Source organism: Helicobacter sp. T3_23-1059, from assembly GCF_053654515.1.
Map to the genome: position 1 here is coordinate 1 of NZ_JBSIUV010000009.1, position 57,671 is coordinate 57,671.

The 57,671-nt window shown below is 38.4% G+C and carries 45 protein-coding genes and 3 pseudogenes (1 of these 48 running past the window's edge); 24 read left to right on the forward strand and 24 right to left on the reverse strand.

Annotated features, from left to right (window positions below):
* Positions 1–774 precede the first annotated feature (774 nt).
* Positions 775–1,011 (forward strand): hypothetical protein, encoded by a 237-nt coding sequence (locus ACWIX0_RS04025; RefSeq protein WP_454172163.1) that lies wholly within the window; start codon positions 775–777, stop codon positions 1,009–1,011.
* An 11-nt stretch (positions 1,012–1,022) separates the two neighbouring features.
* A complete protein-coding gene (locus tag ACWIX0_RS04030; RefSeq protein ID WP_454172164.1) occupies positions 1,023–1,229 on the forward strand; it encodes a hypothetical protein in 207 nt (68 codons plus the stop codon).
* 126 nt (positions 1,230–1,355) lie between these two features.
* Here the strand turns inward: ACWIX0_RS04030 and ACWIX0_RS04035 are convergent.
* The 5 genes and pseudogenes from ACWIX0_RS04035 to ACWIX0_RS04055 all read right to left on the reverse strand — a co-directional run.
* A pseudogene (locus tag ACWIX0_RS04035) lies at positions 1,356–1,534 on the reverse strand (WxcM-like domain-containing protein); the annotation flags it as partial.
* Positions 1,535–1,567: 33 nt separating this feature from the next.
* On the reverse strand, positions 1,568–2,836 hold the full coding sequence (locus tag ACWIX0_RS04040; protein ID WP_454172165.1) for a beta-ketoacyl-ACP synthase II: 1,269 nt from the start codon (positions 2,834–2,836) through the stop codon (positions 1,568–1,570).
* A 393-nt stretch (positions 2,837–3,229) separates the two neighbouring features.
* Entirely contained in the window at positions 3,230–3,463 is a 234-nt protein-coding gene (gene acpP / locus ACWIX0_RS04045) for an acyl carrier protein (protein ID WP_454172167.1), read from the reverse strand.
* Between the two features lie 73 nt (positions 3,464–3,536).
* Entirely contained in the window at positions 3,537–4,280 is a 744-nt protein-coding gene (gene fabG, locus ACWIX0_RS04050) for a 3-oxoacyl-ACP reductase FabG (RefSeq protein ID WP_454172169.1), read from the reverse strand.
* 177 nt (positions 4,281–4,457) lie between these two features.
* Complete coding sequence (locus ACWIX0_RS04055; RefSeq protein ID WP_454172170.1) at positions 4,458–5,831, reverse strand: hypothetical protein; 1,374 nt, start codon at positions 5,829–5,831, stop codon at positions 4,458–4,460.
* Positions 5,832–5,949: 118 nt separating this feature from the next.
* Here ACWIX0_RS04055 and glyS point away from each other — a divergent pair, with 118 nt between their 5' ends.
* The 6 genes from glyS (at position 5,950) to ACWIX0_RS04085 (ending at position 16,992) form a co-directional block, all read left to right on the forward strand.
* On the forward strand, positions 5,950–8,118 hold the full coding sequence (gene glyS / locus ACWIX0_RS04060; RefSeq protein ID WP_454172172.1) for a glycine--tRNA ligase subunit beta: 2,169 nt from the start codon (positions 5,950–5,952) through the stop codon (positions 8,116–8,118).
* Between the two features lie 97 nt (positions 8,119–8,215).
* On the forward strand, positions 8,216–10,057 hold the full coding sequence (locus ACWIX0_RS04065; RefSeq protein ID WP_454172173.1) for a hypothetical protein: 1,842 nt from the start codon (positions 8,216–8,218) through the stop codon (positions 10,055–10,057).
* A gap of 293 nt (positions 10,058–10,350) precedes the next feature.
* A complete protein-coding gene (locus ACWIX0_RS04070; protein ID WP_454172174.1) occupies positions 10,351–12,018 on the forward strand; it encodes a TolC family protein in 1,668 nt (555 codons plus the stop codon).
* A gap of 34 nt (positions 12,019–12,052) precedes the next feature.
* On the forward strand, positions 12,053–13,624 hold the full coding sequence (locus ACWIX0_RS04075) for an efflux RND transporter periplasmic adaptor subunit (RefSeq protein ID WP_454172176.1): 1,572 nt from the start codon (positions 12,053–12,055) through the stop codon (positions 13,622–13,624).
* A complete protein-coding gene (locus ACWIX0_RS04080) occupies positions 13,624–16,686 on the forward strand; it encodes an efflux RND transporter permease subunit (RefSeq protein WP_454172177.1) in 3,063 nt (1,020 codons plus the stop codon). The genes ACWIX0_RS04075 and ACWIX0_RS04080 overlap by 1 nt, the downstream gene beginning before the upstream one ends.
* Positions 16,687–16,704: 18 nt before the next feature.
* Complete coding sequence (locus ACWIX0_RS04085; protein WP_454172179.1) at positions 16,705–16,992, forward strand: DUF3240 family protein; 288 nt, start codon at positions 16,705–16,707, stop codon at positions 16,990–16,992.
* Positions 16,993–17,344: 352 nt separating this feature from the next.
* On the opposite strand, the gene ACWIX0_RS04090 is transcribed toward ACWIX0_RS04085, so the two are convergent.
* Positions 17,345–19,027, reverse strand: a complete 1,683-nt coding sequence (locus tag ACWIX0_RS04090) for a hypothetical protein (protein ID WP_454172181.1) — start codon at positions 19,025–19,027, stop codon at positions 17,345–17,347.
* A 362-nt stretch (positions 19,028–19,389) separates the two neighbouring features.
* Here ACWIX0_RS04090 and ACWIX0_RS04095 point away from each other — a divergent pair, with 362 nt between their 5' ends.
* Genes ACWIX0_RS04095 through ACWIX0_RS04110 form a run of 4 tightly spaced genes read left to right on the forward strand, consistent with a single transcriptional unit; the run spans position 19,390 to position 23,798 of the window.
* Positions 19,390–19,563 (forward strand): hypothetical protein, encoded by a 174-nt coding sequence (locus tag ACWIX0_RS04095; RefSeq protein WP_454172183.1) that lies wholly within the window; start codon positions 19,390–19,392, stop codon positions 19,561–19,563.
* Positions 19,560–21,797: a TonB-dependent receptor domain-containing protein gene (locus ACWIX0_RS04100; RefSeq protein ID WP_454172243.1), complete on the forward strand. Its 2,238-nt coding sequence runs from the start codon at positions 19,560–19,562 to the stop codon at positions 21,795–21,797. The genes ACWIX0_RS04095 and ACWIX0_RS04100 overlap by 4 nt, the downstream gene beginning before the upstream one ends.
* A 45-nt stretch (positions 21,798–21,842) precedes the next feature.
* Complete coding sequence (locus ACWIX0_RS04105) at positions 21,843–22,625, forward strand: energy transducer TonB family protein (protein WP_454172185.1); 783 nt, start codon at positions 21,843–21,845, stop codon at positions 22,623–22,625.
* Positions 22,626–22,664: 39 nt separating this feature from the next.
* Positions 22,665–23,798, forward strand: a complete 1,134-nt coding sequence (locus ACWIX0_RS04110; RefSeq protein ID WP_454172187.1) for a ChaN family lipoprotein — start codon at positions 22,665–22,667, stop codon at positions 23,796–23,798.
* Positions 23,799–23,822: 24 nt separating this feature from the next.
* Here the strand turns inward: ACWIX0_RS04110 and ACWIX0_RS04115 are convergent, their stop codons facing one another.
* From ACWIX0_RS04115 to ACWIX0_RS04155, 9 genes and pseudogenes are all read right to left on the reverse strand, one after another.
* Positions 23,823–24,806, reverse strand: a complete 984-nt coding sequence (locus tag ACWIX0_RS04115) for a hypothetical protein (protein ID WP_454172189.1) — start codon at positions 24,804–24,806, stop codon at positions 23,823–23,825.
* Positions 24,807–24,883: 77 nt separating this feature from the next.
* A complete protein-coding gene (locus ACWIX0_RS04120) occupies positions 24,884–25,201 on the reverse strand; it encodes a hypothetical protein (RefSeq protein ID WP_454172191.1) in 318 nt (105 codons plus the stop codon).
* 63 nt (positions 25,202–25,264) lie between these two features.
* Positions 25,265–27,052: a DUF5644 domain-containing protein gene (locus tag ACWIX0_RS04125; RefSeq protein WP_454172193.1), complete on the reverse strand. Its 1,788-nt coding sequence runs from the start codon at positions 27,050–27,052 to the stop codon at positions 25,265–25,267.
* Positions 27,053–27,349: 297 nt separating this feature from the next.
* On the reverse strand, positions 27,350–28,435 hold the full coding sequence (locus ACWIX0_RS04130; protein WP_454172195.1) for a glycosyltransferase family 9 protein: 1,086 nt from the start codon (positions 28,433–28,435) through the stop codon (positions 27,350–27,352).
* A 15-nt stretch (positions 28,436–28,450) separates the two neighbouring features.
* Entirely contained in the window at positions 28,451–28,987 is a 537-nt protein-coding gene (locus ACWIX0_RS04135) for a hypothetical protein (protein WP_454172197.1), read from the reverse strand.
* 161 nt (positions 28,988–29,148) lie between these two features.
* Positions 29,149–31,134, reverse strand: a pseudogene (locus ACWIX0_RS04140) (M3 family oligoendopeptidase); the annotation flags it as partial.
* Positions 31,135–31,227: 93 nt separating this feature from the next.
* Positions 31,228–31,608, reverse strand: coding sequence for a phosphatase PAP2 family protein (locus tag ACWIX0_RS04145; RefSeq protein ID WP_454172199.1), 381 nt, complete (start codon positions 31,606–31,608; stop codon positions 31,228–31,230).
* A gap of 434 nt (positions 31,609–32,042) precedes the next feature.
* Complete coding sequence (locus tag ACWIX0_RS04150) at positions 32,043–32,963, reverse strand: hypothetical protein (RefSeq protein ID WP_454172201.1); 921 nt, start codon at positions 32,961–32,963, stop codon at positions 32,043–32,045.
* Between the two features lie 102 nt (positions 32,964–33,065).
* Positions 33,066–33,713 carry an Nmad2 family putative nucleotide modification protein gene (locus ACWIX0_RS04155; protein ID WP_454172203.1) on the reverse strand — a complete coding sequence of 216 codons (648 nt, stop codon included), beginning with the start codon at positions 33,711–33,713 and terminating at the stop codon, positions 33,066–33,068.
* A gap of 555 nt (positions 33,714–34,268) precedes the next feature.
* On the opposite strand from ACWIX0_RS04155, the gene ACWIX0_RS04160 reads away from it, so the two are divergent.
* Positions 34,269–35,405, forward strand: a complete 1,137-nt coding sequence (locus ACWIX0_RS04160) for an NAD(P)-dependent alcohol dehydrogenase (RefSeq protein ID WP_454172205.1) — start codon at positions 34,269–34,271, stop codon at positions 35,403–35,405.
* 546 nt (positions 35,406–35,951) lie between these two features.
* Here ACWIX0_RS04160 and ACWIX0_RS04165 read toward each other — a convergent pair.
* Positions 35,952–36,116, reverse strand: coding sequence for a hypothetical protein (locus tag ACWIX0_RS04165; protein WP_454172207.1), 165 nt, complete (start codon positions 36,114–36,116; stop codon positions 35,952–35,954).
* A gap of 131 nt (positions 36,117–36,247) precedes the next feature.
* Between ACWIX0_RS04165 and adhP the strand changes: the two genes are divergently transcribed.
* From adhP to thiC, 3 genes are all read left to right on the forward strand, one after another.
* Positions 36,248–37,309 carry an alcohol dehydrogenase AdhP gene (gene adhP / locus ACWIX0_RS04170; RefSeq protein ID WP_454172209.1) on the forward strand — a complete coding sequence of 354 codons (1,062 nt, stop codon included), beginning with the start codon at positions 36,248–36,250 and terminating at the stop codon, positions 37,307–37,309.
* Positions 37,310–37,468: 159 nt separating this feature from the next.
* Positions 37,469–38,818 (forward strand): NAD(P)/FAD-dependent oxidoreductase, encoded by a 1,350-nt coding sequence (locus ACWIX0_RS04175; protein WP_454172211.1) that lies wholly within the window; start codon positions 37,469–37,471, stop codon positions 38,816–38,818.
* Positions 38,819–38,892: 74 nt separating this feature from the next.
* Positions 38,893–40,239, forward strand: coding sequence for a phosphomethylpyrimidine synthase ThiC (gene thiC, locus ACWIX0_RS04180; RefSeq protein WP_454172213.1), 1,347 nt, complete (start codon positions 38,893–38,895; stop codon positions 40,237–40,239).
* Between the two features lie 209 nt (positions 40,240–40,448).
* Here thiC and ACWIX0_RS04185 read toward each other — a convergent pair whose 3' ends face one another.
* A complete protein-coding gene (locus ACWIX0_RS04185) occupies positions 40,449–41,048 on the reverse strand; it encodes a hypothetical protein (protein WP_454172215.1) in 600 nt (199 codons plus the stop codon).
* A gap of 10 nt (positions 41,049–41,058) precedes the next feature.
* Positions 41,059–41,433 carry a hypothetical protein gene (locus ACWIX0_RS04190; RefSeq protein ID WP_454172216.1) on the reverse strand — a complete coding sequence of 125 codons (375 nt, stop codon included), beginning with the start codon at positions 41,431–41,433 and terminating at the stop codon, positions 41,059–41,061.
* Between the two features lie 189 nt (positions 41,434–41,622).
* Between ACWIX0_RS04190 and ACWIX0_RS04195 the strand changes: the two genes are divergently transcribed.
* A complete protein-coding gene (locus ACWIX0_RS04195) occupies positions 41,623–41,745 on the forward strand; it encodes a hypothetical protein (RefSeq protein WP_454172217.1) in 123 nt (40 codons plus the stop codon).
* 214 nt (positions 41,746–41,959) lie between these two features.
* Positions 41,960–42,516 (forward strand): annotated as a pseudogene (locus ACWIX0_RS04200) (hypothetical protein); the annotation flags it as partial.
* Here ACWIX0_RS04200 and ACWIX0_RS04205 read toward each other — a convergent pair.
* Together ACWIX0_RS04205 and ACWIX0_RS04210 are read right to left on the reverse strand one after the other, a co-directional pair.
* The gene (locus ACWIX0_RS04205) at positions 42,478–42,603 is read right to left on the reverse strand and encodes a hypothetical protein (protein WP_454172246.1); all 126 of its coding nucleotides are present in this window, start codon (positions 42,601–42,603) and stop codon (positions 42,478–42,480) included. The pseudogene ACWIX0_RS04200 and the gene ACWIX0_RS04205 overlap by 39 nt on opposite strands.
* Positions 42,604–42,654: 51 nt before the next feature.
* Positions 42,655–44,133: a hypothetical protein gene (locus ACWIX0_RS04210; protein WP_454172219.1), complete on the reverse strand. Its 1,479-nt coding sequence runs from the start codon at positions 44,131–44,133 to the stop codon at positions 42,655–42,657.
* Between the two features lie 179 nt (positions 44,134–44,312).
* Between ACWIX0_RS04210 and ACWIX0_RS04215 the strand changes: the two genes are divergently transcribed.
* Positions 44,313–47,276, forward strand: coding sequence for a DNA translocase FtsK (locus ACWIX0_RS04215; protein WP_454172220.1), 2,964 nt, complete (start codon positions 44,313–44,315; stop codon positions 47,274–47,276).
* Between the two features lie 133 nt (positions 47,277–47,409).
* Here the strand turns inward: ACWIX0_RS04215 and ACWIX0_RS04220 are convergent, their stop codons facing one another.
* A complete protein-coding gene (locus tag ACWIX0_RS04220; protein WP_454172222.1) occupies positions 47,410–47,685 on the reverse strand; it encodes a hypothetical protein in 276 nt (91 codons plus the stop codon).
* Positions 47,686–48,199: 514 nt separating this feature from the next.
* Between ACWIX0_RS04220 and ccoS the strand changes: the two genes are divergently transcribed.
* The 4 genes from ccoS to ACWIX0_RS04240 all read left to right on the forward strand — a co-directional run bounded on the left by ccoS (position 48,200) and on the right by ACWIX0_RS04240 (position 51,467).
* Positions 48,200–49,384, forward strand: a complete 1,185-nt coding sequence (gene ccoS / locus ACWIX0_RS04225) for a cbb3-type cytochrome oxidase assembly protein CcoS (protein ID WP_454172223.1) — start codon at positions 48,200–48,202, stop codon at positions 49,382–49,384.
* Positions 49,385–49,414: 30 nt separating this feature from the next.
* Positions 49,415–50,332 (forward strand): FkbM family methyltransferase, encoded by a 918-nt coding sequence (locus ACWIX0_RS04230; protein ID WP_454172224.1) that lies wholly within the window; start codon positions 49,415–49,417, stop codon positions 50,330–50,332.
* 606 nt (positions 50,333–50,938) lie between these two features.
* Positions 50,939–51,187 carry a hypothetical protein gene (locus ACWIX0_RS04235; protein WP_454172226.1) on the forward strand — a complete coding sequence of 83 codons (249 nt, stop codon included), beginning with the start codon at positions 50,939–50,941 and terminating at the stop codon, positions 51,185–51,187.
* Positions 51,174–51,467 carry a type II toxin-antitoxin system RelE/ParE family toxin gene (locus ACWIX0_RS04240; RefSeq protein ID WP_454172227.1) on the forward strand — a complete coding sequence of 98 codons (294 nt, stop codon included), beginning with the start codon at positions 51,174–51,176 and terminating at the stop codon, positions 51,465–51,467. Before ACWIX0_RS04235 ends, ACWIX0_RS04240 begins: the two co-directional genes overlap by 14 nt.
* Before the next feature lie 220 nt (positions 51,468–51,687).
* On the opposite strand, the gene ACWIX0_RS04245 is transcribed toward ACWIX0_RS04240, so the two are convergent.
* The 3 genes from ACWIX0_RS04245 to ACWIX0_RS04255 are packed head-to-tail and all read right to left on the reverse strand — an operon-like array spanning position 51,688 to position 57,353.
* Entirely contained in the window at positions 51,688–53,256 is a 1,569-nt protein-coding gene (locus ACWIX0_RS04245) for an RNA-directed DNA polymerase (protein WP_454172229.1), read from the reverse strand.
* A 54-nt stretch (positions 53,257–53,310) separates the two neighbouring features.
* Positions 53,311–56,445, reverse strand: coding sequence for a type IIG restriction enzyme/methyltransferase (locus ACWIX0_RS04250; protein ID WP_454172230.1), 3,135 nt, complete (start codon positions 56,443–56,445; stop codon positions 53,311–53,313).
* On the reverse strand, positions 56,409–57,353 hold the full coding sequence (locus ACWIX0_RS04255) for a DUF7149 domain-containing protein (protein WP_454172231.1): 945 nt from the start codon (positions 57,351–57,353) through the stop codon (positions 56,409–56,411). Before ACWIX0_RS04255 ends, ACWIX0_RS04250 begins: the two co-directional genes overlap by 37 nt.
* Positions 57,354–57,658: 305 nt before the next feature.
* On the opposite strand from ACWIX0_RS04255, the gene secA reads away from it, so the two are divergent.
* Positions 57,659–57,671, forward strand: the 5' end (the start) of a protein-coding gene (secA, locus tag ACWIX0_RS04260) for a preprotein translocase subunit SecA (RefSeq protein ID WP_454172232.1). The gene runs 2,639 nt beyond the window's last position; the window shows 13 of its 2,652 coding nt (coding positions 1–13); its start codon is at positions 57,659–57,661; its stop codon lies off the right edge, out of view.

Genomic DNA, 57,671 nt, shown 5'->3' on the forward strand with positions numbered 1-57,671 from the left:
ATTTTATTTAGCTACTTCTTCGCTTATATCGCTAAATAATCGCTATAAAAGCCAAATACATAATGCAAAACCTAATCCCATAATTCTACCCTAAAATCTATAAAAAGTAAGCAAATCAAAAAATAAATGCAAGTTAAAAAATCCAAAGGGTGTGGTGGTATGTGTTTTGTGCTTTTGTGCGTGTAAGAAGCACAAATTGCGGAATGTGCAAAGATACGATTTTGGATTAAAACGCTAATTTGCAAATCTAAGCTAATACCAAAATGCGATTTTGGGACAAGCCCAAAGCTAGCATTCTTACTTTTAGTTTAATTGTTTTTTGCGGACATTTCAATGGGTTTTTGCTTCTAGTAAGAGAAAAATAGTTTATGATAAAATAAGAGGATATTTCAAAAAGGGGTTATTTTAGCTTTTAAGAGATTAAGTAAGTGTTTTCCTATGCTTAAAAGCTAAAAAATGGATTTTAGGGGGGGGGATTGTGTGAGTTTTTATTTTTGACAAGTCCAAGGACAACGAGCGCAACGCTGTTCAGCAGTTTCAGGGACACCAATATTACCGTGGCATACTCGAGTATTATTCGTTTCAGTATGATTGACTTCATCAGTTTCAACTAATTCTTTACAGCCATATAAACAACACAAACAAAAAGCAACTAGCAATAAACGAGTAAGATTCATAAATAAACTCCTCACAAAAATATTTAAGCGAATGCTACAAAAAAAAAAAAAAACGATTTTTAAATAACATTTTATTTCACTTTAGAAAGGATTACAAATGCGAGGATTTATAGGATTAAAAGGATTAACGGGGTTAAAAAGATTGCTACAAGCGGGGTTAGTGGCGTTATGTGTGGTTAATTTTGTATTATGTAATGCTTCAAAAGAAATATTTGAAACAATATGCAATGAAAAATGTAAAAACTCTAAAGAGACAATAATAGAAATAATAAATGATAAATCACCAGAGCTACTAAGGTTAGATTATAAAGGATACACAAAAAAGACGCAATAAAAGCAAATGAAATGGTATATGAATTTTGTATTAAACAAGTAAAAAAGAAGAAAGATTGTAAAACAGGAGAATTATTGAATTATATTGATTATTATGGTTTTTTACTTGAAATAATGAGAAAAGGGAACAAAATTGATAAATTACAAATAAATTTTGAAGCTTTAAAAACATTGAAAGAAGTTACGGGGAAAGACTTAACAGAAATAGAAATAGAATAAAAATTTCACAATGTGAAATTTTTTTTTGAAAGCAGTCGCATAGTATTTAAATAGTAATATATGGTAGCATTGTGAATAAGTCCTTAAATAGCGTTATATAGGGTATTTTAGAGATGTAAAATGTGGTTATTGACATTTTATAGATTCTAAAAATGTTTGATAATCCCTAATATATTCTTTTTCATCATAGTATTCACTCGCTAACACCATTTTAACTTGCACCCATAGGAAAAATGTCTCATTTCACGCCACATATTTTTACCTATGTATAATCCTATATCGGGTCGATTTAGCCACACTTGCTTATCTGCAAAATCTACCTTGACTACAAAATCTATTTATACTTTTGCAAAGATTACTACGCCATTTGTCCCGCCAAAGCCAAAGGAATTGCTCATAACCGCTTGTATGTTTGCTTGCCTTGCGACATTTGGGATATAGTCTAAATCGCATTGTGGGTCTTTGCTCTCTTGATTGATTGTAGGGGGCAATACTCCCTCATTCATCGCCATTATGGATATGACGGCTTCTATCGCGCCTGCTCCACCTAGACAATGCCCTATTTGCCCTTTTGTCGAGCTTACAGGTGGGACGCTATCTTTGCCACCAAAAACCTTTTTTAAAGCCATTGTTTCATACAAATCATTATATGCGGTGCTTGTGCCGTGTGCATTGACATAGCCGATTTTTATCTCGCCATTACCATTTGTGCTAGCCCAAGAGTTTGCCATAGAGATTGCAGCTTTCATCGCACGATATGCGCCCTCGCCCTCTGGGGCTGGGGTAGTGATATGGTTTGCATCGCCACTCTCGCCAAATCCCACCACTTCAGCGATAATATTTGCACCCCTTGCTTTTGCAGCTTCGTATTCTTCTAGCACGAGTGCGCCCGCCCCCTCTCCCATTACAAATCCATTTCTCTCTTTATCAAATGGGCGAGAAGCTTTTTTTGGTTCATCATTGCGCTCGCTTAGAGCTTTCATCGCGGCAAAACCACCGATTCCCACAGGACAGATAGTGGATTCTGCGCCGATGACTAGCATTCTATCTGCGCCATTTAGCATTATTGTCTTTGTAGCTTCGCTTATGGCGTGAGTGCCTGCCGCACAGGCTGTTACGCTTGCTAGATTTGGTCCTTTGATACCAAACTCGATAGAAGTAAAACCACCTAGCATATTTACAAGAGCGGAGGGGATAAAAAACGCGCTAATTCGTCTAGGTCCTTTATCAAAGCAAGCAACAGAATTTTTTTCGATATTTACAAGCCCGCCTATGCCTGCCCCCGAGCTTACACCAAATCTCTCTGCAAGGCTTTCATCGATTTTCCCCTCGCTATTTAGTAGCCCGCTATCACTCATCGCTTCTTTGCAGGCTTTTAATGCTAGCTGTATAAATCTATCTGCTTTTTTTACTTCTCTAGGATCTAGGACTTCTTCTGGGTTAAATCCCTCTATTTCAGCTGCGATTTTCACAGGAAAGTCGCTCGCATCAAAGCTAGTAATATGCCTTATGCCACACTTTCCGTCAATGATAGCCCTAAAAGATTGTGCTTTATCAAGACCTACGGCATTTATCATACCAATGCCTGTTACGACTACGCGTCTCATACTGCTCCTTAACATCTAAATGCAAAATCTTAATACAAAATTTTCTAAGATTTTCTGTCATTTTAAGCAATTTGTGTCATACAAAAAACACAATAAAATCACAGAATATCTTAGTTAGTTAGCCAACTAGCAAACTACACAAACAAAAAAATCAACAAAAATTAAGCAATCACAAAAACCAAAAGCAAGAAAAAACCGCCTAAAAAATCATATTCTAAACGCAATTTTAAACTGCCAAAGTCGCTAGCCCAACGCGACAAAATCGCTTGAAGCTAGCGACAAATCCGCTTTGCAATGCCTACCAAAATCTACTCACAAAACCTACTTGCAAAATCCGCTTGCAAAAACTACTTATAAGATTCTTGCTAAGATTAAGGTAGAGAAAAAGTTGTGTTATTTTTTGTTTGCCTCGATAAACGCAACAACATCGCCAACTTTAGAGATTTTGTTTGCCTCTTCATCAGGGATTTCTACACCAAATTTTTCTTCCAAAGCCATTATTAGCTCGACAACATCAAGAGAATCCGCGTTTAAATCGTTGGTAAATTCTGCTTCAGGCGTTACTTTGTCAGCCTCGACACTTAGTTCCTTTACGATTAGTTCCTTTACTTCGTCAAATAAAGCCATTGTATGCTCCTTAAGTTTTGTTAGTGCGCTATTTTAGCAAAATTTTTTTACAATTTAAGCCAAAAAAGCAAAATTACATATATAAACCACCATTTACTTTTAGCACTTCGCCTGTGATATAGCTAGCACTATCACTTAGCAAAAACGCCACTGCTTCAGCGACTTCAGCACTTTCTCCAAATCTAGCTAGAGGGATATTTTTTTTGTAAGCCTCTTTGACTTCTTCGCTTAGGGATTGTGTCATATCTGTGGCGATAAATCCCGGTGTTACGCAATTAAATCGCACATTTCTAGGTGCGCCCTCATAGGCAAAACTTTTACTCATCGCTATCATTCCTCCTTTGCTAGCGGCGTAGTTTGTCTGCCCAGCATTGCCCCTCTCGCCGATGATTGAGGCGATATTTACCACCGCGCCAAATCTCTGCTTACTCATTAGCTTTAGAGCCTCACGCGAGCCGATAAAACTAGATTTTAGGTTTGCATCAAGCACAGATATAAATTCCTCTGTTTTCATTCGCATTGCTAGCTTGTCATTGGTGATTCCTGCATTATTCACAAGATAGCTTAGCTCGCCATCGCTTTGCACTATGGCATTTAGCCCCGCGATAAAGCCCTCTTCATTGGTTACATCAAATTCTATTACAGCGGCTTTTCCTCCGCTAGATTCTATCTCGCTTTTTAGGGCGTCTGCTATCTCTGGCTTACTGCGATAGTTTATCCACACTTTTAGCCCGTAGCCTGCGAGTGTGCGAGCGATTTGCGCTCCGATACTTCGCGATGCCCCTGTGATAAGCACATTTTTTCCGCTAAATTTCATTGTTATCCTTTTTGTTGGATTTAGATTTTAGGCTTGCATAGATTTTGTTATCGTAATGCAAAATTATGCGCACCCATTTTTAAGACACTTTTTAAAACACAAAATGCTAGCTAAAAATAAATAATTTTTTGCAATTTTTGTTTTAAAAAATTATTTCTAATTATTTCTCGTTTTTCCTCATTTCCCCTCAAAGATTAGATTAAAGTCATCAAAAAGTTCATCTAGTTTTTGTAGCTTTTGGGCGTGCTTAGTTTGTGGATTTTGCGCTAGATTTTGACTAGATTTTGGGCTAGATGGGCTTGTATTTTGATTATTTGCTAACCTAGTTTGAGGTTGTATGTCGCTAGAATCCGCTTCAAACTTAATAGGCGATATAGGTAGCTCGATAAAATCATCGCTATCAAATTTTGGCTTTGGAGTATCTTTTTTTGGCTCGATAAATGGCTTTATAGGTGGTATCTTTTTTTGTTCTTGTGGTGGTGGCGGAGTTGCGTTGCTAGAGGGTTGTTTGGGGGGGTTTGTAGATTTTGTAGAGCTAGATTGTGGGGTATTTTTGGTGGCATCTTGCGTTGATTGTGCTTTGTGTTTAGAATCAATATGTTGATTTTGTGCATTATTTTGCGAAATATTTGGCGTATTTTGGGTATTTGGGATGGTTTTAGTAGTGTCTTTACTTTGTGGATTTTGCTTTTTTTCTATTTTTTTAGCGTTTTGAAGCGTTTTAAAAGTCTGCTCTAATTGTTTATTTTTATCCTCTAGCTCGACAAAAAGGCTTTGATTTTTTACCCTTGAGTAGCGCGGGATATAGCCCTCTAGCGCACGCATTTTCTTGCTTACGCTGTTGTAGTAGGATTCTGCCAATGCGTTATTTTCTTTATCTTTTTGCCATTTAAAGCCTTTGTTATAGGATTTTATGGTGTTTTTGTGATTGCCTTTGTGATATTTTTGCCAATACAGCAAAGTATCAAGGGCGATTTGACTAGCAAAGAGGCGATTATCTATTAGCATTTGCCCCATTACATTGCGCGTAAAGGCGTTGTCTTCATACTTTGAGTAATACTTTAGCACCACAGGGATATGCGCGTGATATAGCCCAGCACTTGGATCTGAAAAATTCATCATATACACCCCTGCGCAGCTCTCTTGCCACGCGATGGCTGCAAGCGTGTAGCCCATTCCGTGAGGTGCGCCAAAATTATACGCATAGATGATATTATCCCGTTGGATTTTGCTAAATTTTTTTGGCTCTACGCATTCATATTGTGGAAATGTCGCAGGCTCTGGCTTTGTATGATTTGCCCTCACTTCGCTTATACATAGCGCAAATATCCCAAATGTCGCAAAAAGCGAGTAAAAAAGAAGCGTTAAGATTTTGGGCTTGTTAGCGATTTTGTTTAGATTGCTATTATTTTTTGCCCTTGCTCTTGTTTTTGCTATTGCTTTTGTTTTTATCGCCCCTATCGCCCCTGCATAAGCGAAATCTTGCAAATGCGTATTTTGTGTATTTAGAGATGATTTTGATAGTTTTTGCAAAGAAGTTTTTTTGTTCATAAAATAGAGCCTTTTTGATTTGATTTGCTACAATTACGATTTTTATGCAACTGCATTTGATTTGTGCATTTGACTTGCGCTACGATTTTATACAACTTTTAATCCTAAGGAATCCACAATGCCAACACAAGAGCTACTAATCGAAATTCTTACCGAAGAGCTCCCCGCACTGCCTTTTCTAAAAGAATGGCAACATATCCCTAGCAAATGGAATGCCAAAATGGCAGAATCTAGGCTAAAAGCAGATTTTAAACTACATTTTACCCCACGCAGAATCGCGATTTTCTCTCGCTCTTTCCCCACTCACACCGATGAAGAGATAAAAGAGTTTTTTGGTCCCCCACTGCATATTGCCTATACAAATGCTAGCAAAAATCAAGGGCTTAGCAATGCTGGGCAAAGTTTTTTAAAAAAAGCACAAATCAGCGAAAATGAAGTGAAAATCGCCACAAAAGATGGCAAAGAAGTGCTATATGCAAAGCAAGTAGTTAAAGGCGTAGAATCTTGCAAGATTTTGCCAAAGATTGTAGGGGAGTTTTTAGCAAGTCTAAATTTTGGAAAATCAATGCGTTGGGGGGATTCTAAAGAAAATGGTGGGGTTAGCTTTATCCGCCCGATTGTAAATATTATGATTTTGCTAGGAGGCAAGCGCATAAACCCGCTAGATTCTAGTCAAAATTTTGGTGGATTTAGCGAGGTGTTGCATTTTGGGCAGGGCTATCTTAGCGCGACAAAATTGCACCGCGACAAAGGCTTTGAATGGGTAGAGATAAAGGGGATTGATGATTATTTAGCAAAGCTAGAATCTAATGGCGTAGTTTTAGATGAAAATGAGCGAAAAAAGCGGATTTTAGCCCAAATTGAAGCGATTGAAAAAAAAGAGAAAATCAAAGTCAAAGATGATGAGGATTTGTTAGATGAGATTGTGGCGATTACAGAGTATCCTACCGCGCTTTTGGGGAGTTTTGAAAAGAGATTTTTAGATTTGCCAAAAGAGGTGATACAAACTTCAGCAAGGGAAAATCAACGCTACTTTGTGGCACATAATGAGTCAAATAAAGGGCTTTGCAATAGCTTTATTTTCGTTGCAAATTCGCTTACAAAGGATTATACGCCAATCATAAAGGGCAATGAAAAAGTGCTAAAAGCAAGACTTAGCGATGCGGAGTTTTTTTATGATAATGACTTAAAAAAGCCCTTTAGTGATAGCGGGAGCGAAGATGCGCTAGATTCTATCGCATTTGTGGATAATCTAGGCAGTATGCTAGATAAAACGCGTAGAGAGCGGGCTATCGGCGCGTTTTTAAGCAAATATTATGGATTAAGCGAGGTTGAATCTAGAAATGTGGATTTGGCATTGCGACTTAGCAAGGTAGATTTGCTTAGCGAAATGGTGGGAGAATTCCCCGAATTGCAAGGCATTATGGGGGGGTATTATGCAAGGCAAGCGGGGCTAGATTCTAGCATTTGTGAAGCGATAAAAGAGCAGTATCAATTAGCGGGGTATAATTACCACAGCAAGATAAGCGCGATAAGCGCGATAAGCGCGAAATGCGATAGTCTTTTTTCACTTTTTAGCATAGGCAAAATCCCAAGTGGCTCAAAAGACCCATTTGGCTTGCGCCGTGCTGCAAATGTCATTTTAAAAATCGCATTAAATGATTTGTTAGATTTTCGTTTGTCGTTGGATTTTTTAAGCGAGATTTTTAAAGCTGTGTGTGCAAACACAAAATGTGGCTACAAAGAGTTTGATTTAGTGGCGTTGCAAGAGTTTTTTATCGAGCGATTAGAATCGATTTTTAGGGAGGATTTTGGCATAAGCACGCAGGTTTTTAGAAGTATCATAAAGGGCAAAAGTAAGCAAATCCAAGCGATGAGAGATAATGCCCTAGCACTCCAAGAACTGCTAAAAAGAGATGACAAAGAAGCCTTAATCGCAGTATTTAAGCGCGTGGCAAATATCACAAAAGATATGGGAGAATCTAGCGCGAATACCACACAAGATGAGCAAAAAGCAAGCAACATAGATTCTAGCCTTTTTACGCATAATGCAGAGAGGGAGCTTTTTAGCGCGTTTGAGGATATTTGCAAATCAAAAGAAAAATACCAAAATCCAAAAGATTTGCTAGAAGCACTTTTTAGCCTAAAATCGCCTTTAGAAAAGTTTTTTGATACCGTGCTTGTAAATGATGAAAATCCCAAAATCCGCGCAAATCGCAAGGCACTAATTTTTGGAATTTATAGCGAATTTAAGCAAGTGGGGGATTTAAAAGAATTAGCAATTTAAGGCGATTTAAGATTTTGCTATTTTTAGAAATCTAGCAAAGCACACAAAAATAACGCACAGATGCGATAAAATGCGATAAAAGCAATGGAGTTTAAAAATGCAAACAAGTCTATCAAAAAACGCTACAAATAGCGCAATATGCGTTATTTTGATATGTGCGTTTGCATTATATGCTATGCCTTTAGTTGCAAATCCAAAATCTAATATGGATTTTAACGATGAATCTTGCTCCAAATCTAGTGAATCTAGCACCAAAGATTCGCTAGATTTAGCACAATCAAACACGGATTTAAATAATGACTTAAACGCTAAATCAAACATAGATTTTGCAGAGTCAAATTTACAATCAAATACAGAGCAACAAGAACCAAATATTACACCAAATCCCGCACCACCCGCCGCACAAAATCCACAAAACAACAAAGCGTGGAATATCCTCCAATCTCGCAAAAAAGAGCCAAACAAACCACAATTTGGAATCAAAGAATCCTACCGACAAAGCGCAGAATCAAACAAATTTGAATATAAGCCTTTTGATGCCGCACCTGATTATGAGACAAATTTCTACACGGATTCTGCGCGCAAAATCCAAACCCAACAAACCCAGCCATACTTTGAGCTAGGCAAATTTTTGCGCTTAGAAAATATCGAAATCTCTTCATTTACCACCTATGCAAATATCCGCTCAAAGTCTTTAGAAACCGTGCTAGGCGATAGATTTGAGAGCGGGTATAGCGCGATTTTTGGGCGATTTACCTTTGAGACGCCAAAGCTATGGGGAATCTATCTAGGCGGGACTCTATCTGCCCTAGCGCATTTAGGCGATATAGGGCGCAAAAACACTTCAAACAATGCCTTTAGAGAGCAGCCTGAAATCATCTCACTTTTTATCAACAATGACGAAGCAAAAGATATTTTTTTAACCAACGACAAAGCCCATATCGCAGGGCTTTATGTGGGGATTTTGAATAAAAGCGAGACTTTTGGAATCCGTTTGGGGCGATATGGGGCGCGGTATGAGTGGCTAGGGGATTATTTGGAGGGAGGGGAAATCTATGGGCATATTCGCGGGGTTAGAATCGCTTTTGGTGGATTTTATCGTCAAAGCTATGCAAACCCTAGTGAAAACACGGCTTATGGGCATATAAAACGACTTTATGAAAAATATCAGGGCTATGATTTAAAAATGAATTTTTATGCAGATGCAAACTATGAAAGTGAGGATTTGCAAGCTAGAATCTATGCAAACTATCTCCATAGCCTCTATGCAGTCGCGGGCGCAAAGGTAGATTTTGCCTCAAAGCAACTAGCAAAAAATTTTCATTTAAGTTTTTTACTTCACGCAAATTTTGTAACCGCAGGGGTGCAAGAGGAATATAACGCGCTAAATTTAGAGCAATGTGGCAGTGGGAATTTTGCACCAAATTTGCTACAAAGAGTGCAAAATGCAGGGCTAGTATGCTACAAAAAAAATAGCTTTAAAAATGGTTTTGGCGAACTAAATGGCGGAATGCTTCATTTAGAGGGCAGAGCGCATTTAGGAGGGCTAACACTTGCAGTGGGCTATGTAGGCAATGATACAAATGGCGCGACAGATTTGCTACCCATCTATGCGGATAATAACCCCCTAGAATACAACACTTACATTTATGGCGAGGGCGGGCAAAGTGGCTATGTAAGGGTGGATTATCGCAGAGCGGGCAAAGGCGTAGTCAAAGAGTTTGGAGGGTTTGTGGGCTATGGTAGGAGCGTGTTTTTTCCAAATGGCTCACTGCAAAATAGCCATTTTTCAAATCAAGCAGTAGGTGAGCTAGAGCTAAGCTTAGCAAATATTCATCTGCATTTTACCATAGCGTATTTGGACGAGTTGGCAAAAGGCTCAACTAGCGCGGAGTCTAAATCACTGATTTCAAAACTATGGCTAGGGTATATGTTTTAGCATTTGTTGGTGTTTGTTGGTATATTTTTTGCATATATTAGGATTGTCTTTTGATATTATTTAGGCTTAGTTGTGGTTTTTTTGCGTGTGTAAATGAGCGCATTTGTAGCCTAAAAAAAAGCAAAAAGTTGCAAAAAAAGCTGTTTAAAATCGATTCAAATTCGATTTACTAAATGGTTAGTTTATCGTTGTAGAATCCAAAATTTAGCCTAGATACCGCGCTTGTAGCGCAAATCGCTAAAATCTAAAACCTGTGTTATGATGATTTGGCAATAAATTTAAGGAATCAACAAGTGAAAAAATACGCAAACTTTTTATCACTCATTATCAAATCTACATTATTTTTTGTGAGGTTTTTTAAGCATTTTTTTGCACCAAAAATATGGCTAAAATCTTGTGGGCTTTGTGCGTTTTTGCCATATTTTTTATGTTTTTTAAGTTTTTTTGCCTGTGATTACGCATTCGCAGAGGCAAAGGAAACAAAAGAGGCAAAGCAAGATTCTCTACCTACAAAAACTTCTACTCCAAAATCTAGCAAAGCAAATCTACCAAAGCTAGATTATAAATCCATAATCAAAACAAAAAATCCATCCACACAAAACATCACACAAGATCTTACCAAAGAGGCGTTTTTTGAGTCTGTGGAAGCGCGAAATATCAGCCTAGTAAAAAGCAAAGCTGCTTTTGTAAGCCTACTAGAATCCCAAAAGGCTTATAATGCGTGGGATAGCCCTTATACCGAGATAGAAGGCACGCAAAATAAAAATGGCTATGGCAAAAAAGAGCTAGAAATAAACGCGCTTTTTATCCTAAAGCCAAAGCTCCCGTGGGTGCAAACACTGCTACACAAAAGCCTAAACCTACAAACCCTCCAATATCAAAAAACCTACAATCTCTACAAAAATCTAGCCTTTATCTCGGCTAAACAACTTTACCTTAGCTACCTTATCACAAAAGAAAAATATCATATTTATATCCACAGAGAGAGCAACTTTTTGTCCCAACTCCAAATTGCAAAAGCTAGGGTAAAAGCAGGCAGTATGTCCCAAAAAGACTATATTAGCTTTAACAATTCCTATTTAGATGCAAAACTGCTAAAAATGCAAGCCCAAACGCAACTACTAGATTTACAACGACAGCTCCATCAGATTTTGGGGATAGAGGTTTTGGAAATTATTGATTCTGCTAGCTCTACGCAGGGCGCACAAAATCCACAAGAAGCAAATATCCAAAACGCGCAAGAATCTAGCGAGCAGGATTTAGATAGCCCAAATATCCAAAACGCACATAATGACTACCAAAAAGCCCAAGATAGCGCAAACATAGCCAAACATATCGAAGAGCAAATCCTATCGCCAAAAAGAGACATAGTAGTCAAGGGGCTAGATTTTGACTATGCCACGCTATCTTTTGCACACGCAAGAGAGAGCCTAAAATCCTCGCCCTACACAGAGATTTTAGACTTGCAAGCAAAAGATTATAAAACCAATGCCAAAATCGTTAGCAGAGAGAGGTTTGACGCCATAGAAATAGGTGCTGGTGTCGCACACTCCCCTTCAAGTGATGGCGTGCAGTTTCGCCTAAGCGTGCCACTGCCTGTAACGACTAAAAATATGCACTTAAAACGCAAGTTTTTAGCCCTACATAGCGGTGCATTGAGAGAAAACGAAATCACAAAAACAAACCTATCCCTAAACTTAGAATCCTACTATGAACAATTAGGGAACAAAAAAAGCTATATCGAGCTACAAAAAGAAAATATACAAAACAAAAAAGAGCTAGTAGAAATGGGCAAAATCGCGTATGAAGCCCAAAAAATAAGCCTTTTTGAATACCTAACCTACCAAAACGCATATATGGATAGCCTTATCACTCTAGCAAATGCTAAGCTAGAATACATAGCTATCCAATCCCTCCTAGAAGAGACGCTAGGGGAAATGCTAGACAACGATACAAAATAAAAAGCAAATAGCTAAACGAACATAAGGAGTAATGATGAAGCAAGATTTTAAGACATTATTTGACAAAGTAGAGAAACTAAAATCAAACATAAAAACACAGCTTCCAAAACAGCTAGAAAACAAATTTTGGCTAAAGCAAGCATTGCTAGGCATAGTGATTTTGCTAGCAGTAGTGCTTTTAATCGTGTTTATCATCACAAGCAATCGCGCTAATAATCCTAGCGATGAAGTAGCAAGCCAACATATCCAACAAAATGCCCAAATAGATTCTAATAATAACGAATCTAGCGCACAAGAAATGCCACAAAGCCACTATGAAAATGGCTTTGACGCAAATGTTAATGCTAATTTTGATGCAAATGTGGATTCTCTACAAAACCAACCAAAGCAAGATAGTAGCCAAGATTTTATATCGCAAGATTTTCCACAACATAACCAGCCCTCTTTAATCCCACAAGCCCTCCAAAGCCCCACACAAAATCTAGCCCAAAATCCAAGTCAAAATCTACCAACTACGCAAAATGCCTCTACGCAAAAACATTATGCCCAAAACCTCCCCACTGCAAACGAGTTGCAACAGCAAAACGCTAAATATAACGAAGTCAAAATAACCCCCTCTCAAGCGCAAGGTTTAGGCATAAAAGACATTCCTATCCAAAATCCAAGCATTACTCGTGGCGTGCCTTTTAACGCACTGATTGATTTTGATGACAAAGAATCCGCTACGCAAAGCTCTACTTTTGATGTCGTGGTGGTGGCGATTTATAGGCGTGAGGGGGAGGCAATCAATGAGGGCGATGAGATTTGTGAGATAAATTCTAATGAGCTAAATAACTCATATTTTGAGCTAGAAAACGCACGCAATCGCTACCGCGTAGCCCAAGAAGTCGCCCAAAAAGACAAAGGGCTATATGAATCAGGCGTGATTTCACAAAGAGAATACCAAACAAGCTACCTAGCAAGCCGTGAGCTGTTTTTGAAATTTAGTCAGCTAGAAAACTCATTTAAACTATTTGGTATCGATCCTAAGCGACCAAAGGGCAAAAGCGGATTTCGCGTAGTGGCTAGCTCTAGTGGGATTTTGTCTGTCGCGCCAAAAACCACAGGAGAAAAAATCCCCGCTTTTACCCCCTATGTGAGAATCTCAAAAAGCAATGATTTGCTAGCGCGAATCAAAATCCCCGCCTCCATCTCAGACTATGTAGTCCCGGGCTCAAAAGTATATAGCGAGCAGGGGCAATATGTAGGCGATATATCCACCGTTTCAGTCGTCCTAGATAAGACAAACAATTCTATAACCGCCATTGCAAGACTACAAAAAGGCGTGTTTCGCGTAGGCGAAGTCGCAGATATTTACATAGAGGGCAAACAGCCAAAAGGCACTTTTGCCCTCCCCTCCGATGCGATTATCAAAAATGGCAAAGATGATTTGGTTTTCATCAAAACAAAAGAGGGCTATATGCCTCGCGTGGTAAAAATCGTAGAAAAGCGAAGCAAATCCTTTGTCATTGATTCTAGTGGATTAAGAGGCAATGAGCAAGTCGCATCAGGTGCGCTAATCGCCCTAAAAGGAATCATCAACAATGTAGGCGAGGTAAGCCAATAATGCTAGCAAAAATCATAGAATTTTCCCTTATCCAGCGAATCATTATCCTTATACTAGGCTTTGGGCTACTTGTATTTGGTGGGTATAGCTTTATAAGCATTCCTATTGATGCGTTTCCAGATGTATCCTCTACGCAGGTAAGAATCTCTGTCAAAGCCCCGGGTATGGCACCTGAAGAAGTAGAAAATCGTGTCGTGCGCCCCTTAGAGCTAGAGCTACAAGGGCTTCCTAGCCAAAAGATACTGCGTTCAACGACTAAATACGCCATAGCTAATATCGTGCTAGATTTTGATGATAGCCTAGATATTTATCTAGCGAGGCAAATGACAAATGAACGACTAGCAAACGCGCTAGATAGCTTGCCAGATGGCGTAGAAGTGCGATTAACACCTATCGTAACGCCACTTTCAGATATGTTTATGTTTACTATTGAGGGTAATATCAGCGATATGGAAAAGCGCATATTACTAGATTTTACCATTCGCCCAGAAGTGCGCAAAATCAAAGGCGTAGCCGATGTAAATTCTCTAGGTGGCTTTGCAAAAGCCTTTGTAGTGATGCCAGATTTTAACGATATGGCGCGACTTGGTATCACTATAACCGAGCTAGAAGATGCCCTAAAAGCAAGCCTCAAAAATGACGGAGCAGGGCGCGTAGATAGAGATGGGGAAGTCTATCTAGTCAAAGTCCAAAACGCAGCCCTAAGCCCGCAAGAAATCGCCGAGATTGCTATACAAACAAAATTTGGCTTTGTGCGCATAGGGGATTTTGCCACCGTGCAGACAGATTCGCTAACTAGGCTTGGCTTTGTAACCAAAGACGGCATAGGCGAAACCACGCAAGGAATGGTGCTATCTCTAAAAGGTGCAAATTCTCGCGATACTATCGTAGAGATTTACAAAAAATTTGAAGAGCTAAAGCCACTTTTGCCAGAGGGAGTAAGCCTAAATGTCTTTTATGATAGAAGCGATTTGACGCAAAAAGCGGTAAATAATGTAACAAAAGTGCTGATTGAAGCCATTGTGCTAATTATCATTTTGCTCTTTTTGTTTTTGGGGGATTTGCGTGCAGCAATCGCGGTGAGTGTGATTTTGCCCTGCGCGCTTAGCGTGGCTTTTATCTGTATGAATCTAAGCGGAATGAGCGCAAATCTAATGAGTTTAGGAGGGCTAGCTATTGCGATTGGGATTTTGGTAGATTCTGCGGTGGTGATGGTAGAAAACGCCTTTGAAAAGCTAAGTAGCAACACCACCACGACTAAACTACACGCGATGTATCGCTCTTGCAAAGAAATCTCTGTTTCTGTGGTTAGCGGGATTATCATCATCATCGTATTTTTTGTGCCGATTCTCACATTGGAGGGCATCGAGGGGAAAATGTTTGGTCCGCTTGGCAAAAGTATCGTTTTCGCGCTTTTAGGCTCGCTTATTTTGTCTATCACCGTGATTCCCGTCATCGCCTCTATCGTCCTAAAAAGCAAAGATGAGCATAAAGAAACTTGGCTAATGCGACATATCAATAAAATCTATGAGCCAGCCTTAAATTTTTGCCTAGCAAAATCTAAACTTGTCATTTCAAGCGCACTTGTATTTTTGGTGCTATCTTTAAGTCTTTTTCCTTTCATTGGGAGGGCGTTTATGCCGACATTAGATGAGGGCGACATCGTGCTTATGGTAGAGACTACGCCATCTATTTCTATCCCACAATCACGCGATTTAATCCTCCGCATAGAAAAAGCTATCAAAGAATCTGTCCCAGAGATAAAAACCATTGTCGCACGCACAGGGACTGATGAGTTAGGGCTTGATTTAGGCGGGATAAATCAAACCGATGTATTTATGTCATTTATCCCAAAAGAGCAATGGCAAGTCAAAACCAAAGATGAGCTTATCAAAAAAATCGCCGCTTCACTAGAATCTTTTGTTGGCATTAGCTTTACTTTTACCCAGCCTATTGATATGCGTATCAGTGAAATGCTTACGGGTGTGCGCGGGGATTTGGCTATCAAAATCTTTGGCGATGATATTCCTACGCTAAATGCCCTAAGCAATCAAATCAAAGAGATTTTGCAAGGCGTGCGCGGAAGTAGCGAGGTTTTTACCACGCTAAATGAAGGGGTAAATTATCTCTACATTACGCCAGAGAAGCACATTATGAGCAATGTCGGCGTAAGCATTGATGAGTTTTCCAAATTTATGAAAAGCTCTTTAGATGGGATTTTGGTTTCTTATATCCCTATGGGTGTGGCTAGGATTCCCGTGCTTATCCGCCAAGAGCCAGAAATCGCTAGCGATATGACAAAGCTAGAAGCATTAGAAATGTTTTCATCAAAAGGCTATGTAGTCCCCGTAAGCTCAATCGCAGAGATAAAAGAAGTCGATGGTCCTGTAACCATCGTGCGTGAAAACAATCGCCGTATGAGTGTGGTGAGAAGCAATGTAGAAAATAGGGATTTGGGAGGGTTTGTCGATGAGGCTAGGGCAAAAATCGCCTCTCAAGTGAAATTGCCAGAAAACTACTTTATCACTTATGGTGGGCAGTTTGAAAACCAACAAAGGGCAAATGCTAGATTTGCTGTGGTGATTCCCATTAGTATCGTGGTAATCTTTTTTATCTTATTTTTTACCTTTAAAAGCGTGCCTTTGGCATTGATGATTTTGCTAAATATCCCTTTTGCTATCACAGGTGGGCTTATCTCGCTATTTGCATCAGGGGAGTATTTTTCAGTGCCAGCGAGTATCGGCTTTATCACGCTTTTTGGGATAGCAGTGCTAAATGGCGTGGTGATGATAGGGTATTTCAAAGAGCTAATCCATCAAGGATATAGTGTCGATGAAGCCGTAGTGCGCGGGGCAAAAAGGCGACTTCGCCCCATACTTATGACGGCATTTATCGCAGCATTTGGGCTTATCCCTATGCTTTTGTCAAGCGGAGTGGGTAGCGAGGTGCAAAAACCGCTTGCCATTGTCGTGCTAGGCGGGCTTGTAACCTCTAGTGCTTTGACACTGCTACTTTTGCCTGCTATGTTTAGAATCGTGGCAAAAAAAGTCCAAATCAAGTAAAATCCAAAAGGGGCTAAAATGTGCTTGCTTGAAATCTATGCAGAAGTGCGACTAAAAGATGATATTGTGGATATGCTTTTGGAGCGTAGATTAAATGATTTTTTTTATTTCGTATGTGATAAATACGCTTCGCGCACGCTTTTGCAGACTTCACGCGAGCAAGTAAGCGGGAGAAAAGAATATGGGGTGTTTAGGGTTTTTGTGGATTATGATAGCGCAGATGAGCTATCTCGCGCAATGTATAAAGAATATCAGCGAGAGGGCGTGCGGTGCTATTTGATGGACAATATCAAAGAAATGCCATAATGGTGTTTATAGCAAGTGGCACAAACGCGCAAAAACAAGCCAGAATCTAGCTAAAATCTAAGCAAAATCCAATAAAGCAAAATCATAAAAAGTAGGAAATAAGTATGGGCGTAAATGAAGATATGTTTATAGTCGTTGTGATACTAGCAGTGGCGTTTTTGATAGGTGCGAAATATTTTAGCAAGTAGCTAGTCTAAGCACTAGTCTTAGTGGCTTTATGATAGCAAAATCCAAAAATACACCCAAAAATACATTTTGTCGATAAAAATGCTATATGTTAAATTTGTTTAGTAGATTTTGTTGTTGATTTTTAGGCTAGATTCTATATGTTTGCTTCCTACCTGCGACAAACTTAAACTATTTTACTTTTTTTTGCCTTTGTGGATTTTGTAGATTCTCTTAGGGCAGGTTTTTTAGTGGGGGTAGGTTTTGCATTGGGTTTTGTCGCAGATTTTGCGCTAGATTTTGGGTTTGTTTGTTTGACTTTTGGGAGATTTACTTTTGGGGATTTTGTTTGTGTATTTGTGGCTTTGCTAGATTGTTTAGATTTTGCATTTTTTTGTTGTGTGGCGTTTTTTTGGGTAGGGTTTAGGCTACTTGCTCGTGGATTTGTTTTTGAAGTGTTGCGCGTATTTTTTGTTTTTAGCTTTTGATACCTACTAGATTGTCTTGTGCTAGAAGTTGCAGGATTTTGATTGTCAAATCCTTTTCCAAGCTCATAGCCTATAAGCACTCCTGCTTTTAAGAGGTAGGATTTATCTAGCAAGGTTTTATCGACAAATACCGCTCCTATATCAGCATTTATGTAAAACTTACTTCCTATGCCCTGCTTAAACACAAAGCTAGCAGAATACATTTGATTATTAAAAAATGTCGCATTTGTATAGCTTGCATTATCGCCTAGATTGACATTGATAGATTTTAGAGAGTTAAATGCACCTCCTGCGCTTCCTCGAAGCAAAAGGCTTGTTTTTTTGATTTTTAGTCCTGTGTCTAGGGCGATATTGCCAAATACTAGATGATTAGTAGGGATATACTTTCCTTTTAGTGTAGTGGCATAGTAGGCATTTACACTAGGATTTAGCACAAAAAATACATTGCCACTACCACCTATCGCAAAATCAAACTCTTTTAATAATCCTATACCTGCAATGATAGAATGTGTAGCAAACTTTGTAGCTAATGCCTTGCCAAAATCAACATAACTATAATAAAGCGCGCTTCGCAAATAAAATCTATTTGCAACTCTTAGTTTAGATTTTGCTCCTATATCAAAGCCATTATTTGAGTTTTGATTATAGTAGCGGAAAAATCCTCCGTTGTTAAACGCACCCATTGAAAACTGATGAGATAAACCATAATCATAGCTCATATATGTCCCATCATAATTGTTTAGTATGTTGTAAAGAATCATTGTGTTTGTGGATTCTCTAACGAGTTGTTCTTTTAAGGCTTTGGGATATTCTATGGCTGCGTTTTGGATTTGTGCGGGCGTGGCATTAGGACGGATATTGACACTGCCTCCTGTGTTGCCATTATTTGAGCCACTCATAGAGGGATTGCCAGCTTTGTTGATAGTTTGTCCATTTGGTAGGGTTACAGATACGCCACCTGTGCCATCTTGATTTATTAGGTTAAACCCCGCATCTAGCCTAACTCCTAGCGGGTTTGCTAGATTAGAGGTTACATTTGTGATAGTTAGACTACCAGAGACGGTGCGTAGCAAGGATAAAATTAGAGCCGCCCCATTGCTAGTGCCTCCGTTTCTAGCGATGATAAGGTTGCTAATCGTATTGTTGCTACCTTGCGGGAAAGATAGCAAAAGTGAGCAATCTGCGTTTGGCTCTTGGGCGATTGTGAGGGAATCTGCATTCATACTTTGATTTAGCGTTAGCCAGCCTGTGCCTGTGATGATGCAATGCCCTGTGTTGTTTGCGCCCGTGCAGGTTAGCCGTGGCGTGCCACACGCTGCATTTGCTAGAGAGAAAAACCCGCTTAAAATTGCGCTTGCTAAAAATATATAAAAGATTTTCATTTTATCGCTTTTTTATTGTTGTTTTGATAGGCAGGGATTATCGCTAAATAATCGTGCTAAAAATCATAAAAATGCGATTATATCTAAAATACTCGATTTCAATGTAGTTTTTGCGTTTTTGATTGGATTTGATTATGTTGCTATCTTTTTTACGCGCAAGCTAGAATCTAATCTTAATGCTTTTTGCCTATTTTATCTTAAGTTTTTATCTTTTATGGCATTACTATCTTTTATCATTATAGATTCTATTTTGGCAACTTATAAGAATTACACGCATTTTTGTTAAAATATTTACTTTCACATTTTACAATTCGCCACCAAATCGCCTCATAAGTTACTCCAAATATTAAAAAGGTAAATAAATGCAAAGCAATAAAATACGATTTTTTTCGCTAATTTTAGCAAAAATAAATTTACATAAAATCGCTTTGATTTTGGTATTTTTCTCAAGCATAAGTGTTATAAATGCTAATGCTAAAACAAATGTAGATTCTATGAATGCTACTACTGCCACTATTGGGGGGGGGGGGGGATAAATGAAACCCAAGATAACATCACTTTTGATACCATTGATGTATCTGCTAATAAAATCGCTCCCAGCAATAAGCCGTTTTTAGAATCTAAGGCTAGTAGCCAAGCATACATAAATAGCACGCAAAGCATTGATTCTGTCGTGCGCTCTATGGCAGGGACATATACAAACACTGACCAATCACAAGGCACGGTATCGGTAAATATTCGTGGCACAACAGGATTTGGACGGGTAAATACCAGCATCGATGGCGTCTCTCAAACTTTTTTTGGCACTTCGAGTGATAATGCGAGCGTGCATTATGGCGAGAATGGCACAAGCACAAGTTCATTTGGTGCGCCCATAGATTCTAGTTTTTTGATTAGCGTTGATGTTTCGCGTGGTAGTGTGGGCGGGGCTAGCGGTGGTAATTCGCTAATGGGTAGTGCAAATTTTAAAACCATAGGCATAGAAGATGTAGCCGATGAGAAGCACACATATCGCAATATAGCCGTTGGTGCGTTAAGCAAAATATCCTATGGTAGCAATGGCGTAGGACCAAGCATAATGATTGCAGGTGGGCTTAAAACCAAAAAACAATCTAATAATTTTGGTTTTTTACTAGGATATAGTTTTAAAAAAATCACGCAGAATTATCGCATCGGCGGTGGAGGCAAAATAGGCGATCAAAATAACGATTTAGATGGTGATGGCGAGATGGACAATCTAACACCATTTAATCCAAGCACCCTTACTCAAATGCCTCAAGGGATTTTGCTAAAATCAAGCTATGAGCCAAACCAAAATCATAAAATCCTATTTTCTTATCGCAAATATCTTAATTCATTAGCAGGTAGAAATATAGATAATGATAGCTACCAGCTAGACTACGCATATACGCCACATAGCCCTTATGTCAATTTTTCAGTGCTTGTTGCGTATAATTATGGCAGGCAAAAATATAATCCCAATGCAAGTTTTAATTCTCAAAGTGCCATTGCGGGCAAGACTTCTAAAAATAGTGCTATCACACTCCAAGCCCAAAATACCTTAGAGTTTGCATTTAGCCAAAATCTACATTATTCATTAACGCTCGGCATAAATGACTTAATCAATCAATATTCTCATAATTTAACCCTAAGCGATTATGCAGGCGCAGAATCTATCCCATTTCAGCCTAAGGGCTTGCAAAATCTATTTACCGTGTATGCGGATAATAATCTAAGTTATAAAATCTTTGGGATAGATTTTAACTTAAGTGGGCTAAGATGGGATTTGATAGGGCATAGAGGGGCTTGTGATGAGGTAAATATCACTTGTTTTCCAAAGAATGCTAGCACGATTAAAAAAGGTGGATTTAATCTTAACGCTAGTGGCACTGTAAGTGCAAAAATCCACGATTATTTTATGCCATTTATAAGCGTGTCTGCTAGCTCTCGCGCACCAAATGTCCAAGAGATGTTTTTTTCAAATAACGCAGGCAATGCGGTAAATCCATTTTTAAAACCAGAAAAAGCTATGACTTATCAAGGTGGCTTTAATGGCTTCAAAGAGGGGGTAATTTTTAAAAAACAAAATCTAAAAGATAGCTTAGGATACAAGATTTTAGGTTATTACACGCGGGTAAAAGACTATATTTATAGCGAGGCTTTTTTCACAACGGATAATATGATAATGTTTGTAAATTCTACGGAATTAGCGACATTTTATGGTTTTGAGCTAGAGACAAAATATGACAGCAAGTATTTTTTTACTCGCATAAGTTATTCGTGGCAAAAATCTAGCCAGCCCGTTAGCTACACGAGTATGGGGGAGTTTCAAGGTTTTGGATATTCGCGTTATAGCGTATTGCCGATAGATTATGCTACCATTGATTTTGGGGCTAAATTTTTTAATCAAACATTTATCATTGGTAGCATTGTCAAATACACAGGCAAAGCAAGGCGTGTATTGCCAGATAGCACAAGCCATAGTGATTTAGTCGGGCAAGAGGGCAACCAAACCTACACTGCGCCACCATTGCAAGATTTGCCAAAAATCCCTACCATTTGGGATTTATATATGACTTATGCACCTTTGCCCTACATTAGCCTAAAATTTGAAATCCAAAACTTGCTAGATAAAAACTACCTAGATGCGCTAAATGCGTATAATTCAAGCGGACAATACGGATATAATGCTAATGGCGATACGATTTATTTGTTTAATAATTCTGCGCGAGGTAGGACATTTCTTGCAAGCGTTCAGCTTAAATTTTAAGTCAAAAATCTAGCCAAATAATAGCGGACAAAAGCAGAGTAAAAAATGTCAAAACATAAAGCAATTTTAGGAAACTTTGTAGGCTTTTTATTATCATCTAGCGCACATATTGGCTTGTTTGCGCTATTTTTGCTAAACGAAGCTAGGCAAACTCGCTTGATTGAGAGTGGGACTGATGCGCCATTAGCCCAAAATAACACTTCTATAACAATGTTTTATACACTGCCCATTGGTAAATTTCAAGAAGTATCTATCAATGCGACAAAATCGGTAGATTCTATCAAGACAAAAAAACCAAAATCCGACCAAAATATCCTAACAACCTCCCATCTAAAAAGTCATAAAGAGATTCCAAAAAATGATAAAAATAACAAAGAAAATACGCATAATGACACCAAAGCAAGTGCGCAATCTACCCTATCACAAGATTTGACTAACGCTACGCAAAAAGATTCTTATGCTAGCGCACCAAATGAAGCACAAAATAGCACAGTAACCACCACTGCTATGGGGGCTAATTCTAATGATAAAGCAAGCTATCAAGGTTTGCTAGCAGCCCATATCAATCGCTTTAAGCAATATCCTAGCTTAGCCCTTGCAAGAGGGCAGGAGGGTATTATCGTAGTAAGCATACAAATCGATGAAAATGGCTTTGTGCTATCAAAAGCAATAAAGCAAAAATGTGCTTTTGATTCGCTAAATAGCGAAGTTTTAGCCCTCATAGATAGGGCAAATCCGCTTCCTAAACCTCCAAAAGAAATGCTTAAAGGCAATACATTGACTTTTTCTCTCCCGCTTGCATATTCGCTTAAAGATTACAAAAAATAGGCATAATACGCGAAAAATTATCATAATTAAGGAGTAGTAATGTATAAGCTATATAAAGCAAAACAAACCCATCAAAAAATACCAACCTGTCAAAAAAAACCATTTTGCCAAAAAATACCGCTATATGTTGTCGCAAGTCTTTTTTGTCTATGTGTTTTGTCGCAAGGCTGTCATAAAGGATTTGCCAACAATGCCTCTAATGCGAACCGCATAATCTCGCCTTGCAATATAGAATTTAACACGCAAAATACCCCGCAAAATCCATCGCAACATTTAGCTAATCAAAAAGATTTTGCTAGCCCACAAGATTTGATAAAAAACATAGAATCAAATTTTGCAAACTTACGCGTTTCTATCATCTCTACGCAAAATCCAAATGAGCATCTTTTATTTGCAGATTTTATAAACACTATTTCAAAAACAGACATACTCCTGCTAGGCGAAAAGCACGATGAAAAATCCCACCACAAAGCCCAACTACTGATTATTCAAGCATTAGAGGCGAGTTTTTTGTCTCAAAATGAGCTAGCACAAAATCCAAAATGTGATAAGCGCGTATCTATCGTGCTAGAAATGCTAGGAAGTGATTCTGCTAAACATATAGATGAGGCAAGCAATCAAAAAGACAAAATCCAAAAAGAACATCTAAAAACCGCTCTTGGCTGGGGGAAGTGGGACTATAAGCAATATAAAGAGATTTTAGAGTATGTGTTTTATTCGCGCAGTTTTGAGATAATAGCTGGCAACTTATCTAGAGAGGAAATAAGCACGATTTACAAAGGAGCGCAAGAGCTAAGGGGCAATCTATCCACCACCAAAGACGCAAAAGAAAAAATTAGCAAAATCATCGCAAAATCTCACAAAACAAATGATGAAAGCCTACTAAAAAAGCTCACAGAAATCCAACAATATAAAGATAGGCGAATGGCAGATAAACTCTTTCACTCGCCACATTTTGCTATTTTGCTAGCGGGTAATTACCATATCGCAAACACATTTGGGATTCCGCTTCATATTGCAGATTTTAAGGCGTCTAATGAAACAAACCCGCAAAATACGCTAGGAGCAAAAAAAGTAATAAGCGTGGGAATGCAAAAAGAAAGACACCTAAAATCTAAAAAGCATAGGCAAAATATCCTAAGCCATTATGATTATATTTTAGTGTTTAGATAGATTTTGTGTTTATGTGCCTTTTGCTTAGGCATTTTTGGCACTATACGCGCTATCAAGCACGAGGAGTTTTTCTAATAGCTCTGCTTGTGGCTCGCCATTTTTTTGGGATTTTGCATATAGCTTTTGGGCTATGTTTTGATATGCGATTTGCAATGAGATTTCGCTCTGTTTTGCTTCATTTTCTAAATCTTTTGTGTATGTATCAAGTAGCTCTTTAGAATCTATACTAGATTTTGCTTTCTTGTTTGGTGCTTGACTTTTGTCATTTTTATTTGACTCTTTTTCCTCTTTTGTATTCCCAAAGCGCAATTCAAAGCTCTCATATAGCTCGTTAAACTCGGCATTTTCTAGCTGCAAAAACGCTGCAATATCTAAAATCACATCTTGTTCTTTTTCGCTTAATTCTTTGTCGCTCCACGCTAGCATTAGCGCAAATCCCACAAAATGTAGCCTTTTTTTATACTCGCCATAAGTATTGTCTAAAAATACTTGTGCGAGGGCAGAGATCGGCTTTTCATCTTGGGGGAAATCTATTTGTATAGAATCGCCCTCTTTTGAATCGCTAGTAACGATAGTAACACTAAAATCTAGCGACTTATTAGAATCTAAAGAATCTTGCGCTGTATTTTTTTGGCTAGATTCTAGCGTGCTAAAATCTACACCTTTTATCATATTTCTTAGCATATTTTCTTGGGAATCTTGCAAATTTAGCTGTTTGATAAAATTATTGATAAGGATAGTTTGCAAAAGGCTAGGTGATTTTGCACTTGGGTTGATACCTGCTTGCAAAAGGGTATTTAGCATACCGATACTAGCACCTGCATACGAGTTTGCTAGCTTGTCTTTTGGTGTGGGGAGGGAGTAGGGATTGTCTTTTGGGGGTTCGTATTCTTGCGCTTCTTTTGGTTTTGTGGTGGGTTTATGTGGATTTTTTAGGTATTCTTCAAGAGTATTGTAGAGGTAGTATATCACCACTCCAGCGATTATCAGTAGCAAAAAACTCATCATTTCTGTTCCTTTAGTTGTTGTTTTTGGATTTTGTGGGATTTGATTGGCATTTAGCTTTAGCGTATTTTCCTTTAAATCTAAAATCCTCTGTTGCTTTTGACTCTTTCTTTTAGCTCTTTTTTCTCTTGTTCTTCTCGCTCAAATTTTTCTTTTTTTAGTCGCGCTTTTTCCTCTTGCTGTTTGCGTGCTATGGCTAGCTTTTGTTCTTTTTTCTCGCGGAGTTTTTGGATATATTCCTCCCGTTTTTCAGGGGATTGAAACTTCACAGGATTCATCATCAGCACCGCTAGCACAAAGATAAAAAGCGTAACGGTTACATCGCCAGAATTTGGTGCTATCCAATTCCAACAAGCCGCGATAAATGATGCGATAAAGATTTTGATAAAAAGCTTCATTTTGCACTTTCCTTGACTGCGCTTTTGTGTGTTTTGTGGGTTATAAAACTTTAGCAAATCACGCTATGTCAAAAGGCGTAAAGCAAGGCTAGGCAAAAACATAGCATTTGTGCTATCTATATCGCGATTGTATGCTTTGGCACTTTGACGCACTTTTGTATCAAATATATAACATTGCTCTACGCTATCTACAAGCAACGCATCAGCCCCCAAATCGATTCCAAAAAATCGTATTCTAGCAGATTCTTCTAAATAAGAATGGCACTGCATATCTAGGACATCTAAATGCGAAAAATCCTGCGAGATAATATCTAGCAAATCTATCTTAGTGGCACTTTTTGCATTTAGCGTATTTATGGTGTGCGTTAGCTTTGTCAAATAGCTAGTGTTGCCTAGCCTAGATTCTAGCGTAGAGGTGGCATTTGGCGTGTATGCAACCATATTAAGCGTTTTTGGCAAGTTATTTTTTTTCGCATTTGTGTCAAAATCTAAGCTATCTAAATGCCCCTCTAGCAAATCCCCGATATATGCGATAGGTTCTTGCTTTAGCCACGCTTGCAATGCGTCTTTGTTTTCGTGTTGATTGATTAGATTTTGCACCTCAAACAAAGACTTGGCAAGTTTTTGTGTATCAAGCATTTTTTCGCTTTTTGTGTCGCTAGTTTTTGCATTTTTTAGCGCGTATAGTATAAGGTTCATCTCAAGGGCAAACTTTGCCTCACAAAAACTCGCATAATCCCCAAATAAAAGCGTATGTCCTTTTGCCATTGCTTGCAGGACATTGCAGACCGTGCGCTCTATAAACAAATGCAAATCATAAATCCTTGCAAAATGCCCACCATTATACACAAAAGAAACGCCATCTTTTTTGCTAAGCGGGATAGATAGCCTCTCACATAGCTTTTCACAAGAGGCGATAAGCTGGCTAGATTGCTTTGTATAGCGCGTGTGGTAGCCATCAAAAAGCATATATTTTATCTCTTTTTTATCCACATTTTTAGATTCTAGCAAGACACTAGAATCTAAAAAATCTATAAAATCTTTTTGATGATTTATGTAGTTTTTGCTTGTTTTGATTAGATTTTGAAGCATTGGAGCGTAAGATTTTTGCGATAAAAGCGCGCTTATTAGCCATTCTATATCCATATCGATTTGTGGATTTTGCTTGTAGAGTAGATTTTGGATACTTGAGTAGTTAAGCACGCCATTTTCTTTATCGCTGATTGTTTCTAGGATTTTGCCTAAATGCTCTTTATGATTTTTTGCGACATAATGCGTAAAAAGCAAAAATCCATCGCCTATGTATTTATCCCCGCGCTCATTTATCGCATTTAGCGGCAAAAACTCATAGATTTTGTCTTTTTCCTCATCGCTTAAAAAACACCATTTGCTTAAAATCTCATCATAGCAAGATTTCATCGCTTCTACATCAAGTCGCAAGTCCTTTCCCACAAAGCGCGTGCATAATGGCTCTATGCGCCACTCTAGCCCAAATCGCTCCAAAAGCTCGCCTATTTTTTCATCACCTAGCAGGGCTATGCCATTGATTTTTAGGGCGATATTTGGGGAGGTTTTTTTAGAGTCATTTGCTAGATTGTCAAAGATTTTGCCACCTTTTGGCAAGTGTTGATACACAGCGATATTGTGCGCGCTAGAGATAAAATCTAGCATTTCACTTAGATTTTGATTGGTTGATATTTGCCCCACACTTGGCTTTGCTTTTGTGCAAGTAATCTCGCATTTTTTAAAATAAAATTCATAATCCACTCTTGCATCAAAGCAAAAAATCTCTGCCCTCAAAGTGCCTATCGCAAATGTATCTAACGCCTTTGTGCTTTGTATTATGCTCATATTTTATTCCTTTTTCTAGCATTTTTGCCCTCTTAGATTTTAGTTTATAAAATCCCACACCAAAATCTAAGCTAAGATTTTAAAATGCAAAATCTAAATAACGCCTAAAAAAAATCATTTTACCAAAAAACACTAAATCGTTGCTATTTTGAAATCATTGCTACTTTTGGGCTAGCCACCTCTAAAACCTCATCTAGGGCTTCTAGCACCTTGCTTATATACTGCTTTTCTAGGGTTTGATTTTGGCATAGTGTAGCTAGATTTTGCTCTAAGACAATATAGCTAGCTTTTGTGTAGCTAGCGTTTATGTGTCCCCCCCCCCCCTAGTAACCAACGATTCATATCTCTTTTGCCATATAAAGCGATAGTAGGAATCCCTACATTTGCGGCTAGATGGGCAGTCCCTGTGCTAGGGCTTATAAGGCAAGTGGCGCGGGATAAAAGCTCTACTATGTTAAAAATATCATCATTATTTGGGAAAATCACTAGATTTTCTAGCGTTGTGTGTTTTTCATATTCAGCTTTAGCCTGCAAAAAATCGTGATGGACTTTGGGATAAGTCGCCACTAAGGCTATAGAGTTTTTATATTTATTGCAAATTGAAGCAATAATGTCAAAAAACCCATTTATGCTTAGGCTAGAATCCCCGCTTACACTAAAAGGATTTATCATCACTAGGTGCTTTTTATTGTTTTGATTAGCTAGATTTTGCTTTGATAAGATTTGTGGGGTAGATTTTGCTAAAAACTCGTTTATATATTGTTTGTGAGTAGGATTTGTGCGAAGTCTCATAGCAGAGGAGCTAAAATCTAGGCTAGAGATTTTTTCATCATAGATTTTAGGATTTATAAGCCGCACAAACAGACACAAAATCTCTTCAAATGATTTTGTTTGATAGCTTTTGATAGCATACACAGGCAAAGTCTTGCACTTTAGGGAAAAAAGACTATCAAACTTTAGAGCGCAAAAGATTTTTTTGGCATTTGTGGCTTTTGCTAGCTTGATATTTCGCGCTCTAGGAGAGCCTATGATTAGATAATCTAAGCTATGCTCGTTAAACTCATTTATTAGATTTTGCTCTTGCTTTTTGTATTGCGCGCTCTCTTGGGTGGTTTTTTGGTATTTTTTCTCACAAATATGTGGATTTTTGTCCTCATATTCATTTAGTATGTAGCCTTGTTTGATATTTGGCAAAATGACTATTTCATCGATAAAACTAAAATCTTTGCATAGATTTTGCGCGATTTTTGCGCCAAATAGCACGCATTTTGCACCAAAAATCTCTTTTGCCACAAACAAAGCCTTGCTAGAAATGATTGTATCGCCTATGCCCTCCCCTATGCAGATAAGCCCTACTTTTATGTCTTTGTGTTGCTTTGACATAGCTGTTAGATTTTGCTATTTTTTTAGCGAGGATTTTAGGCTTTTTAGTAGCTCTAGATTTTCATCACTAGAGATAATCGCTTTTAGCGAGTCTAGCTCATCGCTATTTAGCTCTTTTATGTCGGCTAGCTGTTCTTCTGCTTGGAGTTTTTCTTGTGAAAAAACCTGCTTAGCATCAAGCCTCATAAATGCCACGACTTCCATATCTTGCGTGTTGTTTGTGGTGATTTGATAGATTCCGCGAATCTCTACGCTGACTTTGCTTACTACATTATCACTGCCAAATCCCGCCGCAAAATGCACATATCCGTCATTTTGCAATGGGTGCAAACCATCGCTAAAGATTTCCAAACTCTCAAATGTATCATACGCAATAGCAAATTTTACCCCAGAGCCAAAGCCTTTTAGCACTTCCTCGCTTAATGGTGGCTCAAAGCTAACCCTCTCCATATCACACACGATAGAAAAAAACTGCCCCTTTTGCTTAAAAAACTCTATAAGCCTTGCGCAAAAGGCATTATAGATTCCATTAAATTCCGCAGTAGAATTCATTTTGTGCCTTTTTGCTTGCTAGATTTTGCTTTTTTGCTAGATAATTTTTGTGCGGATTTGCTTGTTTTGTCTATTTTTGCTTTATTTGATTTTGCGCTTTTGTTTGATTTTTTGCGGACATTTACTAGCGAGTATTCGGCATTTTTAGGGACTTTTATGCCTTGCTCTTTGCATAGGGTGTAAAACTCCCAAATAAGATTTTGCACTTCTTTTATGCCGATGTCCCAAAACGCGCTAGATTCTATATCAAAGCCAAAATCCCCTACTAGCTCGCTAGGGCTTTTGCTCCCGCCTGCGGACAAAAAGCGTGTGTAGATTTCGATGAAATTTTTGCATTTCCCGCTTTTATATAGCCCAAAAAGAGCTAGCACAAGTAATTGCCCATAGCTGTAAGCATAGCAATAAAATGGCGAGTGGATAAAATGAGGGATATAGCTCCACCACCGCGCATAATTTTGACTTAGGCTTAGGCTTTTGCCAAACATTTTTGCATTTTGCTCCTGCCAGATTTTGTCAAAATCCTCCGCCTTTAGCTCGCCATCTTTGCTGTGGATTGCTCGCTCAAAATTTGTCATCACGACTTGACGAAAGAGGGTAGAAAAAATATCCTCTAGCTTGCCTGCGTAGATTTGGAGTAATTCCATATTTGCGTTTTTGTTTTTTAGCTCTTTTTTTAGGTAATCAAAAAATAGCATTTCGCCAAACACAGAGGCAGTCTCTGCGGTGGTAAGCGGTGTGTCGTGGTTTAGCGTGCCGACATTTTTGCTTAGCTCTTGGTGTATCATATGCCCAAACTCGTGCGCTATGGTAAAGGCATCTCGCCTATTTCCCGTCCAATTTAGCAAGACAAAAGGGTGTGCTTTTGGCGTAGCTCCGTGGCTAAATGCCCCGCCTCGCTTGTTTGGAGTGGGGTGGGAGCTAACCCAGCCCTCTTTGATTGCTCTGCGCGTGATTTTGGCAAAATCAGGGCTAAATTTTTCATAGCTTAATATGACTTGATTTAGGGCTTGCGTGTAAGATATGGTGCTAGAAACTGCGCTATTTTGGGTTTTAGATTTTAGCGATTTGGTGCTAGAAGTTTTTGTGCTAGATTCTGCAAAAAGGGGCGCGTATCTATCGTAATCTTTTAGGCTAAAGCCTAAAATGCTAGATTTTAGTGTGTAGTAGCTATGCACAAGATGAAAATTTGCATTTACGCATTTCATCATAGAATCTACGCTTTTTTGGGTGATTTGGTTGCTGATATGGCGGAAACTCTCTTTGTTTGGGTAGTTGCGAAGTCTCGTTTGTATGGCTAAATCTTTGCGCACCATATTTAGTATGTAGGTAAGAAGCTGGGTAGATTCTTGCAAACTTTTACTAAAATCTGCTTGGGCACTCTCTCGCACTTTGCGTTTAGGGCTATGAAGCAGGGCTAGGATTTCTTCTTCGCTTTGTTTTTTTGCACCTATTTTTAGACTAGCTAGATGCTCATCAAAAAGCCTGCTAAACGCGCTAACTCCCACGCTAGAAGTCGCAATCAATGCTTTTTCCGCGCTTAAATCTAGCTTGTGAGATTTTTTGACTAATAGATTTTGGAGATAAAAGGCGTATTTTTTGGATTTAGCGATAAATTTTTTGATTTTAGCAGAATCTATGTCGCAAAACTCTAACTCAAAAAATACCAAATGCTCATAAATTTCGCTAGATTCTAGCTCATATTTGGCATAAAAATCTCCCTTGCTCGTATCCTCTGCAAATACCAAAAACGCATAAGTTAGCACGCGCTCGATCCTCTCTATGAGGGATTCATAATGTGCTAATGCGCTAGCAAAATCCTCTGAAGATAGCTTATGTAGCCTATTTTTGTGCTTTGACTCAAAATCTAATGCGAGCTTTTTAGTCTGCTTGCTAAAGCTAGCTAAATCCTCTTTATGCGCAAAAAGCGCGGATAGATTCCATTTGTGCTTAATATCTTTTTTTAGATTTAGCGTTGGTTTTTTGGTAGAATCTTTTGGGAGTTTGGGTAGCTTTGGAATCCTATAAGTTTGCGCTCTTTGCGTGGCTTTGCTAGGTGTTGGTTTTTTGGTAGATTTGGTTTGTTTGTTGGCATTTTTTGGGCTTTTGGTGGTTTTGTTTGTTTGTTTTGGTTTATTTGTAGTAGGCATACGAAATCCTTGTTTTTAAAAGGTTTTATCACGCATTATTGTAGCAAGCACAAAGCAAATACTTGGTTAAACAACATAGCATAAGTATCAAATCTACCAACTATACGCGACATTTATGCCATATACGCCTTTGCCTGCGATGTCTGTGCTTATTTCAGGTGTGATTAGTAGTTTGCGCGGTTTGTAGCGAGTGGTAAGCCCCCACGCTACGCCCCAGCCTATCGCACTTCCTACAAGCACTTGCCATACAGAATGTTTATGCGCATACACACGCGAAGCATCGGTTAATATCCCTAGCCCAATAAGTGGCAAAGCAGGCTTCCAGCCATAGCGATAAAACACAAATCCAGCCGCACTAAAAGCCCCTCCTGCGTGTCCGCTTGGCATTCCTTTGTAGTCATCACAACAAGGGCGTTTAGCAAAACTTACACTATGTCCATTTTTGTGTGCTAGCTCAAAACTTCGCTTTACCACTTCGATTATGCCCTAAATGGTAAGTGTTTTTGACCGTTACTAACAAGATTTTACAAATAACTAGGCATAGCAAATTTAACTAGGAATTATGGAATTTTTCCGCGCGGTTTTTTGTATAGAAAATATACAAAGCACGAAGATTATCGCATATAAGATACTTGTTGATTTGAAAATATCTTTTTGGATTTTATCTATGCTGATTGCTTTTAGTATTTAGCGCAATATTTGCAAGCATTTGCATATCTTTTTGACTCATTGTTAGCATTTGTGATTCTAGTTTTGTGTCAAGTGTAAAATCTGTATTTAGGTAATGATCAATTTTGCTGTATCCCCCTACTCATAACTATTAAAATGTATCACATCTACCCATTGCTACATTATTTTTGCAATGAAAAAATACTCCTGTTAACACAGCATCCTCCATATCTCACTTCTTACTTGTATTCAGTGAGCGGGAAAGTAGTAGTCAAATCATATTCATTTTTCTCTAACGCCTCCACGATTCTGTCTAACAGGGCTGTGCGTATTATTTCGCCATCGTCGTTGCCATAGTCAAAGTTTTTATTCAATTCGGGATTATTCTCTAGGTATTGTTCAAATGCAACTAGTCCGCTATTCTTCCCTACTGAGTCTCTTACTTTCTTCCATATCAATAGATTAGTGAAATTCCTCTGGAAAGTATCTGAGCGATAGATACCGTAATCTAATGAACTTGGAGCAACCTCACCCCTTATAAAGTATTCAGTTCTGCCTCTCTGTATTGTACCATACACGACACGGAATTTAGTATATTCTATTGTGGGGTATATTTTTTTAATTACATTGCCATCTTCATAACCTGACCTCTTTATTATTTCCTCTACTGACTTGCGAGATAGCTTAATCCCGTAGGCTATCTCAAAGGAACGGATAGAGGCAGCCAACTCGTTTTTAAAACTGTTTATCGCTGATTGAGAAGTAGCGTTTCCAAGCTCTGCTAGTTTGCGCATATAATCTTTTTTATATGGCGCAGCAATCTCGGATGGTGTCTGTAACTTCTTAGGTAGTTTAGGATGGAGTAGTTCGCATTCGAAGTCCTCTTCACCTATTTGTCGCTCAGAGAGGACGATTATCCTATCAGTCGTATCTACGAGGAAAGGGTATTGGACACCTTCTAGTTCGAAAGTATCTTTTGTAACCATAGATATTAAACCTTCGTATCTTCTGTCATCATATGTTCTACCCTCGCCGAACATAGGAAAAGAAGTATAAAAAGTGGTTACCTGTTCTCTACCTTTCTTAGCCGCTAAATCACTGCAGATTCCTGCGAATAAAAATTGTAACGACAAAATCGTCAACAATACTAGTTTATTCATCTTATTTCTCCTCATTTTAAGATTGTTATTGTTCCTAAGGCTTCGTGTTACGCATAAGTGGGACTGCAAAAATCTACATCCTGCGAAAGTTTTGTCAATTCTCTAGCATTTAGAGCTACGCACATTATTGCTAAACACCAATCCACTACCACCATTTGTGCCATTCTCATCCTTGTATGCTTGACACTTATCTTTATTGTCGCGCACAAAGTCTATAAATCGATACACAATGTTAGAATCTTTGGTAATATAACCAAATCTTGCTTGCTTTTGTGGTATTTTTAGCTCTGGTCTTAGTTCGTTAGGAAGCACTAAGCGTGTATTTGGAGCAAAGTAGTAAAACTCACCAAAAATTAGCACTCTATCTGTTTGTGTGTCGTTTTGACAATTCCATTCATCATTATGGTAAGCATTTGGCACTTGTTCATAGCCACCATTGCTATTAGACTTGTAGATATTGTCTCCTTGTTTATTGTTTTCTATGCGTTTTTGTGGATATTGTTGATAATATTCTGCAAAAGAGAGTATATTTTCAAGCTTTGCAAGATAGATTAGTTTTTCCTGCCCCACTTGCGAGCCATCTAGTTCAGACGAGGTGAATCCAGCTATCCATTCGCCCATTTCAGCTACGCTTCTCATAGGTGTTTTACATATTGCAAGCGTTAGGATTCCGCTTGTTGCGTTTGGTGCGCCACCATTATCAGTTATCATTTTATATGAGCGCAAGATAGACTTTTTTGTTTTACTCATTTTTACTCCTTTTTTGTAGTTTTTGCTTCTACAAAATTAAAAAGGCGAGAATACAAAAAAAAAAAAAAACAGAATTTAAACAAATGGCAAAAAATACAAACGCAATTTTATAGCGTGCGAAATTTTTGTTGCGCGAGTGTTTTTAACTATCAGAAAAAAAGAATATCCAATATAATTAGTGGTTTTTTGTTACAAAAATATCACAAGAAAATTTAAATTTTTAGTGTTGCATATTTGTTTATATATTATAGTGTGCGCACAAGTCCTACAAATACATTGTTTAGGGCTTCTATGGATTATAATTTTTGCAAAGCCTGCGCAATGTTACTAATTTATTTGGCTTATTCTTTAAGTTTTTGCACGAAATCATAGTTGCAACATTGCAGTCTTAAAATGTATCAAATCTACCCATTGTTATATTTTTTTCACAAATTTTTGACATTTTTCAAATCATATTAGGTAAAAAAATATATAACTTTTTAAGTATCTTTGAAGTGGCGTTTGGCAAATGCAAAAATCAATGCCTAGCAAAATCTACACTTAAAATTACGATAAATGGGGCAAAATTTAAGCATAGCAAGACGCACCGATACGATACGAAAATCTAAAAATAAGGAGCAACAAATGGCTATCAAAGGTTTTGCGATGATAAAAATAGGACAAGTTGGTTGGATAGAAAAAGATTCTATCACGCCTTGCGGACCGCTAGATGCGATATGTCGTCCGCTAGCGATTGCGCCTTGCACTTCAGATATTCACACAGTGTATGAGGGCGGGATAGGCGAGCGACATAATATGTTTTTAGGACACGAAGCCGTAGGCGAAGTCATCGAAGTAGGCGAGCTAGTCAAAGACTTCAAAGTCGGCGATAAAGTCATAGCCCCCGCTATCACGCCTGATTGGGGCTCGATAAATGCCCAAAGAGGCTTTGCCCAGCATAGCGGAGGCGCATTAGCAGGGTGGAAGTTTTCAAATTTCAAAGACGGCGTATTTGCAGAGAGATTCCATGTAAATGAAGCCGATGCAAATCTCGCCCACTTGCCTGAAAATGTCGATGTCGCAGACGCAGTAATGCTCTGTGATATGGTAACCACAGGGATTCACTGCGCAGAAAACGCGGATATAAAGCCGGGCGAATCTGTGGCAGTCATAGGGCTAGGACCTGTGGGACTTATGGCTTGCGCGGGGGCAAATCTAATGGGAGCTAGCGAAATCTACGCGGTTGATTGCATAGAATTTCGCGCAGATATTGCCAAAAAATACTACGGCGCGACACATTATATCGATTTTACCAAAGGCGCGTTTTTTGACCAAATCAACGAAATCACAAAGGGTAAAGGTGTCGATAAAGTCGTAATCGCAGGCGGGACTACAAGCACGATTGGGGAGTGTTGCTGTTGCGTGAAAAATGGCGGTGTGGTATCAAATGTCAATTATCTAGGCACAGGGGAAAATATCACAATCCCTCGCGTAGCTTGGGATGTGGGAATGGGGCACAAAGACATAAAAGGCGGGCTAACTCCCGGGGGCAGATACCGAATGGAAAAATTAGCCTCGCTACTATCCACCAAAAAGCTAAATGTAAAACCGCTCATCACGCATAAGTTAGAGGGATTTGGCAAGATAGAAGAGGCATTAGAGCTTATGAGAAATAAACCCGCAGGGCTAATAAAACCTGTCGTGGTATGCTAGTTTGCGCTAAAAAATAAGCGTAGCTAAGATATTTTGCAAGCAAAAACCAAAAAACAGCAAAATGATTTGCAAAAATGGAGGGGGTTTATGGTAGCAGATTTATGTAGGTGCATTCATAGCAAAAAAACTCAGAATCTAAGATTCTAGCAATATCTAACAATGTTAAATAATGTCAAAATCTAAATTTTCTAAAAAACAAATTTTTTCAAAAAGTCATATCTTAAAATCTATAAAATCCACATTTTTACATAAATTTTTATGACAAATGCTTATCAATTATCACTTGATTTTGGGAATATAATAATAAATAAACCCAAAATTATTACAAAACTACACAAACGCAAAATTTTCATCACAATTTTTATCAAAACTACAAAAATATTTAATTTTTTGGAGTAAAAACGCGTTTAGAGGGTTTTTAGTAAATTTATGATTAGACTACAAAATTTATCGCAATAAATGTAGCATAAATTTGATTTATATCCCTCCGCAATCACTTCTTAAAATACGCAAATATGGGAAGTAGAAGTTGCATCGGGCAGTAGGCTAGCGGTGTCGCTTATTTTTTATGCAATGTTTTTTTGTATAAGGTTTTGCATAAGTCTTGGCATAAGTTTTGATATGCAGATATTGCATAAAGGCTTTGTGCAAAGATTTTATGGATTTTACATTTTTTAGATTCCATAGGCTTAAAAAAGTTGCAAAATCCACACAAAAATAACGCTAAAAAATAGCGATAAATAAAGCCCTTTTTAAAGCAGTTTTAAAAAGCGTAAAATCTAGCAAAAACCAATAAAAAACGCTAAAACGCTAAAGGGCAAAATCCATTTAAGGAGTAAAAAATGTCAAAAACAATGAAAGCCGCAGTGGTAAAGGAGTTTGGCAAACCACTTGTGATACAAGAAGTGCCTATCCCTGAGCCACGCGATGGCGAAGTGCTAGTAAAAATAGAGGCTTGTGGCGTGTGCCATACAGATTTGCACGCGGTCGATGGCGACTGGCCAGTCAAACCAAACCTAAAAGCATTAAATGGCGGTGGATTTATCCCCGGACACGAGGGCGTGGGCTTTGTAGTTAAAGTAGGCAAAGGCGTAACGCACATAAAAGAGGGCGATGCAGTAGGAATCCCGTGGCTTTATAGCGCGTGTGGGCATTGCGAGCATTGTATGGCTGGCTGGGAGACGCTATGTGAAAAGCAAGATAATGGCGGATATTCTGTCAATGGCGGATTTGCCGAATACGCCATAGCCGATGCAAACTATGTAGGAATCTTGCAAAAAGATGTAAATTTTTTAAACATCGCGCCTATTCTTTGCGCAGGAGTTACGGTGTATAAAGGGCTAAAAGTTACTGAAGCTAGACCCGGGCAGTGGGTGGCAATCTCAGGCATAGGCGGGCTAGGGCATCTAGCGGTGCAATATGCTAAGGCTATGGGGCTAAATGTCGCGGCTATCGATGTAAGCGATGAGAAGCTTGAGCTAGCAAAAAAATACGGCGCGCAAGTCGTAGCAAACGCAAAAACTCTAGGCGAACAAGGCACAATAAACAAAATCATCGAAGAAACAAATGGTGGCACTCACGGCGTGCTAGTAACCGCTGTGCATCCTGTCGCCTTTAAGCAGGCATTAGGCGTGGTGCGCAGAGGTGGCACGGTGTCTATGAATGGCTTGCCACCGGGAGAATTTCCCGTAAATATTTTTAATATGATTCTAAATGGTGTAACCGTTCGTGGCTCAATCGTTGGCACAAGGCTAGATTTGCAAGAAGCGATACGATTTGCCGAAGAGCAAAAGGTGCACGCCCATGTCGCACCTGCTAAGCTAGAGGATATAAATGAGATTTTCTCTCGTATGAAAGAGGGCAAAATCGATGGGCGAATGGTGCTAGATTTTCGCGCTTCTTAAAAGCAAAAAATAGCAAACAGCTAGCAAAATCTAAATGGGAATCTAACCAACAAAAAATGGGGAAATGGAGGGGGCAAAAAAGATTTGATAAATAGCTTAAAAAACACCAACTAATAATAAAATCTAGCAAAATCTAAACAAAACAAAAAAGGACAAACAATGAAAAAAATCCTCCTACTTGGCGCAGGCTATGCAAATATGAGTTTGCTTACGAGGTTAGATGATGAGTTGCTACAAAAAGCGGAGTGGATTTTGGTTAGCAAAGAGCCATATCACTACAAAAGTATCTGCCTGCACGATGTCGCCTCTGGCAAGCACGATAAATCTGTGCTTTTTAATTTGGATTCTACTCTGCCTAGCAAAATCAACATTATCCAAGATGAAATCACAAGCATACAGCCCCATATCGCTCAAGGGCAAAAAGCAAGCTATGAATATGACTATCTTGTCGTGGGGCTAGGATTTGAGAGTGATGATTTTGGCATAAAAGGTGTGCGCGAATATGCCAAAGCTATCACTTCATACAAATCCGCCAAGCAAATCTATGAGACTATCAACCAAAAGCTGGAGGATTGCCGAGATAAAAAAGGCAAGGCAAATCTTAGCTTTGCGGTGTGTGGAGGGGGATTTAGCGGGATAGAGTTTGTGGCTTCTCTAGCAGAGGAAGTACGACAAAAATGCCTTGATTTTTGCATAGATTTTAATAATATCAAAATCTACTGCATTGAGGCTGCGCCTAAGATTTTGGGTATGTTTGGGGAGGATTTGCAAAAAGAGGGGCTAAAAAAGCTCCAATCTCTAGGCGTAGAAGTCCTAACTAGCTCCAAAATCCTAGAATGCAAGCAAGATGCCATAATCATAAGCAAAGATGAGCAAAAAAGCGAGATAAAAGCAGATGTTATCATTTGGACTGCGGGCGTCAAGGGCAATCCCGTGATAGATAATTCCCCGCTTTTTAGCGAAGTGATAAAAGCTAGGAGCAGGGTAGAAATCGATGAATATTTGCGCCCCAAATTAACACAAATCGCACAAACACAAGCCGAGTCATTAGCCAAACCAAACACAGCAACAACAAACGCAGACAACAAAATCCAAACCCCATCAAATCAAGCACAATCTACAAATAAGCTAGATTCTCCCCTGCCACAAGTAGCCGTGCTAGAAAATGTGTTTGTGCTAGGGGATTGCTCTAGTTTTAGAAACAATCCAAATGATAGGTTTTTTCCTCCCACAGCACAGCTAGCACGCGAACAGGGCAAATACCTAGCCCAAAGCTTCAAAATCCTACTAAAGAAAAAAACACAAAAAAAACTATCCAAAAACAAAACCCCCTATGGCAAAAAAATCCTGCCATTTTTATTTAGCCCAAAGGGGAGTATTTGCTCTTTTGGGGAGCGTTACGCACTAGGCAATCTTGGAGCTTTTGGGATAAAAGGCTATCTTGCTAGCACGCTTAAAAAAATCATAGAATACTTGTGGAATCTACAACTAAAAGGAATCTCTTTTTAAGTCTTTTTAGCCCAAAACAAAGCCAAAATTTGTGCTACAATTTTGGGCTATTTTACCAACACAAAAGGATACAAATGCGAACACAATGGATACAAAAACGAACAAATGACAGCATAAAAACCCAACTCCACTACGCAAAGCAAGGAATCATCACCGAGGAAATGCGCTACATAGCAAATATCGAGCATATCTCCCCTGAAATCCTCCGCAAAGAAGTTGCAAAAGGACGCGCCATAATCCCTGCTAACATAAAACACACAAACCTAAGCCCTATGGGCATAGGCGTGGCATTGCGCACCAAAATCAACTCCAACATAGGCTCAAGCCAAATCATAAACTCCATAGACGAAGAAGTCCAAAAGCTAAAAGTCTCTATCCAATACGGCGCAGATACGGTTATGGATTTAAGCACGGGCGGGGATTTGGATTCTATCCGTATGGCAATTATTAAGGCTTCATCTGTGCCTATCGGCACAGTGCCTATGTATCAAATACTCCACGATGTGCAAAATGATGTGCTAAAGCTAAATATTGATTCTATGCTAGCCACGCTAGAAAAACAAGCAAGACAGGGCGTTAGCTATTTTACGATTCATTGCGGATTTTTACTGCGACATTTGCCATTTGTCGCAAAACGAAAGATGGGCATAGTCTCTCGCGGTGGAAGCCTTATGGCAAGCTATATGATGCACTATCACAAAGAAAATCCGTTTTATGAAGCCTTTGATGAGATTTTAGAGATTTGTCAATCTTATGATGTGAGTTTATCTTTGGGCGATTCGCTCCGACCGGGCTGTCTAGCTGATGCGAGCGATGAGGCGCAGTTTGCCGAGCTAGAAGTGCTAGGCGAGTTAGCGCGCAGGGCAAATGCAAAAGATGTCCAAGTGATGATAGAAGGACCGGGGCATATCCCGCTAAACCAAATCGAGCGCAATGTCAAAATCCAAAAAAAGCTATGCAATGAAGCACCTTTTTATGTGCTAGGACCGCTTGTTACAGATATTGCTGCGGGGTATGATCATATCGCAAGTGCCATTGGCGCGTGTGTAGCGGCGTGGAAAGGCGTGGCTATGCTATGCTATGTAACGCCAAAAGAGCATTTAGGACTGCCAAATGCAAATGATGTGCGTGAGGGGATTTTAGCTTATAAAATCGCAGCCCACGCCGCAGATATAGCACGAGGCAGAATCGCCTCAAGAGTGCGCGATGATGCGATGAGCGATGCGCGGTATGGATTTGATTGGGAGAGGCAGTTTGAGCTAGCACTAGATTCTAATAGGGCGCGGGAATACCACGATGAAGCCCTGCCTCAAGAAGTGTTTAAAAAGGCGGAATTTTGCTCAATGTGCGGACCGAAATTTTGTAGCTACAAAATCACACAAGATATTTTCAAAAAATACGCCGAGCCAATCGCACAATAAAATGCGCATAACATATATTGTTACTGTGTTTTTACGCGCTTTTAAAAATAGATATATTTTGCCCCTAAATATCATAAATGTGGCTAATTATTTTATTTATATAAGGTGTGATAGCTAGATTGCCCTACTTTTTTGTAAAAAAGTAGAGGCAAATCGTGTTTTGCAAAAATATCAAAACAATCCCAAACACAACACTAAAGCCTTTTTTGCTATTTTTGCTCTAGCTTGCCAAGCCTCCACAAATACCAATCAATTTCTCTTAAACTACATTTAAGCTCAAAAACTTCTCTAAAACACTCTAAAATCTCTTTGTATTTTGTATAGTTTTCCAAATCCTTATCACCAAATTTTTCACTAAATTTATAGATTTTATTAAATTCTTTTAGCTTAGATTTTACGATACTATCTAGGATTACAAAACTATCTTTTCCATAAACTCCGCAATTATGCCATACGCAATACTTGCTAGCAAAAGATAGGATTTTAGGTTTGCCTTTGTCCGTGCCAAATGTCGCCAAATCATCTACAAGGCTTATATCGCCTTTTTGCACTCTGCTATCAAAATCTAGTTTTAAAATTTCTTGTGCGACTTCGTAGATTTTGTAGCTTTTGGTTAAGTTTGTGCCATAAAAGTTATCAAGACAGGTTATTTTAATAATAATCGCGTTTAATTCTGTATTAGCAGGGTAAATCTTAAAAAGCCACTCTAAAGCCTTTTCTTCATATTCGTAGTTTTCAAACTTAGCTTCTTTAGCCCATAAAGCAGAGATTCTATCCATTTCGATTTTGCTTGGTTTATTTATTTGCATTTGTGTCTCCTTAAACATATTCAATTTCATTTTTGTATGACTCAATCTCTTCCCATTCTTGTTGGCATTTGGGGCATTTGTAGATTCGTTTTTGCTTTCCAACCCAATAATGTCTAGTTTCTGTTCGCCTTATTTTTCGTTTTTCATCGCCTGAGGATGTTGTCGTTGCTTCAGAAACCTTTCTTTTAGATAGGATTTCACCTGTGCGAGATTGTATTCCTTTTTCGCCCTTTATTAAATATTTTCCGCATTTTGGACAGGTTTCTACGAAAATTCCATACAACACAAGAGCAATCAAACTGCCCAATCCCAACCAAAATCCACCAATATAAAAAATAACCACTACCAAAGCCAATAAAGCCAAACAAATCAAACAACCCATCATCGCTAACTCCTGTTAAATGACACATTTTGCATTTTACCCCCCCCCTAACTTAAGTTTTGCTTAAAAAACAAATGATTTTGGAATTTTTATAAAGATTTGAAATAGATTGCTAGAAGCATCAAAGTATCGCTATGACATAAAAAGAGTTTTTGGCTTACGATTTGTATCTAAGTTTGTTATCGCTAGATTTTGCGAAACATAGAATCAAAACAATCCACGCCATTTTGTCATACTTCGCTATCGCTCAATATGGCAAAATTCCGTCATTGTGAGTGGATTTTTTATAAAATTCGTGTAGTAATCCATAATTAAAAAACCACAAAAAAACATGGCTCAATCCAACTTAATCTCAAACAAAGGAGTCTTAAGTTATGATGTCAGCGATAAAAAACAAGTATATTGATACACATAAAAACCTTTGCAAGAATTTAAGAGGCTAAGAGAATCAAAAACAAGATAGATTTAAAAAAAGATTCTTAAATATGTTTCTACTTCGCTTACGCTTGTAGCTTTTGCAAGAAGTCTTGATATTGAGGCTGTTAAAATTGCAAAATTAAGCAACATTTCTCGTCAAAGTGTCAATAAAATCATCAATCAAATCCGCATTTTAATCGCAAAAGAATGTGAGAAAACTTCTAAAATGCAAGGTAAAATTGAAGTTGATGAAAGCAACCTTTTAATATAGATTTTGGGTGCTAAAAGAGTAAGAGACAAAAGAGGGCGAGTAGCTGGTAAGAAAACACCTGTGTTTTTGTTTTGCTTACAACTGCAAGCAGAAAGAATAAAAGCACATTATCGAGTCAAACACTCAAAAAATGAGTTTGCAAAAGGTAGAAATCACATAAACGACATTGAGAATGTTTTTGCTTCGATAATGCTCGCAACTACAAGCAAAAGTGGCTATGCAAAGCATAGATTAAGCAAATTTAAAGGAATCAAAAAAGAGAATTTTTTGTTTCACTTAAAAGAAACAGAATTTAGATACAAGGCTAGCAGTAGCATTGAAATGTCAAAATACAAAAGCAAGATTTGTATAAAATCTTACTAAAAATGATAAGAAATCAACCGCTTAAGTTGGATTGAGCCTAGAATAAAGCCCCTTGCCTCGCGCACGATTCGCGCCATTCTATCCGCAGAATCCACGCTAATAGGCGCGATAAAAGAAATCAAATCCACGCCAAAAACACCAAAACTTTAAAAAAAATACTAAGCAAAATATGCTTACACTCTATATCCGCGAGATATTTGAGCAGCTTGCTCTTCGGTTACGATGATAAATTTAGAATCTTTATTGCGATTAGATTTTTGCGCTTCGATGATGAGTGAAGCTGGATCGCCGTGCGGGATAGCTTGGTCGATATACCCGCGCTCAAAAGTATATCTATGGATATGCGACATAAACTCCCCATCACTTCTCACAGGAAACACCTCATAATCTTTATTTATAGACATTATTTGGGTTTTTAGCGACATTTCTAGCTTGGGGTCGGTCGTGTAGATGATAAAAAACTTTTGATGAATCTTTTTGTATCGCTCATAGAAGTTATATCCCATTTTTTCTGCATCGCTTAGTCGCATTTTATCAAGCCTTTTTAGATACTGCCAATAAAATGTCATCGTGCAATAAGGGGTATTTATGTTTTGCTGTTTAAAAAAATTGCTATGCACAGAAGTAGAGCCCATACCTGCTTGCCATATTTTGTTATCTAGGATTGTGGCTATGGTATTTAGAGCGTTGCGTATCTCATCTGTTAGCTCCTCTCTACGCCTTTTTATTTCATTGTCAAAATCCGCTACATAGTTTTGCTGAAAACTTTTAGTCGCTTTGATGAGCCTATCTTTACACGCGTTAAAGATTTTGATTTCTTCTTCGGATTTTGCGATGATTTCTTTGTGTTTTTCTAGTTTTGGTGGGAGAGTGGCATCTTTTTTATTGCGCTCGATTACGCTACGAAGTCGATACACTTCTTTGGTAGAAAATTTGACCTTGTTTTCTAGCTGAAGTAGCCTCTCTTTTATCGCAGAAATAGCCTTTTTCGCGCCATTAAAATGAAGCTGTTTTTCTAAAAACACATCGGTGTAGATATTTTCACTTTTTTGGGTTTCTCTGCCCTTTAGTTCTTTAAAGCAAAATTCTAATCCCTTTAGCTTTTGCAAATCCTCTGCAAACATATCAGGCGTGATATTTTTATCGCAAAATACCAAAAAATCTATCGCCTTTGTCATAAATCTCTTTACAGCCATATAATTTAGCCTATCTTCGCGAGGTATTTCCTCCACATCAGTTAGGGCAAATCGTATCGTATTTGTCTCAGGCATATAATACTGCCTTACACATTCTTCCACGCCTTGGGTTAGTTCTACGGTTTTCATATTGAGATAGTCGGTTTGTTTGTATATTTCTTCGGCTTGTTGGTAGCGAATGGATAACTCTTTGTAGTTTAGCTCGACATCGGTTTGTGTGCTCCAAAAGTCATATTCTGTAACCAAAGAATCTGGTCCAAAATCTTGGTATTCACTACTTTTTGCATCGGTGATATGTCCATTGCTATCAGCGCGAAATTCCACAAACATACCTGAAACAGGCAAAAACTTTCTATCTCTCCAATTTTCAGCTCGTAGCTCAAACACCCTTTTTGCAAAATTTATCACCGTGCCTGAGCCTGTCGCCATAGAATAGCGAGTAATTTTTCCGTGCATTTTGCTCTCCCAAAAGACTAAATTAAACTCCAAAACCTCCAAAATCTACAAACTGCTAAACGAAATTAGGTTATGATTATGGTGTCTTGCTATTTTGCTAATGAAAACTTTTTAAAGCAGTTATGATATAATACTTCTTTAGAAATTTTGCTTAAAAAAGCTCAAAAAAGGGCATAACATTGAAAAAAATATATATATTCTTTGGTTGGAGTGCATTTTTTGTTATTTTAACCATTGCTACGATTTTTGGCGATATGGGGCTTGCAGGCGAGCTTGGCAGAGGGCTTGCTATGCTAAATTTAGATGTGTTTGGCTATCTAGGCTATGTGTATTTGCTATTTTTTATCTACCCCGCGTATGCCGTGTATAAAGATTCTACTCTTGGGATTAAACGGGTTAAAGTCATTTTTGGAATCTTATTTATTAGTGCGGGGATATTGGTAGTGCAATATAGCCTTTTTGACAAAGGCAAAGCAGGTGCGATATTGATTAAGCAGATTGCGCCATTTGTGGGGATTGCGGGCGTGGTGCTTGCGACTTTGCTTAGTTTTTTGGTTGGGATTTTGTTGCTTATGCCAGATAAAATCTTTTGGCTAAAAGAAAAATTAGATGCAGTTTTTTCGTTTTTGCGGCGATGTGTGGCAGGGGTATGGAAGTGGATTTTAGGGGTTTTTGGCTATGCTTGGGAGGGCATATCAGCATTTTTTGCAAGCGATGTTATGAGGGATTTTAACAAGCCATTAAAAGAACATCCAAATACGCAAGAAGGCACAAAAAATTATGCAGCAAATGTAGCTAGCCAGCAATGTAAAGAGTTTAGACAAAATCTTGCTCCAAACCAGATGCAAGAAGTGGGGCAACAAGCTGCGCAAAGAAATGTTGCGCACGGAGTTTTTGCGTCACAAGATTTTGCAAGAAAAGAGGATTTGCACCAAAATAACCAAAATCTATTTGGGCTACATAGTCATTCCCCGCATTTTCAAAATAAAGATGTGCAAAAAAGAGATTTTTTTGAGCCAGATTTTGATGAGTTGCAAGTAAATATCACTTATACCGATAAGGAAAAAGAGCGCGAGACAAAAGAGAAAAAAGAGCGCAAATACGCCAAAATGGTGCGACTTGTAGGCGAGGGCGAGGAGGGCGAAATCCTGCAAATAAATGCTGATGATGTGCTAGCTCAAGCAAGAGCGCGAGACAAAGAAATGCTTATCCCAACAGAGCCTCTAAACACCACATATACAAGACTTTTAAATGATACAAATCCTGCAAACGCACAAAATCCAAGTGTGCAAAATCCAAATACACAAAATCAAAGTGCGCAAAATCTAACAAATCCAAATAGCATAGCTCCACATCTTTTTAGCGCGATAGAGGGCTATCAAGCAATACAAGGACAACAAGAACAGCAAGAACACCCCAATAACATAAATAATTATGCGCAAGAATCCACTACAAAAGAGCCTACACACGAGTCTATGCAAGAAAATTTTGTGCTAGATTCTGCGGAGTTAGCAAGCACAAATAACATATCTCAAAGCATTTCGCAAAACCAGCAGCAAAATCTATCACAAAATCTGCCACAGAATTTACCACAAAGTTCGCTTACAAATCCAAGCCAAAATCACACAAAAGATTTTCATACTTTTGGCAAGCCCACCCCCTCAAAGACTTTTGAAGCAAGTGATACTTTGCTAAAAGAGCTAGAAAAAGGCACGCTAGAAAAACCAAAAGACTATGAATTGCCCGATACAAGCTACCTAGCTATGCCACCTCAAAATACGCAAAATCCCGAAGAAGACAAAATAGACAAGAAAATCTATGATTTAGAGCATAAGCTAAAGACTTTCAAAATCAATGGCAGTGTGGAGAGGTTTTATCTAGGACCTGTGGTTACGACTTTTGAGTTTGTCCCTGAAGCGAGCGTCAAAGTAAGCAGAATCCAAAGCCTTAGCAATGATTTAGCCCTAGCGTTATCTGCGCACGCGATTCGTATCCAAGCACCAATTCCGGGCAAAGGTGCTGTCGGCATAGAAGTCCCAAATAATCATCGAGAGATTATTTATCTGCGCGAAGTGCTAGAGAGTGAGTTATTTAAAAACGCGGCTTCCCCGCTAGCATTAGGGCTTGGCAAAGATTTGGTAGGTAATCCATTTGTAACGGATTTAAAAAAGCTCCCTCATTTGCTTGTAGCAGGGACGACAGGGAGCGGGAAGAGTGTGGGCGTAAATGCGATGATACTATCCCTACTATATCGCAACTCACCTCAAAATCTGCGACTAATAATGATAGATCCAAAGCAAGTAGAATTTAGTATGTATGAGGACATACCGCATTTGCTAACCCCCATCATCACAGAGGCAGAAAAAGCAATCATCGCGCTAAATAACCTCACACGCGAAATGGAGCGCAGATATAAGCTGATGAAAGAATCTAAAACAAAAACAATAGATAACTACAATGCCAAAGCAAAGCAAGAGGGTGGCGAGGTTTTTCCTTTTATTGTGGTGATTATTGATGAGTTGGCGGATTTGATGATGACAGGGGGCAAAAACGCAGAAGCCCCCATTATCCGCATAGCACAAATGGGGCGCGCCTCAGGGCTTCATCTTATCGTAGCTACCCAACGCCCAAGTGTCGATGTTGTTACGGGGCTTATCAAAACAAATTTACCAGCCAAAATCGCCTTTAAAGTTGGCACGCGGACAGATTCTCGCGTCATACTAGATAATGATGGGGCGCAAAACTTGCTAGGAAATGGAGATATGCTATTTGCCCCGGGGGGTAGCGGTTTGCTTCGTTTGCACGCGCCATGGGTAAGCGAAAAAGAGATAGAATCTATCGTGGAGTTTATCTGCTCTCAAGGTGTGGCAGAATATGACACGAGCTTTTTAAGCGAAGTAGATGATGCGCTAGGAGCGCAGTCGCGTGAGATAGATGAGACGGAGGATTTTGGTGTGGAGGAGGCACTTTTGCAAAAGGCAAAAGAAATAATGCTCCGCGATGGCAAGACTAGCATATCCCATCTGCAAACGCGTGGCTTAGGTGGCTATCCTAAATGCAAAAAAATCGTATTCCAGCTAGAAAAAGACGGCTTTTTGTCCGCGCCAGATTCTAAGGGGACTAGATATATTATCGGGGCATAGATTAGCGGTGGTATCGTTGTTTTAGTCGCTATTGCAAATGGCTAGCATTGATGTTTTTATTTATGTTTTTTAGTGATTCTACCGTTTTGTCATTGTTAGCAAAAACAAGCAAAGCGGAGTTTCTTTAGAAAATCTAAAAATGCAAATAGAGATATTTCGCGCTCACGCGTTCAATATGACAACAAAAGAGATACTTTGGTTTCTTGCAAAACCTCAGTATGACAATTTGTAGCAAGTAGATTGCCACGCGTGGCATAGCCACGCCCGCAATGACAAGATACCAACCCCTTAGCCCCCTCCGCAATGGGAGGGGAGAATAAGAGGTTTGCGACTCCGCAATGGAGGGGACAAAAGGCAAAATATTCCGCAGTGATAGGAGTTTTAGACTTTTGCGTGCAAATTTAGACACTCTCGCGTAATATAGTGAGGAATAATGTCATAATTGCAAACGAAACGAAGAAACAAAACAAGCAAGCAAAATGAAAAAACAAAACAAGTAAGACAAACAAACAAAACGAGCAAACAAAAAAAACAAAACAAGCAGAACAAAGCGAGTGAGTAAAAAAGCAAGTAAGCAAATAATGAGTGATAATCCATAAAAAACATAGATTCCAATGTGTCGCATTTGCGCTTGTGTCTTATTTGCGTTACATTTCTACGATTCCAATGTGTCGTATTTGCGTTGCATTTCGCTGATTTTGATGTGTAACTTTTAGATCTAGCCCTAGTTTTATGATAACGCAAAAAATAAACAATTAAAATCAACCAAACAAAAACCAATCACGCAAACATAACAAAAATCAACACAAAATCGCCTTAAATTTTATGCTAGAATGTTAAGCGATTTTGCTTTTTGCACTATCCTAGAAAACTATAAGGCAGGATTTTAGAGCTACTAAAATCCCTAATCTAAGGCATAGCTAATGAATACCCCAATCATCACCATAATGCTAATCGTGTCCGTAACAATAGGGCTTATCGGACTTGTGGTGTTTTTGTGGGGACTTAGAAACGGGCAGTTTGATGACTCTGTGAAAATCACACACGGAGCATTATTTGATAGCCAAGAGGATTTAAACCTCGCTTACCAATCCTCGCTAAAATCTACCCTCACAACAACCAAATCTAAAGGAGAACAAATGAGTGAAAATATGACAAAACTAGCCATCATAGGCGCAGGACCGGGCGGTATAGGCGCGGCGATAGAAGCCAAAATCGCAGGGATAGATTCTATCCTTTTTGAAAAAACCGCTACGCACAATGCCACGCTAAATAAATTTTATAAAGACGGCAAGCGAGTGGATCGAGACTACAAAGGCGACAAAATCGAGCTAAATGGCGCGATAGATTTTAGCGATAGCAACAAAGAAGCCACGCTAGAAATGTTTGGCAATCTACTAGAAAAGCACCAAATCAATGTCGCTTATCAAAATGACATAGAATCTGTGGTAGCAGATGATAAAAATGGTGGAGGCTTTGTCATCAACACAAGTGGGGGAAAATCCTATAACGCACAATGCGTAATCATCGCCATAGGCAAAATGGGACAGCCAAACAAACCAAGCTACAAAATTCCCTCATCGATTTTGCGACAGGTGAATTACAACGCAAATAGCGTGCAAGAGGGCGAAAAGCTACTAATCGTAGGCGGGGGCAACTCCGCTGTGGAATACGCCTGCGAGTTTGCAAAAAGCAACGACACCACGCTAAATTACCGCAGAAGCGAATTTACCCGTATAAACGATACCAATGCAAAAGAGCTAGAATCTATAATGTCTAATGGCAAGCTAAAAACAAAGCTAGGCATAGACATAGAATCTATAAGCGATGAAAATGGCAAGATAAATGCGCATTTTACCGATGGAAGCGTGGAGGTGTATGATAGGGCGATATATGCTATCGGTGGCTCTTCGCCTGTGGATTTTCTAAAAAAATGCCATATCAAGCTAGATGAAAACAATCTACCAATAGTCGATGAAAATCTACAAAGTAGCGTAAAAGGCGTGTTTGTCATAGGCGATATTTTGTTTAAATCTGGCGCAAGTATCGCTTGTGCGCTATCTCAAGCGCAAAAAGTAGTCGCATGTGTCGCGACAAAACTTGCATAAACGCGCTAATTTCTAAAATATGAGGTGTAAATGAATCACATTTTGCGTCCGTTACCATTCGTGCTTGCTAGCACAAATACAGGCACGATGATTATAAATCATTGCGATAGGCATAGCCACGCCACTAAAGCTAGTAAAAAGCCTAAAAATATAAATGGGGGGGGGGCAATAAAACAAAAAAATGGCGACACTGCGCAAAAACTAGATTCTAGCGATGAAACACAGGCTAGCTTTGGCGTGGGGTTTCAATATCTTGCCTCTGCGTCATTTGACGCAGATGAAGTGATGAGCGCGGTTTCTTTGCTGCGCTTGCGTAAGCAGTATTTCGGAGATGGCGTGGTGGCTATTGATGGTGGTGCAAATATCGGTGCGCACACTATTGCTTGGGGCATAGAGATGACTTATTTTGGCGAGGTTTTAGCTTTTGAGCCTCAAGAGAGAATCTACTACGCGCTATGTGGAAATATCGCTATCAATAACTGCTTTAATGTCCGTGCATTGCACGCAGCACTTGGCAATCCACAACCTGCAGATTCTACGCAAAACGCTACAATAGAAGTCCCACTTCTAAACTACACCCAAAACTCATCATTTGGCAGTCTAGAGCTACGACAACGCGATAATAACGAATTTATCGGGCAACATATCGACTACACACGCACGCAAAAAGTCCCGCTAATTAGCATTGATTCTCTTGGGCTAAGTAGGATTGATTATATCAAAATCGATTGCGAGGGGATGGAGCTAGAAGTCCTAAATGGCGCGATACAAAGCATAAAACGCACAAAGCCAATTTTGCAGATTGAAATCATCAAATCAAATCCGCAAGAAATCATTGACTTGCTAAAGCCATTTGGTTATGAGATTTTCCCATTTGGAATCAACCTGCTTATGATTCACAAAGATGATCCCTGCTTAAAACACATAAGTCAAAATAATGTTAATTAGATTTTGTTGCTTGTGGTTGTAGATGTTGCGATTGCGAGATTTTGCGATTGAAAACATATTAGATTCTAGTAGAATCTAATATGTGTGGTAATCTAAAAGCTACAAATTGTCATATTAAGTCTTGCGAGAAAGCGAAATATCTCGTTTGGGTTTAGTTTGTGATTGGGATACTTTGTTTGCACAATGTCATTGTTTCAAACGCACTAAATTGAGAAATCAAAAAATCATTCTTGTCAAAATAACGCCTATTTTTCTTAAATCTTTTACGCAGTATGACAAAATCATTGTTTCGAGCCTTTTTTCATTTTTGGCGATACACAAAGTTTATCAAACAGCACTATTCAAGCGATTAAATGGAAGTGTTTTAGATGATATGATAAGTGTTTTGATAGTGAGTTAGTGGGATATTTTGGCTGAAGTTTGCGTGATTTGTAGCGTAAAATAAGGTGGCGGTAAAGCACCGCCTTTAATGTGCGGGAATTACAGCATTTTTTGGGAATGTCCTCAAGGGTGGCTTGGGGGTTTAAATTTTAAAGCCGTTTTGCCTTAAGTGTAAAATTTGACTTTTTGTCGTATAATACTTGCATTTTAGACAAAGGATAAAAAATGGTTTCGCTAAACATAAAAGCAAATTTGGACGCAAACGCGCTTGATATGCTGACAAACCTTGCGCTAAAGCTAGACCCAAATGCTACAATCACGCAAGATTCGCTATATCAGCTTAACCAAAATGACGAAAATCGCCTAAAAGAAACGCTATCTTTGCGCAAACAAGGCAAACTAAAATATCATTCACTTGAAGAGTCAAAAGCTATGAGCGACAAACATTTGGAAAAACTAGGTGCAAAGCTATAATATCATAATCGCCGAGCGTTTCACTGATGAGCTAGGCGAGATTTTGGGCTTTATCGCGCTATCAAATCCAAATCAAGCTGTGAAATTTAACAATGAAATTTATGCTAAAATCGCTTCTCTTGCCACAAATCCGTATCGTTGCCGTGCAAACACAATCGCAAATGATACAAATGTGTGCGATATGATTTTCAAAGGCTATGTTGTGGTGTTTGCTATCGATGAATTTGCAAAATGCGTAGAGATTTTGGGAATCTATAAAAATAATCTTTGGAAGCCGTAGGTTTTTTGATGTGTTTTTAGATGATATGATAAGTGTTTTTGATAGCGAGTTAGGGGATATTTTGGCTGAAGTTTGCGTGATTTGTAGCGTAAAATAAGGTGGCGGTAAAGCACCGCCTTTAATGTGTTTAATGTGCGGGAATTATAGCACTTCTGTGGCGTGGTGTCAAGGGTGGCTTTTGGGGTTTAAATTTTAAAATTTATTCAATATTCATATTCTATTATTGATTGTAGGCAAAAAGATTTACTTCGTTTGGTTGTGTGTATTTATCTAGTTTCTCAATCTCGGCTTCATTTATTATGGGGTATTGCTTAATTAAACTCTTTAGTGCGTTGCAATTAAGCCAATCGAGATTCCATAACTTTATTTCATATTTTTTATTTTTAGGTAGCGAACTGATTGTATCTACTTCATTACAAATGTGTTCATCAAAATCAGCTTTAATATTTAGCTTGATAATAGCCCTTTGAAGCCAAATTTGCATATAGGCGTTATTGTTTATTTTCTTAAGTTTTTGGATTGTATTTTTAATAAATGTTTTGCTTTTAACTTTATCTAACAAAAAGCCCAAAATCGACATAGCAACAGGATAAATTTTTGGATTAAGCGAAGCAATATTTACTAAAATAGCGATTAAAACTCCATTATCTTTACCTAATCGCGTTTTGAATAATTTATTTGTAGTGTTCTTTTTATTTTGTGATTTAGATTCGTGTAAATCATTCAAAAGTGTTTGCAAAATTTTATTTAGTGTCCCGCTATTTTGGTGATTTAGTGCAAATCTGTGAAAAATAATTAGCTGTTTTTGAAGTGTGGTTTGTTCTCTTAAACTTGATTCCACAAAAAGCCATTCAACTTTATCTTTTTTGATAGAATCTTGGATTACATTTTGAGAAGCTATTGTTTTACTTGGATTTAGTTTAAGTCCCATTTCTGCAAGAATTATAGATAGATTTTTAAGGATAAAATCTGCAATTTGTGGATTATTAACAAAGATTTTATAGTCATCTCTATAACGCATAATTCTAAAATCTCTTTTAAGCCCATTTAATTTTTTGCTTAATTCACTATCGATATACACTAAAAGCATTTCAGCGATAAAATCCATCAAAACTGAGCCTTGTGGAATGCCATTTGTCTGTCCATAACTCATAGCCATAATGTATTTATCGATTTTATTACCTAATAAATTGTTATTGTCTCTATTTGTTTTTGCCGTGTTTTTTGTATGCAAAGCCCAAGCAATAGAATGCGTATAGATTGATGGATAAAAATTTGTTATATCTGTGTCAAATAAATAGTCAAATTCCAAACTATATTTTATGGATTCTTGCTCCACTTTTTCCCACCATTCTGTAATCTGCTCGGCTTTATTTGATTTTTTACTTTGCGATTGGATTGGGATACTATGGCATTTCACACAACTATTTTTACTTAGTTTTTTAAAATTTTTTTGGACAAATTCCCAATTTTCTTTTGTCGTAATTTCGCGCACTAAATATACATAAATAAAAGGATTGATTAGCTCAAACGGACGCCAATCATATTTTCCATTTTTATTGTTGAATAATTTATAATTGACATTATCAAAATTGTTTGGCTCATTATCAATTACACTTCTAAAGGTTAAATTTTGATTCTCTTCGATTTTGTCATCTATCGCTTTAAGCAAAGGCTCAAATTTTATATAAGGTGGCAAATTAAAATTGCAATAGCTTTCTTCCTCCAAGAAAAAATCCCTAGCTTCTTTAGGATCAAGTCGCAAAATATTTTTTCTTTTATTTGGCATTTTTCTATCCTTGTATATGGTGGATTTACAAGATAGAATTATATAATTTTTGGATTAAGATTCTATGATTTCAATCTCTTGGGAATCTAAATCGTAGAGTTGATAAACTAGCGAATCGATTTGGGATTCTAAATCTTTGATTTTCTTGTCATATTGAGGCTTTGAAAAAGCCGAAATATCTCTATTGTCATTTTGAGCGGAGCGAAAAATCTCTTTTGTTGTTTGAGATACTTCGCTACGCTCAGTATGACAAGGATTTTTAATCGTCAAAATCGTATCCACACAAGCGATTATTTTATCCGCCAAAGGTTTATTTTTTGTCGTTATTTTTGGGATAGGCAACTGCTTATAAAGATAGGTTTGAATCTCGGGGAAAATTTCCTCTTTTTTGGTTGTGAATCGCCTTAAATAGTAGAAATTTAGCAATTTTGAGTTTAAAAGCCCCAAAATAAATTTGGGATTGTATTTTTTATCTGTGATTTTTATGCCATAGATATTTTTGGTAAATGCGTAAGATTCGCTCCCCATACTCGCGCTCAATCGCTTATCCACACGCCGTAAATAAATCAAATCTTTTTGCTTAAAAAACTCGCTTAATCGCTTTATATCTTTTAGCTCCGAATCTACAAACGATTTGTTCCATTCAATGCTATACGCCTTTACTTCGCCACCAAGCAAGATTTTTATGCCCTTGCGAAATTTTTTTACAAAATCCTTGCCATATTCCGCGCCTCGCTTTGTTTGCATTATATCTTTAAGTGCGATTTTATTTTTGCAAATCTTATCAAAAAGCGCGATTGTGGGCTTATCGACATTGAAAACAATCTCACATTTCGCATTTAGCGCAAAAATTTCTTTGTCTATGTTATCAACAAAATAAAAAATCTCATCGGTTTCCTTGTAATGCGTTATGATGCTTTGATTTGGGGCGCAAACTTGAATCTCACTAATGACATTTTCCGTTTTGGCGCGTGTGAAAGGATTTGATTCGCTTAATGAAAGCAAATTTATATTTTGCAAAAAATATTTTCGCATAGATTCTAGACTCTCATTCACAAGCCAAAATCTAGGCGTGATAAAATGCACATAATAATTTGGTTTGGCGACTTTAAAGCCCATTTCAAAAAACATCGTGTATAAATCGCTATTCCACTGATATTTTGGATATTCGTCCTTTTTCTTTACCACATACGGCGGATTGCCGATAATCAAATCAAAGCCCATAAAATCCCCATTGCTATCCAAAACTTCAGGGAACTCAAGACGCCACTCAAATGCGTGTTTATACTCCGCACCACTTAGCACAGAATCTAGCCTATGACGCAATAGCTTGATATTTGCATAGCTTTGTGCGGCTTTTGCCTGCTCATCTTCGCTTAGGCTTGCCTCTGCAAAGAGATTGCCCATTCTGCCATTTAGCCCATCTAGCAAACTCTCATCATCAAGCAAAAAATTCCCAAAATCACGGATATGATTTTGTATCGCTTTTTCTAGGGCTTGCTTTGTCTTTGGGTCTTTTAGTGTTAGCTTAAATGTCTCTTTTAGCGCGTTGATTTTGGATTCTATGTCTTTTTTCTGTGGCTTTAGCTCGCTTTTATCGGAGTTTTTATACTCAAAGACGAGATTTTGATATTCGCATATTTTTTGAGCGATATTTGGGATATGTCGTAGGCTATCTTGCAGAGCGAAGCGACTTATGAGCGAGTTGCCACGCTTGATATTTATGTCAATATTTGGGAGGGTTTGGAGTTCGCGCGTGGCGAGATTTTCATAGTAGCTGTATTTGAGTAACTCTATCCAAAGGCGCAGTTTGCAGATTTCCACAGAGCTAGGATTTATATCCACGCCAAAGAGGCAATTTTCGATTAGCTCTTTTTTGGTGTGAAATAGGGCTTTTTGGATTATGTGGGATTCGATATTTTCGTGGGCGGGAATCGTGTAGTCGATGATTTTGCCATCAAAATCTTTGATGATGAGTTCGTCATTTTCTAAGCTCAAATCAATATCGCGCAATCGCTTGCCCTGCGTGTCTAGTAACAATCCCAACTCGTGCTTTATAGCGATAAGCTCATTTAGCGCGGAGACGAGGAAGTGTCCGCTCCCCACCGCAGGGTCGCAAATGTGAATGCTAAGAAAAGTGCGGTTATGCTTGGCTAGGATTGCGCTTGTGGAATCTACCCACCCCCTAGCCCCCTCCGCAAGGGAGGGGGAATCTTTGGAATTGCCACACGCAATGGAGGGGGAAGATTCGGCGTTTTTAAGCCCCTCCCCTTGCGGGAGGGGTTGGGGTGGGGTATCTTCAATGTTTGTATTTCTAGCAGTGCGGATTTCGCGGTGGATTTCGTATTCTATGTCGGCTATGGTTTCGCATTGCCATTTTGGATTTGCCTCGTTAAATTTTTGCACCACGATTTTGCGGATACTTTGCGCACACATATAGCTTGTGATAAAGCTAGGTGTGAAAAAACTGCCCTCTTTGTAGCCATTTAGCTTCTCAAAGACTAATCCCAAAACAGCAGAGTTTATGAGCTTGTCGTGGTTTATTTTAGCAAAATCCACAATGTCTTTTGGCGTGGTGGTGAAATTATACGCGTGGAGAAATGCAAAGAGATATTCTAAAAATGGCAATTCATTTATGCTTTTGTAAATCGCATTTTGCGCACTATCTCGGCGCAATATAGAATCAGGTGCGATTTTTAGGGGTTTTGATTCTAGCAGTGCGATTTCAAAGCCTTGTAATTCTAACGCGCTTTTTTCAAACAGGCTAGAATTGAGATAGGGGATATTTGAGAGATTTTGCGGGATAGATTCACGCTCGCGCACGGCTAGGACTTTGAAAAATAGCGTGGATAGCGCGCTAAAATCGCTCAAAACTTCAATGTGTAAAAAGGGCTTTTCAATGTGTTTGAAATTTAATAGCATTGATTCAAGCAAACGCAAAAACAAAATGCGGTTATTCCAAAGCATTAGCAGCGGGAAAATGTGGGAGTCAAAGGCTTCATCTATGTCGCTTGGGAGTTTGTCTGCAAATGTGTCTTTGACTAAATCTAATAGCGCGTTTGGCGTAGAATCGGGTTTGATAAGCACCTTGTTATTTGTCTCAATTTGCTGTAAGCCCAAAATGTAAAGCAACTCTTTGTAAAACTTCTCATTTAGCGTGTTTGCGTCAATGTAGCGGGGGATTTGCAAAAGTGAGTTTGGCGATAAAGCGCGTAAAATAGGGCTAGATTTTGTTTGGATTTGTGAGAATCTTGCTGTGATTTATAGATAGATTCGCGTGAATCTTGCCGTGATTTGGGATTTGATTCGCGCGAATCTATCGAATCTAATTTAGATTCGTGGTGAGATTCGTGTGAATCTGTCGAATCTATCGAATCTAAAAGCGATTTTATATTTATGTAGGCAAATTCTAGCGTGTCGCTCATTTCGCGCACGATAGATTCAATCTCTGTGTAAAATTTGCGCGTGCTTGTGTCGTTGCCTTGCTTAAAATCGCAGTTGCTATACGCGGTGTCTATGCGCTTTTGGATTGCTTTGTTAGGATTTGTGATAAAAAGCGCGTGATAGTCCTTTGCTTTGATGACATAAAATTCGTGTGCCGTGCATAAAATAATGTGCTTTATGTTGTTGTTTTTCTTTTGGTGAAATTCGCGCAAGTAGTATAAAATAGATTCGTAGAATGCTTTTGACTCAAGACTCCACGCGTTAGTATTTGTCAACTTAAGGGCAATGCCCGAAGTATCTCTATTTTGTTTTTGAGATATTTCGCTTCGCTCAATATGACAAGTAATTTGTGGCGTTTTCACAAACTCTGCTTTGTTTTGGGTAGATTTGACTTCAAAGAGCACCTTTGCAATGCCCTCATCATAAATGGCTAAATCCGCCTTGCCTAGAGTGTTGCACTCATAGTCAAAATGTTCACGCAAAAAATTAGCGATTAAGTTTTTTTGAAACTCCTCGCTAGAATCTTTTTGCACACTTGCTTTTGTGGCAGATTCTATCATAGAGCGCAAAGAATCCTCAAACCCCTCCAAACTCATCTCACTGCTTACATCAACCCCCACAAACTCACTTACACTTTTATACACAAAATCCATATTTTTCCTTGTCCATACTTGGCTTTGATTTTGCTTTGGTGCTAACATATTAAAACCACGCAAAACTAGCAAAAATTTTGAAATATTATAAGATATTTTTGCAAGATTTTAATGCCTTAGTTTGATTTATCGCTAAAGAGGGCTAACAAAGCAAAGTTTATGCAAAGCACACTTTATGGCACAAAGCACAAAAATTTTGCATTAAACGCGGATTAAAGATATTTTGACTATAATTTGGATTTTATAAATTTTGCCACGCATAAAAGCAAATCTACAAAATCAAATCCCAAACATAAGGCTACACGATGTTTAAAACCA

Coding starts and splice junctions, on each gene's coding strand:
- ACWIX0_RS04185 (WP_454172215.1), bottom strand. CDS start 41,048: ATGCAAATAAATAAACCAAGCAAAATCGAAATGGATAGAATCTCTGCT.
- ACWIX0_RS04135 (WP_454172197.1), bottom strand. CDS start 28,987: ATGAATTCTACTGCGGAATTTAATGGAATCTATAATGCCTTTTGCGCA.
- ACWIX0_RS04030 (WP_454172164.1), top strand. CDS start 1,023: ATGGTATATGAATTTTGTATTAAACAAGTAAAAAAGAAGAAAGATTGT.
- ACWIX0_RS04235 (WP_454172226.1), top strand. CDS start 50,939: ATGGTTTCGCTAAACATAAAAGCAAATTTGGACGCAAACGCGCTTGAT.
- glyS (WP_454172172.1), top strand. CDS start 5,950: ATGCCAACACAAGAGCTACTAATCGAAATTCTTACCGAAGAGCTCCCC.
- ACWIX0_RS04190 (WP_454172216.1), bottom strand. CDS start 41,433: ATGATGGGTTGTTTGATTTGTTTGGCTTTATTGGCTTTGGTAGTGGTT.
- ACWIX0_RS04245 (WP_454172229.1), bottom strand. CDS start 53,256: ATGCCAAATAAAAGAAAAAATATTTTGCGACTTGATCCTAAAGAAGCT.
- ACWIX0_RS04085 (WP_454172179.1), top strand. CDS start 16,705: ATGTGCTTGCTTGAAATCTATGCAGAAGTGCGACTAAAAGATGATATT.
- ACWIX0_RS04095 (WP_454172183.1), top strand. CDS start 19,390: ATGCAAAGCAATAAAATACGATTTTTTTCGCTAATTTTAGCAAAAATA.
- ACWIX0_RS04025 (WP_454172163.1), top strand. CDS start 775: ATGCGAGGATTTATAGGATTAAAAGGATTAACGGGGTTAAAAAGATTG.
- ACWIX0_RS04090 (WP_454172181.1), bottom strand. CDS start 19,027: ATGAAAATCTTTTATATATTTTTAGCAAGCGCAATTTTAAGCGGGTTT.
- ACWIX0_RS04120 (WP_454172191.1), bottom strand. CDS start 25,201: ATGAAGCTTTTTATCAAAATCTTTATCGCATCATTTATCGCGGCTTGT.
- ACWIX0_RS04115 (WP_454172189.1), bottom strand. CDS start 24,806: ATGATGAGTTTTTTGCTACTGATAATCGCTGGAGTGGTGATATACTAC.
- thiC (WP_454172213.1), top strand. CDS start 38,893: ATGCGAACACAATGGATACAAAAACGAACAAATGACAGCATAAAAACC.
- ACWIX0_RS04130 (WP_454172195.1), bottom strand. CDS start 28,435: ATGTCAAAGCAACACAAAGACATAAAAGTAGGGCTTATCTGCATAGGG.
- acpP (WP_454172167.1), bottom strand. CDS start 3,463: ATGGCTTTATTTGACGAAGTAAAGGAACTAATCGTAAAGGAACTAAGT.
- ACWIX0_RS04210 (WP_454172219.1), bottom strand. CDS start 44,133: ATGCACGGAAAAATTACTCGCTATTCTATGGCGACAGGCTCAGGCACG.
- ACWIX0_RS04080 (WP_454172177.1), top strand. CDS start 13,624: ATGCTAGCAAAAATCATAGAATTTTCCCTTATCCAGCGAATCATTATC.
- ACWIX0_RS04255 (WP_454172231.1), bottom strand. CDS start 57,353: ATGGATTTTGTGTATAAAAGTGTAAGTGAGTTTGTGGGGGTTGATGTA.
- ACWIX0_RS04155 (WP_454172203.1), bottom strand. CDS start 33,713: ATGAGTAAAACAAAAAAGTCTATCTTGCGCTCATATAAAATGATAACT.
- ACWIX0_RS04040 (WP_454172165.1), bottom strand. CDS start 2,836: ATGAGACGCGTAGTCGTAACAGGCATTGGTATGATAAATGCCGTAGGT.
- ACWIX0_RS04065 (WP_454172173.1), top strand. CDS start 8,216: ATGCAAACAAGTCTATCAAAAAACGCTACAAATAGCGCAATATGCGTT.
- ACWIX0_RS04230 (WP_454172224.1), top strand. CDS start 49,415: ATGAATCACATTTTGCGTCCGTTACCATTCGTGCTTGCTAGCACAAAT.
- ACWIX0_RS04055 (WP_454172170.1), bottom strand. CDS start 5,831: ATGAACAAAAAAACTTCTTTGCAAAAACTATCAAAATCATCTCTAAAT.
- ACWIX0_RS04175 (WP_454172211.1), top strand. CDS start 37,469: ATGAAAAAAATCCTCCTACTTGGCGCAGGCTATGCAAATATGAGTTTG.
- ACWIX0_RS04110 (WP_454172187.1), top strand. CDS start 22,665: ATGTATAAGCTATATAAAGCAAAACAAACCCATCAAAAAATACCAACC.
- ACWIX0_RS04075 (WP_454172176.1), top strand. CDS start 12,053: ATGAAGCAAGATTTTAAGACATTATTTGACAAAGTAGAGAAACTAAAA.
- ACWIX0_RS04125 (WP_454172193.1), bottom strand. CDS start 27,052: ATGAGCATAATACAAAGCACAAAGGCGTTAGATACATTTGCGATAGGC.
- ACWIX0_RS04105 (WP_454172185.1), top strand. CDS start 21,843: ATGTCAAAACATAAAGCAATTTTAGGAAACTTTGTAGGCTTTTTATTA.
- adhP (WP_454172209.1), top strand. CDS start 36,248: ATGTCAAAAACAATGAAAGCCGCAGTGGTAAAGGAGTTTGGCAAACCA.
- ACWIX0_RS04150 (WP_454172201.1), bottom strand. CDS start 32,963: ATGAATAAACTAGTATTGTTGACGATTTTGTCGTTACAATTTTTATTC.
- ccoS (WP_454172223.1), top strand. CDS start 48,200: ATGAATACCCCAATCATCACCATAATGCTAATCGTGTCCGTAACAATA.
- ACWIX0_RS04160 (WP_454172205.1), top strand. CDS start 34,269: ATGGGGCAAAATTTAAGCATAGCAAGACGCACCGATACGATACGAAAA.
- fabG (WP_454172169.1), bottom strand. CDS start 4,280: ATGAAATTTAGCGGAAAAAATGTGCTTATCACAGGGGCATCGCGAAGT.